The following is a 57,532-nucleotide window of genomic DNA, read 5'->3' on the forward strand; positions in this document are numbered from 1 at the left end:
TGAAAACATTTAGAATATTAAGTGAACGCTATCGAAATAGACGGAAAAGATTCGGTTTACGCATTAACTTAATCGCTGCACTGGTAAACCGGATAAATTTTCAATAATGACTTTCGCAAGAGATCTAATATTTGCCGTATCGAATGAGTAGCCTGTAATATCATCTTTTATTATTACGACAGGTTTATTAAAAGCTAAACGCATTCCGAGTTCAAACATGACATTTGCATTTTTACCACTTACATCACAAACAATTATTGGATCATTATAAATATTTTGAATAATTGATTTATGAATAATGGTCGCATCATCTGATTCACTTACCATTCGTGGGGTGAAACCAGCTTTTTCTATAGATCTATTAATTATTGAACGAATATCTATCCAATGCTGTTCTGGATATTCTGAACCTATTGCTGCTATAGGCATGATAATTCCACACGCTAAATCATTTTCTTTATCTACATTATTATTCATACTAATGAACTTGAAATTTATTGATTAATTATTGTCCTTAAAAATAGTTCAAATAACAAGCTTAATATAAATTTAAAATAAGTTAATGCTTTGAAAAAAATAGCCTTTATCTATATCAATAGCACCCAGTATGCTGTTGGTAACTTTGCACTAGTGACCTCATTATTTCCCCATAAAGCCTAAAAAACGTGCAGTACAATTAAATGAAACACTGCTAAAATATATTTGCTTATATCTGTACATGTACAGCTTAACAAATCATTAATTTGATCTGAAATTATATTGAACGCCTTGTTAATGCGGCGTGAAACTTAGCGGATACCTCGCGAGCTCTCATTTTTTTAATTATTTTTTACAGTACTTGCCATTGGGCTGATCTGTCTTTTTCAAAAATAGACTTTGCCCAGGCAAATAGCTCCCAAGATGTAGAAAAACAATGCAAAAAGTTAAAACTGCCACCTTAAGCCGTGCCACGCTGATGTTTCCATTGGCATTGGTGCTGTTTGAGTTTTCCGTCTATATCGGCAATGACCTGGTTCAGCCTGCCATGCTCGCCATTACCAAAGACTTTGGCGTCAGCAGTTCATGGGCACCATCTTCCATGTCGTTTTATCTGCTCGGTGGGGCATGTGTCGCATGGTTGCTCGGCCCATTGTCCGACCGACTGGGACGAAAAAAAATGCTGCTCGCAGGTGTACTGTTCTTTGCACTGTGCTGCTTATTAATTTTACTCACCCACACTATTGAAAGCTTTTTAGCACTGCGCTTTTTACAGGGGATTGGTCTCACGGTTATTTCCGCTGTTGGTTATGCCGCCATTCAGGAAACTTTTGCAGAACGCGATGCCATTAAGGTCATGGCACTAATGGCCAATATTTCCTTGCTAGCACCGTTATTAGGTCCTGTGATCGGCGCATTCCTGATTGATCATGTGTCTTGGCATTGGGGCTTTATCGGCATCGCATTTTTAGCCTTTTTAAGCTGGTTTGGGCTCAAAGCCAAGATGCCGGATACAAAGCTGAGCATTCCAAAACAACCATTCAGCTACATTCTGGATGACTTTAAACAGGTTTATAAAAATAAACGATTTTTAATTATGACCTTGGCCTTGCCAATGGTCAGTATGCCGTTGATGCTGTGGATTGCACTATCACCCGTCATGCTGGTGGAAGAACTGGGTTTTAGCAGCATGCAATACGGTTTGGCACAGTTCCCGGTTTTGGGTGGATTGATTGTCGGGAATATCGTGCTGATTAAAATTATCGACAAACTGGCTTTGGGGAAATCGGTACTGATGGGCTTGCCCATTATGCTGCTCGGAACCGTGGTTTTACTGGCTGGTGTGATCTGGCAGGATTATCTGGTCTGGTGCTTAATTGCAGGCATGACCTTGATCAGTTTTGGTGAAGGCATCAGCTTTTCGGTGCTGTACCGCTTTGCATTGATGTCATCGGAAGTGTCCAAAGGCACAGTCGCGGCAGCGGTATCGATGCTGCTGATGTTCAGCTTCTTTATCATTATTGAACTGGTTCGGATGATGTATGAACACTACCATTATTTGGCCTATAGCGTGGCCTGTTTTATTTTGATTGCGCTGTGGTTTAGTTTCCCTCGAGCGATGCTCAAAGACATTTTAAAAGAACGTGTGGAGCAGGGGGTATTTTGATATTCAGGCCTCTCCCTTGCGCAGCAGCGCTGCTCATCTCCTGAAAGGAGGGGAAAATACTGATTTCAAATCAGTATTTTCTTCCAGTAGGAAATGAGGGTGTATCCTTATTATTTCCTGAAAAAGAAAATAGCCTTTTAATCAGGAACTATAGCTTGGGTTCAGCAATCGGCTGCTCAACAGCCTTCAACTTACGATCGAAAACAAAAGTGCCAAACGGTAAAATGGATGCGATTAAACCCAGAATAAACATCTGAATCGACCATTTCTGTTTTTCGCACACGATAAACAAAACAATTAAAAACAGGATGAACAGTACGCCGTGCCCCATACCGACATATTTCACCAAGATTGGATTATCGAACATATATTTCATTGGCATGGCGATGAAAAGAAGTAACAGAAAGGAAATACCTTCTAAAAGACCGACAACACGTAAAGTTTGAATATTCATGGTCATGTTTAAATCTATGAGAATGAACCCTGAGTGTACCGAATATTGCCGTAAGGGTGAATAAAAGCTCGGTATATTTTAAAAAATTATCAAACACTTATAATCAGGTGTTGAAATCGGTCTTTCAGGCAATTCAGGGTTTTTCTAAAGTTGAATTGTTGTAGATATAGCCTACTTTTTCCGTACTGCTGTCAATTTATCAACCCCAATATGACTCAGTATGATTTCTGATTGTCAGGTCATCATAAAAAAGCAGACACTCTGCCTGCTTTTTTATTTTATGGTTTTATGGACAACTTATTGAATCACACCACAGGCAATCCGGTCTCCACCACCGCCCAAAGGTTTAGGCTCATCGGCATAGTTATCGCCACCGGCATGGACCATAATTGCTAGGCCTTGAACATCAGCCAGTTTTAAACGTGGGGCCACCAGTTTTTGCTGAGATTTTCCTGAAGCCTCCACTGTAATTAGGGGTAAATCGCCTAGATGGCCAGTGAGTGGCGTACCGTGATGTGGCGCCTGGTTTGGATTGAAATGACCGCCTGCTGCAAGGGCTGCGCCCATTTTGCCATCTTTTTCTGCCGGGCCACAGAAGCCTTTTTCATGAATATGGAACCCGTGAGGGCCGGGTGGCAGATCACTTAAATCGGTATTAATGACCAGACCTGCCGGGCTATCGCGTAATTCTACAGTCCCGATTTTATTACCTACACCTTGAGCAGTGACGGCATTGACCGTGACACGTTGCGCTTTATGTTCTTGTATGGGCATGGTACCGGCACAACCGGCTAAAAATATGGTACCCAATGTTGTTATTGCGCCTTGTTTAAATAGTGTTTTCATGACTTGAAGCATCCTGACTTTTTTATAATTGGCGTCATTGAAACAAAGTCGTGGATGCAAGACCAGGTGATTTAAGTAGTGCAATGTATAAGTTTCTTAACTTCTGCCTACCAGCTTAATCAGGGTGATGGGTTTCATCATCAATATCATGAGCGAGCGTGGCTTTAGGCATCATTAAACCTTCGGTTTCATTGGTTTCATGCAGCCATTCCCTCCAGATTGCCAGTAATACCGCCAGAATGACCGGGCCGACAAATAATCCCACCATACCAAAGCTGGCCAGACCACCCAGCACACCAAACATGATCAGCAGGAAGGGAATTTGAGTGGCACCGGAAATCACCAGAGGACGGATCACGTTATCTGCGGTACTGACAATACACACGCCCCATACCATAACCCCAATCGCCTCTATGGTATGTCCTTGAGAAAATAACCACAGTGAAACAGAGGTATAGGCAACTGGAGGTCCAAAAGGAATCAGTGCCAGCAGGAAGGTAATAATGGTCAGTACCATCGGGTTAGGTACATCGGCCACAAAATAGCTGATGCCAGCCAGTATAGACTGGGCAATGGCAGTCAATCCAACGCCATAGACCACGGCACGGGTAGTATCGGAAATGGTGGCAATATAATGATGGATACGCGGACCAATCACCATTTCCAGGGCTTTGCTCACCTGATGTAAAATGGTGTGACCATCACGGTAAAAGAAAAATAACGACATCACGGCAAAGCAGAGCTTGATCAGATTTTTGCTGACTTCGTTCAGTACCGCTTTCCCGTAATTTAAATGACCCTGAATCCAGATCGAGACGGACTGGATAATGCTGTTCGGGTCCTGATTAATCTCTCTTAATGTTCGAGAAATTTCTTTGCCAATAAAAGGTAACTGCCGGATAAAGTCAGGAACATTCAGGTGACCGGAAAATACCTGTTTCTGTAATTCGTAATACAGATTTCGCCCTTCATGCTGTAACATGAAAATGGCAAAAATAATCGGTAAACCCAGAACCAGAACCACAGAAAGAATCATCACTGTGGCACTTAGGGTAGGGCGCTGTCCACACATGCGTAATACCGACTGATACAGCGGCCAGGTGACATAGGCAATAATTGCCGCCCAAACCACAGGTACAATAAAATATTTGAGCACATGAAAACTCAAATACATCAGGACAAAAAATAGTCCAAATAATAAAACCTTTTGTAATGTGGGCGCGTAACGTTGCACTGAATTCACTGACTACTTCCTAAGTTCGGAGTTCATCTTAACCGAAAAAAAAGCTCCCGAGAACGAGAGCTGGGTAAGTTGTGATGAATATTTATTGCACATTTCTAGGCAAAAGTTTGCGCTGTGTCTATTTAATGCGATTAAAACCAGGCGCTGGGATCATCAACAATTGCATTTAACAGCGGTTGCCATTGATCTTGCATAGCCCGATAGTTTTTTTGTGTTTTATCAAAAATACTCAGTCCCTGCATGGCAAGCTGGGCATAGGCAGCACGCTCGGAAATCCAGGCTACCGGCTGTTGTTCAATTTTCTGGAAAAAATCCTGAATATCTTTGGAACTGGCAGTGTTTGCTTTCATCCGGTTAGCCAACAGTAAAATCTGTACCTTCCCTTTGCGGATGCGTTTAATATCCTGTAAATGTTTCAGAAAACGGCGCGTACTATCAATATCAAAGAAAGACGGTTGCAATGGGGTGATAATGGCGTGTGCTTCACTGATTAATTGTTCGGCATGCTCGCCAGATAAGGCCCCAGGTGCATCAATAATCAGATATTCGATATTTTTAGGTACATCGCCAATTGATTTTTCCTGACGCCAGTCCAGACTTTGAATAGGAGCCGCCTCTGGCGGTCGTTGTTTTAACCATTGCAAGGCTGATTTTTGATTATCGGCATCGGCAAGTGCGACTTTATACCCCTTTTGTGCCAAAGCGGCAGCCAGATTAATTGCAGTAACGGTTTTACCGCATCCACCTTTTTGATTGGCAATTAAGATAGTTTTCATAACCCTGATGATTTTATTCTGCTCAGTCCTAGCATATCATTGTTTGATGCAGTGAATATGACTCGGGACAAAAGTCTTAAGGTATAAGTAGCGGTAATTTTTGCAATTAAGGAATAATAATGTCCATTTGGATGGCAATGCTAATTGGGGCGTGTATAGGTGTGGTGCTCACCACCATGATTTTAAGCAATACCCGGAATGGACGCATTAAAGCAGAATATGAACAGTACATTGCGGAACTGGAGCTGGAGCATCAGCAGGCTTTGGCGCATGCGCAAAAACGCAGTGTCAATACCAGCCGTGCGGTGCTCAAAGGCAAGATGGCAGAGCAGCTGGCACCGATTATGCCCCAGTTTCAGTATTTACCCAGTGATGCCAAATTTCTGGGCGATCCCATCGATTATGTGGTTTTCGATGGTTATACCGACCTGCGTGATGGCGAAGGAAGTCCCGATGATATCGAGGTGGTGCTGATAGACATTAAAAGTGGCGGTGCGCGCCTGACCAAGGGGCAACAGGCGATTGCCCAGGCCATACGGGAAGGGCGGGTACGTTTTGAAACAGTCCGTATCGATTTTGATGATTAAAACGGCGATGCTTATAAAACGCCGTTAAATTCAGGACTTACTGTTTTTGCACACGGGCAAACAGCATGCGCTGTGCAAGGCTTGGAATACCGGCTGCATCCAGATAATATTTTTCTTTAAAGCTGAAATGTGCATCAAGCAAGGCCTGTTCAATATTGCGGTTGAGATGACAGCCATCGGCAAGGCGTTTTTGAACGGGTGTCAGCAGGTCTTGCAGATGTTGCAGTGTCGGGCGGTCAGATAGTACATGTTCGACCAGATGCAAGGTTCCGCCAGGCTTGAGCACGCGATGCAATTCAGCCAAAGCCTGATCCAGATGTTCAATACTGCACAGTGTCCAGGTACTGACAATATTATCGATACTATTGTCGGCAAAAGGCAGCTTTTCTGCACCGGCCTGAACATGCTGCACATGAATGGCACTTTCGTGCACACGTTTAATCGCCAGCTGATAAATATCGGCATTGGGTTCAAGGGCGTAGAGTGTATCGATATTTTGATAAAAAGGCAGATTAACCCCAGTCCCAAAGCCAATTTCTAGCACCTCGCCTGTAATGGGGAGTAGCAGTTCACGACGCTGATCCATCAGGCTGGCCGTTTGCATTACTTGATTGAGCAAATGCGGAAAAATGTGTTGCTGGTAAAATTTATAAATCATTGTCACTTAATTTTTCTTACTTTATATCATCTTAGTTTAACCAATCTTCAGCTCAGAAAATAAGACAAAAAAGTGACTGAATATATCTCTATTGTTACCAAGTCCATATATTTCTTTAAGTTTACTCATTTAAAATTAAGTTAGAAATCAAGAAATATGTTAGGGGCATAAAAATGGTCAGGCCAATATTATTCAGTACTTTACTTGCTGCCAGCATGTTGCAAATGAGTGCCAGTGCTTCTGTCGATTATAATATTGCGAAGGGCTTGGCTCCTCTGGCAAAAGACCAGTCAATCAAAAAACTACAATCGTTTAAAGGCGATTTTCGTATTCTAGGTTCGAAAATTTATACCAGTGATGAACAGGCCAAGTTTTCACCGATTGATTATGCCGTGAGCTGGGGGTTGTTTGCCGAGCCTGAAATTGCACGTCATATATCGGTCAATCAATATGACCGCTTTTTAAACTGGAAGATTGATCGCCTGCCGGTGCCTGCCGAACAAGCCATGCAAATGGTCTCGAATATGCACATCATTCCTGCCAACCCTCAAATTGCCAAACAGATTAAACATGTGAAACGCGGTGATTTGGTGCGGCTAAAAGGCGAGCTGGTGGAAATTAAAGACAGAAATTTGGTCTGGACGTCATCCTTGACCCCGACAGATACTGGAGATGGTGCCTGTGAGTTATTCCGTGTCAGTTCAATTGAATGGATTGAACGGGTGAAAGGCTAACCGTTTTTTTATAACAAGATGATGAAAAGACTAAATTTATGAAATCTTTAGCACTCAGTTTTGCTGCAATTCTAGGATTCGGCATGGTGGGGTGTAGCAGTATGAGTCCAACGGTAGATGGAAAAACCCATAGTTACTCATTAGACACTCAATGCCCGGCTTTGCTGGAAATGAACGTGGGACAGATCCTGAAACTTATCCTGCCCGAGAATCCGACTACAGGATATGTCTGGCAAGTGGCCGAGCCGCAGAGCATTTTAAAAGTGGAAGAAATTTATCGGCAAGATCAAGTGAAAAGCCAGCAACCGATGCTGGGTGTAGGTGGACAAAAACTGTTTATATTTACTGCACTGCAACCGGGTGAAGCATGGATTCACGTGAAACATAGCCGTGCGTGGGAACAAAATCCGGTAGATGAGTGGCGTTGCCGGGTTCGGGTTTCTTAATTTAATAATTTAGTATTTGTGTGAAGCTTACCGTTGGCACAGCCTTATTTTTCTTTAAAAGTCAAAAGTACTTTGTGCAGGCTTTAATCCTACTTTTGACAGGCCAAAAGTAGGCAAAAGCCTTTGTTACCCACACACAACATCCGTGTTGTGGTGGGCAACATGTGGCATCCCTGCCACATTCGCGTATCTGAAGCTTGTTGTAATAAAATTTCGGGTGATCAATAGAGTAAAAAAAAGCCCGCTTTAATAAAGCGGGCTTTTTTATATTCTAAGATGTATATAAGTAACTTATTTCGCTGTTAATGCCTGACCGTCAAACTGAATGCCATCCCAGCCATTTTGCATAAACTGGCGAATGTTCTGGTGGTCTGTGGCTTCAGGAGTCGCTAACACGGCAGCATAATGTTCAGCAAACAGGCTTAGGGTTTGTGCCTGATCTAAACCATTAAGTTGGGCAAAAGAAAATACTTTGGCACTGCCTTGGTTTTCCGTTGCAGCATTGGCCTGTTTGCCATTTTGAAAAGCTGTAGGGCTATGCTGATAACGTGCATCAATATATGCAATCACGTCTGCAAATTTGATTTCACCTGCCTGAAGCTGTGCCAATAAATCCTGAGCCATAATTTCCTCAATTCATAGAAAAAAGTTTAAAAACCGCGTGACTATAACAATTTTCACGGCATCATTTCATTACTATTTCAACGCATTTGTACGCTATAGTGAACAAAAGATTTATATCATCTTGATCTTTAACTCAATCACATTGGAACAGATATGAATTGGCTACTGGTAGCTTTAGGGGGAGCAGTCGGCGCAAGTTTGCGTTATGGTGCAGGGGTATTTTTATTTAAACCGAGCAGCGGATTTCCGTGGACGACATGGTGGATCAATATCTTTGGCTGTCTGCTTGCCGGTATTTTCTTTGCTTATAGCCAGAAATTTCCTGTTTTGCAAAATGAAGCACGTCTGTTTTTGATGGTTGGTATTTTAGGCGGCTTTACCACTTTTTCCAGTTTTGGTCTGGAAACCTTTCAACTGCTGAAGCATGGACAAATTGCACTGGCTTTAGGCTATGCCATTTCCAGTGTGATTACAGGAATTATTGTGTTGGCGCTCGGTTTTTACCTGTTTCAGGGTTTATTGCAGAGTCGATAACAGCTCAAAATTTTTGTCATATCAGAAAAAAAGAAGCCCAAGCTGGAGGATATGGCTTGGGCTTTTCAAGTCTTAAGATTAACCTTTAAATCTTAAAACAGTATGAATTTAATGTGAGCGTTTGAAACGTGCGAAACGTTTATTAAAGCTGGCTACACGGCCTTCATTGCTGGTTTGACGTTGTTCACCGGTATAAAACGGATGTGAGGCACTGGAAATATCCAGAGTCACATAAGGATAAGTCTGGCCTTCATATTCACGGGTCTGGGTCGGTTTTAAGGTGCTGCCAATAACAAAATAGACATCTGCATTGGTATCGTGGAACAGTACCTGTTGATAGTCGGGGTGGATATCTGGACGCATACATTTCTCCATCGTATATTTTAAATTTAAAGAAATGTTATAACATAACAAATATTGAGTCAAATAAAACCCGGTCACCATAGGTTAACCGGGTGGGTGCGGCTTGATCAGACTCGAGGTGGCACCAGCTCATCAAATAAATCATTCAGATTATCATTCACTTTTAAATGAATTAAATTCCAGTAATGTCCGGAAACCGTGCGGTTAACCATTAAGGTATCCGGTGAAGGCTTAAACACATCCCAATATTTTAATGACGGTTTCAGCAGTTCGACGCCATCATGATGGGCAGAGTTTTCGGCAAAATCGTAATGGGTGATCAGCGGACGCATCAACACTTCCAGCCACTGGCGATATAGATTTTCAGGAAACTTGCCTTGCGTGGTGATGGAATGCAGGTCATCCAGCTTCTGTTCCATTTCGGTAATATTGCCTTCACGGGCGGCATTAATCAGGGTCTTGAAATTCGAGACAATTTCAGTAGACAGGGTTTTGACACCGCCATAGTCGTAAATAATCACCGTCCCATCTTCACGAAAGGCAAAGTTGCCAGGATGCGGGTCACAGTGGAAACGTTTCAGATAGAAAATTTCCTGACCAATGGCACGGAGCAGGCGGCGACCCAGTTCATTACGGGTCTCTTGAGACCAGGTACTGGCCGTTCCGATGCTTTCGCCCTGTTCCAGGCTTAAAGTCAGAATATGACGCGAAGAATAGTCGCTATAGACTTGAGGAATAATAATTTTATTGTCTAATGTTTGATGAAATGTACGTGCGACTTCTAAGTTTTGCGCCTCAATCTCATAGTTCAGCTCATTATCCAGACTGTCCTGAATTTCCTTAAACAGCTGATCTTGCAACTTGCGGTCAATTTTCAGTACACCCATTAAGCGCAAGGCCAGACGCACCTGTTTCAGGTCACTTTCACAGGCTTCATCCACGCCCGGATATTGTACTTTGACCACCACCTGCTGACCGTTCGGCAAGATGGCTTTATGTACCTGCCCAATAGAGGCCGCAGCAAAAGGCTGTTCATCAAAACTTTTAAAGATTTTCAGGAGCGGTTTACCCAGTTCTTTTTCAACTTGTGCTTTAATTTCAGCAAAAGGCATGGCTGGAGCCTGACGCTGTAACTTGCTAATGGCACGGGCCACTTCTGGTGGGAAGATGTCTTTGTATTGTGAAGCAATTTGCCCCACTTTCATCACCGCACCTTTCATTTCGCCCAGCGTATCGGCAATCTGCAGTCCGATATCCTGAAAAAGTTTAGTGCGCGAAGCATTTTTTTGTTCTTCATCGGCATTAAAATTTTTAATCGAGTTTGATACGGTTTTAGTTGCAATACTCGCCGTCATACTGGCAAGTTTCATAAAGCGACGACCGGGGGTCCTAGCCGTTTTTGCCATGCGATATTCCTCAGCATCATCATAGATGGGTTTTAATGATCATAGGCGTTAAACAGGATATTGCCTACTTGAAATTGTTAAAAGCTGCATTTTCACAGTGAGATTATCAAAAAAAAGAACGTTTTTGAGTGGCTAAATAACTGAAATATTGTGGGTTATTTCCCTATCTATGCTGTATTGATCTCATCCCTTTTCCCATGAAAAGGGATGAGTCTATGTAATTTTTAAGGCATTTTCAGGCGATGGTTGATTTTGTATAAACGGGTTAATAAGAGTACACAGGCCACGGTTAAACCGACAATCAAACCGACCCAGACACCAGCGGCTTGCATTTCGGTAAAACGCGCTAGATAAACCCCGACCGGGAAGGCGATGACCCAATAGGCAATCATGGTAATCCACATTGGGCCTTTGGTGTCCTGCATGCCGCGCAGGCAACCTGCGGCACTGACTTGCCAGGCATCCATCAGCTGATAGGCCATGGCAAACAGCAGCAGATATAGCGCGACCTGAGTGACCTCGTAATCCGAGGTGTAAATTGACACAATTTCTGGCCGGAAAAACCAGATCAGTGCCATGGTAGCGAAAGCAAAAACAGTGCCGGTGGCTAGACCCAGATATTGTACCTTATGCATCGCCAGCCAGTTTTTTTCCCCATAATAAGTGCCCACACGAATGGTCAGCGCAATGGCCAGTGACATTGGAATCATAAATAATTGTGAGGTCACGGACATGGCAATCTGATGCGCGGCCACCAAGGTTTCGCCCAAGGGGCTGAGCACAATCGCAGCCGTGCTGAACAGGCTCACTTCAAAAAAGATGGCCAAGCCAATCGGGAAACCAAGTCTTAAAATACGCTTGATCCAGTCCGGATTGATTTTTTCAAATGCGGCAAAGGGCTGTGTTTTTTTGTAGGCCGAAGCTTTTAATACATAGGTTGCGAGTGCAATAAACATCAGCCATTGCAAAATCGCCGTGGCAAAACCACAACCGGCTGAACCTAATTCCGGAATTGGTCCCCAGCCATACATGAAAATAAAGTTAAGCGGAACCAGAACAATTAATGCAATCAGGCTAATCGCCGTCACGGGACGTGGATGACCCAGCGCTTCCGAATAGCCACGCAGCGCTGCATACATAGTCACAGCGGGCATACCTAGACCAATAGCATGCAGGAACAAACTGGCTTTGGGCAGCAAGACTTCTGGTACGCCTAAAACAGGCAATAAAAATGGCATGATCTGTAAAATCAGTGCAGCGATGATGCCCAGAATCAGCGCGATCCACAGCGACTGCCGTGCAATACTGGCAATTTTTTCCGGCGTACGTGCGCCGTTGGCTTCTGCGACCAAAGGCGTGGTGGCAATCATGATGCCGCTAAACAGTAGCATGACCGGAATCCACAAACCTACCCCGACAGCAATTGCGGCAAGGTCCACTGGAGATAGATGTCCGGCCATAATGGTATCAATCAGTCCCAAACCGGCCTGGGAAAATTGAGTGACCAGAATCGGAATCATCAAATGAAAGAGTTGTTTTAATTCATAACGGGTCGTTGTAACCGACGAGACATTCGACACAAAAATTACTCATCATGTGCTTAGAATAATGAGGTGTTAGCGTTGTAAAGTGAGAAGCACACCAATAAAAATCACCACGCCACCTAACAGGCGTTGCCAGTTAACCGGTGTTTTTTCTGTTCCAAGTAAACCAAAATGATCCAAAAACATCGAAGTGACGAGTTGACCAAAAATAATTAAACCGGACAGGGTCAGAAAACCGAGTTTGGGCGCGGCATAAATACTGAGGCTAATGGCATACACCCCCAGAAATCCGCCCAACCATAAATACCATGGCAGTTGCACAAACGTGGCAAAACCCGGTTTTTCTACCGACTGAAAAAACACCAATATGGCCAGCAGTATTGTACCAACCAGAAAAGATAAAAGGGCGGCTTGTAAGGGCGAATTTAAATATTCTCTCAACTGGCTGTTGATAGCCGTTTGAAAAGTAAGCGCGATACCAATCCCCAGTGTCAGCGGGATGAATAACAATAACTGAGCAGATATTTTCATCATTCTAACAATTTAATTCTTCAATAGTTTTTCCTAGTGTACTGATATTCCTTGTGAGATTTTATCAGTGTCCTGATGCAGTCATGTTAATATATTTATCTTCCTGTCCTACATATTTTGAGCTTGTTCCTTGGCCGAATTAAATCCTGCACTGGTTCCTTTATCTTTATACATTCATATGCCGTGGTGTGTGCGTAAGTGTCCATACTGTGACTTTAACTCGCATGCCGTACCGGATGGAAAACTGTCCTTAGATCTGGAACAGCAATATTTACAGGCTTTGGTCGAAGACTTTAAAACCCAGGTTGATTTTGTCCAAGGGCGTCAGATTCATAGCGTTTTTATTGGTGGAGGTACGCCGTCACTGATTTCTGCAAAGGGTTATCAATGGCTATTTGGCCAGTTAAAAAGCTTAATTCCTTTTGAAGATGGCTGTGAAATTACTCTGGAAGCCAATCCGGGAACGGTGGAGCATGACCCCTTTGCGGGATATTTAGAGGCTGGAATAAACCGTCTTTCTATTGGTGTGCAGAGTTTTAATAGCGATCAGCTGAAAAAAATAGGGCGTATTCACAGCAATGATGATGCGATCAATGCCATTCATTTGGCCCGTGAAGCAGGCTTTGAACGCGTTAATGTCGACTTGATGCATGGCTTGCCAGAACAAACGCTAGAACAGGCGTTGCTTGATTTAAAACTGGCGGTGGAAAATGGTGCTACGCATGTGTCGTGGTATCAACTGACCATTGAACCCAACACGGTATTTTTCCGTACCCAGCCGCTTTTACCCATTGAGGATGTACTGGATGATATTCAGGAACAGGGCGAAGCCTACCTAAAAGCCAATGGTTTTGTGAATTATGAAGTATCGGCCTGGCGTAAGGAAAAACCTTCTGCGCATAATTTAAATTACTGGCAGTTTGGCGATTATCTGGCGATTGGGGCAGGGGCACACGCTAAAGTGACGCGACCCGATGGCGTGTACCGTTTCCAGAAAACCCGTTTGCCCAAGGATTATCTGGCCAAAGTACCGGCAGAGCATTTGCAGTTTAAACGTATTGAAGATGAAGACATGCCGTTTGAATTTATGATGAATGCGCTACGGTTAAATCAGGGCGTGGCTGCCGAACTTTATGCCGAGCGTACAGGTTTAAATTTAGCAAGTTTGGATGAACTTTTAAATTTACTACGTGCTAGAAAATTGATGATTGAAGATCAAAACCGTTTGTCTTGTACAGAGCAGGGGCATGTGTTTTTAAATTCGGTGCTGGAAGAGTTTCTGTGACTTGCAATTAATCCCTCGATTGATGTCCTGATGCAATATAGAAGCCGTAGATATGGGCGATTGAATTTCCATTCAACTGCATAGGAGGCAGAGTGAAGTTTTCAGTTTTCTATGCAGCGTTGTCTGAACGCTAAAAACAAAAAAAGCACTATCAAAGTGCTTTTTTATCGATGTTACTTATTATAAAGCAACAATATTCACAGCATTCGGGCCTTTTTGACCTTGCGCAATACTGAATGATACATGCTGACCTTCAAACAATGTTTTAAAGCCAGAATTTGCAATTTCACTGAAATGAGCAAACACATCTGGACCAGATTCTTGTTGAATGAAACCGAAACCTTTAGTTTCGTTAAACCATTTTACTGTACCGTTAACTGTATTAGACATAATATAACCTATCGAATTTTAATAATTTTTAGCCATCTTAAATGACTGATAATAACTTTGAAAATAATAATGAATTGAGCTTAAGATCTGAAAAAAACGAAGGATTATGACTAAAACTGCGATACTTAAAGAAGATTTACTAAACAAGATTTTTTCTAGTTGAGTTAATCATACATGAAATAAATAAATATTCAAGTTTCTTATATGTATTATAATTTTTTTTTATAAAAATAAGCGTTAAATAAACCAGATATTAAATAAATTAAATTTATTCAATTACTTATTTTTAAAACCAAGATGCTTGTTTTTCTATTGATTGCTGGTTCTCGCTCAGCATTGTTTCCTGTTCTGCAGTAAGTTATGACAATAGGCAAGTGAAAAGAAACGTTTGCTACATATTGTGCAACCATATCCACATCTCAAAAGCGATTTAAACAGGGGCGATTTTCTGTAGGCGAAGGGTAATTAACTGAATGGGGGCAGAAAAGATATATTTACCTTCGTCGAACTGCGGGCATACGGCTACTTGCCCGCCGATTAAACAATATTTAAATCGAAGAGCCGAGGAGAATATTCAGGGAGGAAATAAACACCGGCATCAAGTTTACTCGATAGGGAAAACGCTTAGCTTTGTACGCTCTGACGTACATTGATTTAGGGATTTTGCGGATTGGAACCGCAGTTCTTTTTTCTTAAGATCAAGTCATACAGGAATAGGATATTCCGGAACAGAAAACAACAATAATACGTTCAAACACCAGGACTGTGAGGCAAGACAGGAGTCATGCTTAATCAACCCATACGAAAAACCCCGGCAGGATGCCGGGGTTTTTTCTTTGTCATTGCGTCATGCTCATCAGCTGTGCTGATGAGCACTATCTCATTTTTAGGGCTGGCTACCGCAACTTGCATACAATCAGTAATCCTCCGCAATGGCATTATTTGATATGAGTGCTTTTATGGAATATGGCTTGAAAAAAAAAGAGCACCGTAGTGCTCTTTGATTTGGACTTCAACTTTACCGCTTAGTAGTCAAAGCTAAAGTGTTCAGGTGCAAGTGACGTCATGGTCTTGGATGGGTTGACCATTGCTTCGGCATGACCTTGACTGCGTGGAAGCAGGCGTTCGAAGTAGAAATCAGCCGTTTTGATTTTCGCTTTGTAGAACTCAGGCACTTCCTGACCTTCACCGGAAGCCAGTTTTGCCGAAGCTACAGCGGCTTGCTGCGCCCAGAAGTAAGCCATCATGACATAACCCGAGAACATCAGGAAATCGACGGAAGCAGATGACACGATGTCACGGTCTTTACGTGCCGCAAGCATGATACGAACCGTGAGTGCATTCCATTGCGCACATAGCTTGGTCAGGTCCCAGGCAAAACGGCGCATGTATTTGTTGCGTGCATGCTGACCGCAGAACTTCAGGATTTCAGCCGTGTAGTCACGAATCACTTTACCTCTAGAGGTTAACAGGACTTTACGGCCAATCAGGTCAAGTGCCTGTACACCGGTGGTGCCTTCGTAAAGGGTAGAGATACGCGAGTCACGTACAATCTGTTCCATGCCCCATTCTTTGATATAACCATGACCGCCGTAGACTTGCATACCATGGTTGGCAGCTTCAAAACCCAATTCAGTCAGGAAACCTTTCAGGATAGGGGTGTAGAAACCCAGGTGGTCATCATGCGCTTCATAGGCTGCAGTATCGCCATGCATTAACGCATCTGCCATTTTGTCGGCAATTTGCGCGGCATAATAAATCATTGCACGACCGCCTTCAGCAATCGCTTTTTGAGTCAATAGCATACGGCGTACGTCAGCATGATGAATGATCGCATCCGCCACTTTTTCAGGGTCTTTTTTACCTGAAAGGGCACGCATGGACATACGTTCTTTGGCATAAGGAAGGGCGCCCTGGAATGACAGTTCAGCATGCGCAATACCTTGGATTGCAGTACCGATACGTGCCGTGTTCATGAAGGTGAACATGGCATGCAGGCCCTTGTGCGGCTCGCCAATCAGGTAACCCGTTGCATTGTCAAAGTTTAATACCGCAGTCGCTGAAGCGCGGATCCCCATTTTGTGTTCGATTGAACCACAAGTTACAGGGTTGCGCTCACCCACGCTACCGTCTGCATTGACCAAGAATTTTGGCACGATGAATAGCGAAATACCTTTGGTTCCTGCAGGCGCATCTGGAAGGCGTGCGAGAACGATGTGAATGATGTTTTCTGTTAAATCGTGTTCACCGGCAGAGATAAAGATTTTCGTACCCGAAATGGCATACGTGCCATCTGCATTTGGTTCCGCCTTGGTTTTCACCTGGCCCAAGTCTGTACCGCATTGTGGTTCGGTAAGACACATCGTGCCTGACCATTCACCGGTGACCAGGTTTGGCATATAGGTATTTTTCTGTTCTTCAGTACCAAACTGAAGAATCGTGTTCATACAGCCGATACTCAGACCTGGGTACATCTGGAATGACCAGTTCGCAGTACCCATCATTTCTGATTTGATCAGGTTTAAAGATTGCGGCAGGTTTTGACCGCCAAATTCTTCAGGGAAAGAAAGACCTTGCCAGCCGCCTTGCACAAATTGGTCATACGCTTCTTTAAAACCTTTTGGTGTTTTGACTTCACCATTTTCAAAGTGGCAGCCTTCTTCATCACCGGATTGGTTAAGTGGAGAAAGTACGTTTTCACAGAAATCTGCCGCACCTTCAAGAATCATGTCTACAGTGTCAGCATCTGCTGCTTCACCATTTGAGAGAGTTTTATAATGTGTTGGGTAATCAAGCACTTCGTTCATTAAGAAACGAATATCGTGCAAAGGGGCTTTATATGCTGGCATAGTCTTAATCCTAATTTAGAAATAGTTCTGGATTATCTGTATCGATACCTTGATTATTCACATTTATCATCAAAAAACATTGATAAGGATAGCGATTAAAAATGTCAGAAATGCGAATTATAAAATATGCTCGACCCAATAGTATCAACATCCTATTATGTTATATTGGGTTGTAATTCTGTAGCTTAGAACAGAATAAAGTATAATGAATATAAGGCGTTTACATGTGAAGGCACAACTAAAATATTTAACTTTTTGTCTTTGTAGTCTCAGTTTCGCAGGCTGTTCACAGCATGTCATAAAGACCAATCCGAATCAGGTGGCAACTGTAGAGCAAAGAGCGATTCATGGTCTAAATGCGATGTTTGAAACATCTAGTTATGATTTTCGGGGCAAGCTCAGTGTACAGTCTAGTCCGGACATAGGACGTCAAAAAGCACAGCAACAAGTCAATCCGGCGATAGCATTTGAACCGGCATTGAAAAAACGCTTAGATCAATATTTAAAAGCGCAAAATATCCGTTTAAACAGCACTGAAAAACAAAACCTGTATGCCGCTATGGCGAAACAGCAGCAAGCGCATGCGGACAGTTTTGCTTCAGAGGACAAGCTGAGTTCATTCAATATTTTTGCATTGAATTTACTCAATAATACGCAATTTGAATATGATGGTTCTGTGCATTATCGAGAAAAGACCGCTGCTTTAAACTTGGCAGCCCGTTATGAAAAGCCGACCTTGCTGGTGCAAATGAAAGTACCGATGGTGGTCGATTTTAAAGAATATAAATTTTATACCAATTATTTTTCTTTGATGCCGTATTTGGTGAATAAAGACAGTCAAAACAGCTTTGCCTATATTGATTTCTCGAAATATAAAGCTGATTTTGAACGGGTAAATGTAGCGAAGTTGGCTGATTATTTAAAAGCGGTAAATGCCTTGCCATATATTTTGGCTGATGCTAGACAAATCAAAAGCCTGCCACTGAGCGTTGCAGAGAAGAACGGTCAGTTGACTGAAAAAATACGTTTTAGCAGCACCTTGGAAGAACTGATGTTGCAAATGGCCCTGTTTGAACAGGTGAATGAGCCGTATTTAAAGCGCTCCGTGCTGGGCTATACCGCGGCTACTAAAGTGAGCGATGCCGGGAGTGAAAAGCAGGCGGGAGAGGCTGTAACCCAGGCTGTGGAAGATACTGCTTCACCTGTGCAAGCAGGTAAAGCTGATGCTGTGGCTCAAGATGGCACAGCCTATAGTGCAACACTTGCCTTGCGTGAACTGGTCAGCGACAAACTTTATGGTTCGGCCGATTCACTGGTAGACGAAGAGGATGTAGCGCTAGAAACAGAAACGGATGATGAAAGCCCGACAGAACAAGACACTGCTGATGAAACTATCACTCTTACAGTAGATGACTGCCAGCGTATAATTGCTACGCCAAAAACAGCCCAAGTCGGTGATTTAACATACTGCCTTTCTGCTTATGAATTAGATGCTTTTAAGCGTGTTGAACCAGTACAGATCACGGCTTCGGTTGAAGCGAAGGACCGTTCGGTACACGAAAAATTAGCCTTGGTCTTTGCACCGTATGTTTCTGAACAGTTTATAGATGCAGCGCATTTTGCTGAGCTGTGGGCAACGCACCAGCCTGAAATTCGTCAGGTTCTAGCGGCAAGTTCGCCAGCTAAAAAGACCCCGATACAAATAGATGTCGGTTTAGATGCTCAGGGACGTGCGGCACAGGTCGATTATGCTGTGCAATTCCTTACTGAAAAGTACGGTAAAATTGATGTACAGGCCGATATGCGTGTATTTAATTATGGGCAAGCCAGCAAAATTGACCGTGCTGCATTGCGCGATGCCAAGTCGATTCAAGAGGTGAGCAAAGGTTCAATTTTAGAAAAATGGGTGAAAGATGTAGGGCGAACTCTGGAGCAGCCAGCTGCTGTGATGGAAGGAACTAAAGCCGAAGCACCCGCCTTAAGCTATGAGGATGAGTTGAATCTGTTGGCCGATAAAACCTATCAGCAAGCCCAGTCGTTCAGTCAAACCTATCAAACCTTATTTTTGCTCGATATGGCTGCAGAGCAAAGTGAGTGGGTGAAAAACCTTAGTCCGCAAACCTTGCAAGAAATGGCAGAGGTGTATGCCTACTGGTTTAGCGATGAACAGTATTATGATCCTAAAGGCAAAGAACTTGAGCGCATTAAGGCCTTACAGAAAAAGCATCATCTTGAGGATGATAGCCAATTCAACCGGGCTATAGGCAGCCATGTTAATACCTTGACTGAGCGTGCTGTAGGCGAAGGTAAGGTCGCTGCAGCTTGGCACCAAGCCGCGAAGCAGTATAAGCAGCCACAGCATATTTTTGCCCAGCAATACCTGAAAGCATATCGGGAGGAATATCCGGACAATGCCGCCGACTCGCGTGTGCTCAAAGAAACTGCGCAGATTTTGGGGCAAAGCTATATCGACAGCAAGCATGGAAAATTAAGTCAGAAAACGATTCAAGACCTGACTCTTCAACATGCTGAAGTTATTAATTATGAAATATATATGGAAGTGTATGAAAATATGCAGAAATATGTAAAATAAACAGGAAGATGGTTCAAAAGAATCTCAGATCATCCTGAGGTTCTTTTGATGGATGTTAGTTAAAGAAAGTCTTTTAATTCAGGTTTAATGCCGTTCCAGATATAAAAAGCTTCAATCGCTTGTCCAACCAGCATGCCATAACCTTCTGAAGTCGGAACACTACGGGCTTTGGCTTGATCTAAAAAGCTGGATGGCTTGCCATAGGCCATTTCATAGGCATGCTTAAATTGTAAAGCTTCAGGTAAAACCAAGGCATCGCCGGTTAAACTTGCCGAAGTTGCATTAATGACAATATCAAAATGACCAGCCAGATCATTTAAAGAAGTGGCTTCAAGGGTGGCTTGCGGCACAGCAGGTTTTAAGTCGGCAACCAGTTGTTCTGCGCGGGCTAAAGTCCGGTTAGCGATGACAATTTTTTTCGCACCCGCCTGTACCAAAGGGTAGATGACACCACGGGTTGCACCCCCTGCACCAATAATTAACAGCTCGCTATTGTCGAGTTTCCAATCTAGGGCCTTGATGGCATCGACCAGACCTTGACCATCGGTATTGTCGCCATACAGCTTGCCATCCTGCATCCATAGAGTATTGACTGCCTTGGCAATTTTGGCACGTTCGGTTAATACCGCGCAGGCCGCAAAAGCTTGCTCTTTGAAGGGCACGGTCACATTCATGCCCATACCGCCCTGAGCAAAAAACTCCTGGATATTGGCTGCAAAGCCATCCAGTGGGGCAAGGCGTTTGCTATAGCTCAGGTCAATGCCAGTTTTTTTGGCAAAAGCATGATGCAGTTCTGGAGAACGTGATTGTTCGATTGGATTGCCAATCACGGCAAATTGTTTGCTCATTTCACAAGGTCCGTGTGCGGAAATGGCATTCAATATACGTGATTTTTCCCGCGGGCTAAAGCCACTACGGAAAGGAAAAATGACAAGGAAGAAAAAAGAGGGGAAATCGTTAAAGCGGTAAAGTTAAATCCTGTTAAGGATTACAAATTTCGCGAATGGTATCTTCCAGCCACATGGCTGCAGTAAAAAATAGGGCAAAACCTGCAAATACGGTAAAGCTAATCGACACGCTGTCTGCAAGGGTGTTATGTGAAAGCAAGGTAATGGTGATAGAACACACAATTAGGGTTAAAATACACCAAAATAAAATCACCTTATTATTTAACATTGTGTTGAGCATCGTTTCTCCTTCAAGCATACTTTTTTGTATTTATCCATGTTGATTAAATCAGTATAGGTCATGAATATCATGATCCAGTCTAAACGATTTTTGTGACACACTCGTGTCTAGTGCTGTAAGTAAATATGTCGGTTTTTCTTGCATTAATAGCCTGGTTGAGTATCTTAATTAAATTAAAATATTGATTTTAATTATTTAAATATTTTGATGTCGATTTTTTTAAAATTTATTTCAGTGAAAAATCCCTTTTTCTGTAGGGAAAAAGGGATAAAAATTTTTTTATTTTTTAAGTTCAGTCAACCAGTCATGCGGTTTTAAATAATAGTCGGTTAAGCGTTTTTCTGGCGAATTTTCTTCCCATTCGGGACGATACGACCAGGCTGCCAATGGGGGCATACTGACCAAAATAGATTCAATCCGGCCGCCGGTTTGCAGACCAAATAAAGTGCCACGGTCATAGACCAGGTTATATTCGACATAACGGCCACGACGGTAAAGCTGGAAATCGCGCTGTGCTTCGCTATACGGGTTATCCTGATTGCGTTGAAAGATGGGAACAATTGCTTCCAGGTAACCATTGCCGACAGCCTGCATATACTGAAAGCAGGTTTCAAAGTCCCACTGATTTAAATCATCAAAAAATAAGCCGCCAATACCACGCTGTTCGTCACGATGTTTTAAATAGAAATAATCATCACACCATTTTTTGTGTTCTGCATACACCGTATCACCAAAGGGTGCGCAAAGATCATGGGCCTTTTGATGCCAAGTCAAAACATCTTCATCATTCGGATAAAATGGTGTTAAGTCGAAACCGCCACCAAACCACCACACTGGATCCTGACCTTCTTTTTCGGCCACGAACAGGCGCACGTTGGCATGTGAAGTCGGCACATTGGGATTCTTCGGATGAATCACTAAAGACACACCCATAGCCTGGGCTTTAGCACCGGCAATTTGGGGATGGCGTTCTGTGGCAGAAGCGGGGAGTTTAGCAATGTTGATGTGAGAGAACATGACTCCGCCTTTTTCAATGACGCTGCCGTTTTGCAAGACCCGTGAACGGCCGCCACCGCCTTCAGGGCGCTGCCAGTCATCAATTTCGAATTGAGCTGTGCCGCCTCCTTGTTGTTCTTGTTGTTCAAGTGCCGAGCAAATACGACTTTGCAGATCAAGCAGGAATTCGCGAACGCGTTGAATATCGGCAGATGTAGGATGCTGCATCAAAGCCCTCATAGCGGAAAAGAAAACTGAGATACATCAAAGCATAAATTGTATAAAAGAGTAAGGATTTTTATGCAGCATGTTTTTTTATTGAAAAAGACACCATCCATTTTATGGAGACTTTGATTCAAAGTGATCGCTGAAAAATATCCCGACTAGATCACTAGGTTGAATTCTATAAGTAAGCCCAGCAAAATGAGTTGAATATATGATGCAAAATATGGGTTCGGTTATAAGTATAACCGGCTGTTGCAGTAGATAGTGGATAGCAACGATGACGCGTTCTTTAATTCAAAAATATAATGTACCCGGACCCCGTTATACCAGTTATCCAACGGTGCCGTATTGGGAAGCCGAGCCATTTTCGCTTGATCTGTGGAAACAGAGCTTAAAACGTTCCTTTGATGAATCCAACTCAAGTGAAGGCATCAGTTTGTATATCCATCTGCCTTTCTGTGAAAGCCTGTGTACTTTCTGCGGCTGCCATAAAAAAGTGACCAAAAAGCATGAGATGGAACAGCCTTATATTCAGGCCGTGCTGAAAGAATGGGATTTGTATTGCCAGTTGCTGGTAACAAAGCCGAAAATTAAAGAAATTCATTTGGGCGGCGGCACACCGACCTTCTTTTCGGTTGAGCATTTACAACAGTTAATTCAGGGCATATTGGCAAAGGCAGAGGTGGCTGCCGAGCATGAATTCAGTTTTGAAGGGCATCCTAACAATACCACCCGTGAACATCTGCAAGCCTTATATGATCTGGGTTTTCGTCGGGTCAGTTACGGGGTCCAGGACTACAATGAAACGGTGCAAAAAGCCATCCACCGGATGCAGCCTTTTGAACATGTACAGCGTGTAACGGAGTGGGCACGTGAAATTGGTTATACGTCCATTTCACATGATTTGGTTTTTGGTCTGCCTTTTCAGAGTTTGCAAGATGTGCTGAATACCATTGATCAAACCAATCGGTTAAGGCCGGACCGTTTGGCATTTTATAGCTATGCGCATGTGCCCTGGATTAAGGGCAATGGCCAGCGTGGTTTTAAAGATGCTGATGTACCGAAAGATGAAATAAAACGCCAGTGCTATGAAGAAGGAAAGAATAAGTTACTAGCGCAAGGTTATCATGAAATTGGTATGGATCATTTTGCTCTAGAAAAAGACAGTATGTGCCAGTCCTTTAAACAGGGGACTTTACATCGTAATTTTATGGGCTATACCGCATCCAAAACCCAAGTGATGATTGGCTTGGGGATTTCTTCGATTAGCGACAGCTGGTACAGCTTTGCGCAAAATGAAAAAAAACTGGAAGACTACTATGCACGTCTGGAGCAAAATGAAATTCCGGTGGTCAAAGGCCATGTGCTGAGTACAGAAGACCTGATGATCCGTAAACATATCTTGAACTTGATGTGTACTTTTACTACATCTTGGGCATCGAAAGAGATGCAATTTCCTGAATTGCCCGAGGTTTTGCGGCAACTTGCAGAAATGCAGCAGGATCAGTTGTTACAGATTGATGAGCAGGGCATTACTGTGACTGAGCAAGGCAAGCCTTTTGTGCGTAATATCTGTATGGCCTTTGATTTACGCCTAAAACGCCGCGTTCCGGAGAATCGGATTTTTTCGATGACGATTTAAATCCCTACAAACTTCCCTTTTAAAAAAGACAACTCCCTCCTTTAGCAAAGGAGGGTTGGGGTGGATTTGTATAAAGTCGGGGAGATTTATAAAATAAGTGGGATTTAAAAATCGCCTTTCTTATACATATGCGCCATGCGTTCATGTTTGGTTTTTAAATACTCGGCATTAAAAGGATTTAAACCGACAGTGAGCGGCACACGGTCAACCACATCAATGCCCAGTTCTTGTAGTGCCTGAATCTTTGAAGGGTTATTGGTAATCAGTTTAACCTGCTTGACCTGTAAATGGTCGAGCATGATGGTACACATGTCATAGTGTCGTGCATCCGCGGGCAAGTTCAGCATCAAGTTGGCATCAACCGTATCGTGTCCCTGATCTTGCAGGGCATAGGCACGAATCTTGTTGGTTAGTCCAATACCGCGACCTTCCTGACGTAAATACAGAATCACGCCTTGACCGACTTCATTAATCAGTTTCTGGGTGGCTTGCAGTTGCGGGCCGCAATCGCATTTCAGTGAAGCAAAGGCATCACCGGTTAAACACTCAGAATGTATTCTCACCAATACCGGTCCGACAGGCGGCATATCCAGACCTTTAGACAGTGCTACATGTTCTTCACCCGTTTTAGGATCTTGAAATACCGTGATTTTAAATTCACCAAAAGCGGTTGGTAATCTTGAAGTCGCGACAAATTCTATGGGCACTGCTTAACTCGTTAAATAGTTCATTAATTAGCTAAAGTATAGCTGAATGATTGGACATTAGTTGAATTGTAAAGATGAATTTATGCAGAAGATTTTCTTTTTTGTATAAAGAGAACGATAATGGTTGATAAATAGTAAGATTATTCAGGATAATCTCGCTCATGAACAAACACCCAGTGTAGAGATTTGCCTCTAAACTGCATCGCTAGAAATGTGGCTGATTTAAAGGTGATACAATTCGATCATTATGCTCGAATAAACCCATTGACCTAGCTTAGGATTTGCCAGGCTTTAGAAGGCTTCGCCATTTATGTTGTATACAGAAATACCGACTCACCGACCTGTAACTCCGTTGCTGAATGCGATTGATCATCCGCAACAATTACGATTGCTCGAGCGCAGCCAATTAGAACAAGTGGCAGATGAGTTACGTCAGTACATTTTGTATGCAGCAGGACAAAGCGGTGGACACTTTGGTGCTAACCTGGGGGTGATCGAACTCACTGTGGCTTTGCACTATTGTTTTAATACGCCGCATGACCGTCTGATCTGGGATGTGGGTCATCAGGCCTATCCGCATAAAGCTTTGACTGGTCGCCGTGAACAGTTGACCACCATTCGCGCCAAAGACGGTTTGGCTGCCTTCCCGGCGCGTGAAGAATCGATATTCGATACTTTTGGCGTGGGACATTCTTCAACAGCCATTTCTGCGGGATTGGGCATGGCACTGGCACGCCGTTATCAGAACGATCCGTGTGAAGTGGTGTCGATCATTGGCGATGGTGCCATGACGGCCGGTATGGCCTTCGAAGCCATGAATGATGCCGTTGCACATAATGCAGATTTAATCGTGGTACTGAATGACAATGACATGTCGATTTCATGCAGTACCGGTGGATTTGCTAAACATTTGGCTGCCATTTGGGAACGTGGTGAGTCGGTGAATGTTACTGATGAGGGTGATGCGTATATCCAGCCGCATCCGGAATGGACTTACAATTCACGTTTGCACTGTGCTGCCACTGAAGCTGCAGACAACCTGTTTAAGGCCATTGGTTTTGACTATTTTGGTCCATTTGACGGTCATGATGTCAATCAGCTGGTACAGGTATTTAATGCCCTAAAAAAACGTAAAGGTCCGCGTTTAATTCATGTCTATACCAAAAAGGGTAAAGGCTTTGCGCCTGCGGAAGCCGATCAGATTAAATACCATGCTATCAGTAAATTAAATACTGCATCTTCAAGCAATGCAGCACCGAAATATTCCGATGTGTTTGGACAATGGCTCTGTGATGAAGCTGCCCAAGATCAGCGTTTGCTGGCGATTACGCCGGCTATGTGTGAAGGTTCGGGCATGGTGCAGTTTGCCAAACAGTTCCCGGAACGCTTTTTTGATGTGGCGATTGCCGAACAGCATGCCGTGACCCTGGCAGCAGGGATGGCCTGTGAGGGCTTAAAACCGGTCGTCGCGATTTATTCGACTTTTCTGCAACGCGGTTATGATCAGCTGATTCATGATGTGGCCTTGCAAAATCTGGATGTCACTTTTGGCATCGACCGTGCCGGGCTGGTGGGTGAAGATGGCCCAACCCATGCCGGTGCCTATGATTATGCCTTTATGCGTACCGTACCCAATATGGTGATCATGGCGCCTAAAGATGAAAATGAATGTCGTCAAATGCTGCATACTGCTTATTTATACAATGGTCCAGCGGCGGTACGTTACCCGCGTGGCAATGGTGTAGGGGTTGAAATTCAGCAACAAATGACGGCTTTGGAGATTGGTAAAGCAGAAATTGTAGCCAGTTTTAATGAATCTCAAGAAGACCAGATTAGCATTCTGGCATTCGGTAGCCGTGTCAGTGTGGCGGTAGAAGCAGCACAAACACTCGCCGCTAGCCATGAGGTGGGGGTGCGTGTGGTGAATATGCGCTTCATTAAACCGCTGGATGAACAGATTATTGAACAGTTGGCTGCGACAACCAGTCTATTTGTCACTGTTGAAGAACATGCCGTGATGGCAGGCGCAGGCAGTGCGGTAAACGAGTATTTGGCGCAGGCACAAATTGTTAAACCAATCTTGAATTTGGGGCTGGCAGACGTCTTCATGCACCAAGCTTCACATGCACAGATGCTGCAACAAGCCGGGCTGGATGCCAAAGGAATTGAAAAATCAGTTGAATTGGCCTGGTCAAAGCTTGTGCAGTCGGTGTCCTGATCAATTTAAAAAATTTTAGAAACATTTTTTCCCTAAAAGCCCTCGTATTTGTTAAAATGTGAGGGCTTTTATGCATTATTCTTTATCAATATCTTCAAATTTGTAGTGGGTGTTCAATGGAACCTATGGTGGTGATGGCTGCGCGTGCGGCTCAATTAGTTGGTCAAGAGCTTTTAAAAGCGCATCAAAATCGTCATAAACTCGATCTACAAGTCGAAGAAAAAGGGATTGATGGTCCGGTAACGCGTGTAGACCGTTATTTGGAACAATTGACTATCGATACGCTACGTAAAAGCTATAAAAACCACAGCTTCCTTGGTGAAGAGTTTGGTCTGCAAGAAGGTAAAGGTCACGACGCCGAATGGTGCTGGGTGATCGATCCACTTGATGGAACTTTAAACTTCATTAACGGTTTCCCGCATTTCTGTATTTCTATTGCTGTTCAGCACAAAGGTGTGACTCAACACGGCGTGATTTATGACCCTGTAAAAGATGAGTTATTCTCTGCCAGTCGTGGTCGCGGTGCCATGTTGAATCAACGCCGTATTCGCGTAAATGTCAAAGACAGCCTGCAAAATACTTTCCTTGCCGTAGGTCATGCTTACCGTGCTAAACGTAACGGTGAAGTGATCTCTTATGCAAAAAACCATTTTGAGTCATTATTAAACGTCACTGAAGCGGGTGCACAATACCGTCGTGCTGGTTCTGCTGCATTAGATTTGGCTTATGTTGCTGCAGGCCGTTTGGATGGTTATTTTGAACTGGGTCTGAAACCTTGGGATATCGCTGCAGGCGAGTTAATCGTGAAAGAAGCGGGTGGTACTGTAGTGGATGCACGTGGTGGTGCCGATTCTATGGAAAATGGTCAAGTACTTGCTTGCTCTATGAAAATGCTTAAACCTTTAATGCAAGCTGTTGTTCCGGCTTGGGGTGACGCAGCCAAGTAAGATCGATTGAATCGAGTGACATGACAAAAAAGCTCTCCTGGTGAGGGCTTTTTTTATTTCTGGATTAAATTCCTGATTCAATGAAAATGCCGGATAGCGCCTATTTGCCCGCATTTTTATCCAGATAAAGCGTTACATTACTTGTTTAAAAATTAAACAAAATTGAGTTGTAAAATAGACTGTTACTGAAAAAAACAGTATGTATGCATCATTTAATCGAAAAAAATGATTACTTTTTTAAATGGTTCTGTTATTATGCCGCCACGCACTTAAATTTCCGTTCTTTACCTGAACATTATCTTCTAATCATTGTATGCGCGTGCTGTCCATAGAGAGGACATATCCTTCGCGCCCCAATCGCTTAAGCGATTCCTTCAGGTTTGCGGCCGTAATCATGCGTGCGTTATATCCACATCGTCGTTATTCGGATCGCTGCTGAATCCTTATTTTTTCAGCTCTAATTGCTGTGCCGCTTTTTGCCGATGTCCATATTGTAATTTATTAAATGGAGCACCCATTTCAGGGTGAATACTCTCTATGAGCAAAACTTTTGCTGATTTTTCCCTCGATGAGTCATTAACACAGGCTCTTGAAGGTTTAGGCTTTACTACGCCAACTCCTGTACAAGAACAAGCGATTCCTGCTGCACTTGAAGGTAAAGACCTTTTAGTATCAAGCCAAACCGGTTCTGGTAAAACAGCTGCATTCTTGCTTCCAACTTTGAATGCACTTGCAAATCAAGATACTTTTGTACCGTTTAAAGAACGTATGAAAGCAATTACTCAACCATCTATTTTGGTAATTTCTCCGACTCGTGAGCTTGCACAGCAGGTATGTCAGGATGCGATTGCCTTGGTTCGCCATATGAAAGGCGTACGTGTAGCTGCAATCATGGGTGGTATGCCTTTTGGTAAACAAATCCAGCAGTTAAAAGGTGCACAAGTGGTTGTAGCGACTCCAGGTCGTTTACTTGACTTGGTTAACCGTCGTCAAATTAAACTGGATAAAGTGGATTCATTAATTGTTGATGAAGCTGACCGTATGCTGGATCTTGGGTTCTCTGAAGATCTAGAAGCCATTGGTGATTTGGCTGCAAACCGTAAGCAAACACTTATGTTCTCTGCGACATTTGCACCACGTATCATTACACTTGCAGAACGCATGATGAATGATCCGATGCGTATTTCGATTGAAACTGGTCACTCTACAAATACTGATATTACTCAGACTTTGCATTGGACTGACGGTTTCGAACATAAGAAAAAACTGCTTACTCACTGGTTGAACGAAGAAGACGTTGATCAAGCAGTCGTATTTGCTTCTACTCAAGAAGACACAGATATGTTGGCTGAAGAACTTGCTGAAGCAGGTTTATCAGTTGTAGCACTTCATGGTGCTATGCCACAAACTGTTCGTAACCGTCGTTTACGCAGCATCCGTGAAGGCCGTGCTAAGATCCTTGTTGCAACTGACGTTGCTGCGCGTGGTCTTGATGTACCAACCATTTCTCACGTAATTAACTTCGGTCTTCCAATGAAGAACGAAGACTATGTACACCGTATTGGTCGTACTGGTCGTGCCGGTCGTACTGGTAAAGCAATTACACTTGCAACTTACCGTGAACGCGGCAAGATCCGTGCTTTAGAAGACTTCCTGGAAGCGCGTTTAAACGTTTCTGAAATTGAAGGTCTTGAGCCATCTCCACCTCCTGCACGCGGTAGTCGTGATGGCGGCGGTCGTGGTCGTAGCGGTCGTGATGGCGGTGGTCGTGGTCGTGGCGGTTTTGGCGGTCGTGATGGCGGTGGTCGTGCACGTTTTGAAGGCGAAAGTAACTTCAAACGTCGTGAAGGCGGTGATGATCGTCCACGTCGCAGCTACGATGACAAACCACGTGGCGAACGTCCAGCATTCGGTGGAGAAGATCGTCCACGTCGTGAATTCAATAGCGACCGTCCACGCCGTGAAGGTGGTTTTGGTGATCGTCCACAACGCAGCTTTGGCGGTGAAGATCGTCCACGTCGCGAATATAATGGCGACCGTCCACAACGTAGCTTTGGCGGTGAAGATCGTCCACGTCGTGAAGGTGGTTTTGGCGACCGTCCTCGTTCTAACGATGACAACCGTGGTAACCGCGTAGACTATAAACCAGCAGGTGATCGTCCACGTCGCGAATTCAATGGTGACCGTCCACAACGTAGCTTTGGTGATCGTCCACAACGTTCGTTTGCTGATGATCGTCCTAAGCGTTCTTTCAGTGAAGATCGTCCTAAACGCAGTTTTGGTGAAGATCGCCCACGTCGCAAATTTAACGACTAATAACGTTAAATTTGGGTAGTAAAAAACCGGTGGAAACACCGGTTTTTTTATGGGATTAATCTTTGATCTTATTGGATAGAAATGTATACTGGATCATAGTTTGTCTTGATTCTGTTAAATATGAATAATGAATCTAATTATTATGTTTGGAATTTTAATCAAGAGGTGATTATGCCTTATATTGGTTTAATTTTATTACTCATCAATATTGCATACTATATCTATAATAGCTTTCTGTAACACAGTATCCTGTTTGTTAAAATAATTGCACCACAATTAAATAATTAAAAAATTATGGTAAATCGGTTGCTTTTTACCTAAAGGTAACATTTTAAACCCGAATCCTTTATAGTATGCATGCTGAAAAAATGCAGGAAAACCCTCAGCTATGAATAATCAAATACCTCAGCAAGCTCAATCTTGGATTGAAGTCCATGATTTGAGTTTTAAACGAGGGAAACGTGTCATTTTCGATAATGTCAGTTTAAAAATTCGGCGTGGCCAGATTACCGCGATTATGGGGCCTTCAGGTACGGGAAAAACCACTTTGCTGCGTCTGATTGGTGGTCAGTTGACGCCTGAGCACGGTGAAATTCTCTTGGACGGCAAAAGTATTGCAGATATGTCACGTCAGGAATTATTTGCTGCACGTGCACGTATGGGTATGCTATTCCAAAGCGGTGCACTGTTTACCGATATGAGCGTCTATGAAAACGTGGCTTTTCCGTTACGTGCACATACGCAACTTTCGGAACATCTGATTGCCGAGCTGGTGGCACTCAAACTGGAAGCGGTAGGCTTGCGGGGTACTGAAAAGCTGATGCCTTCAGAGCTGTCAGGCGGGATGAACCGTCGTGTGGCCTTGGCTCGCGCCATTGCACTGGATCCGGAGCTGATCATGTACGATGAACCTTTTGCCGGCCAAGATCCGATTGTAAAAGGGGTCCTCGCCCGTTTAATTCGTACCTTGCGTGAAGCACTGGATTTAACCACGATTATTGTGTCGCACGATGTGGGAGAAACCCTATCTATTGCCGATTACATCTATATTATCGCGGAAGGGATTATTCAGGGTGAAGGCACGCCGGCTGAATTAATGCAGCATGAATCGGCATTTGTTCGTCAGTTCTTAACCGGTGCTGCTGAAGGTCCTGTCGATTATCAGTTTAGCCATACGGCTTATTTAAGTGATGAGGTGCGTTCATGAATGCTATTGCCTCATTAGGTAGACGCGTTATTGAACGCGTTCAGGGGATAGGGGTGGCAACCCAGATGTTGCTGCAAATCCTGTTTTCCATGCCGACCTGGCTCGGGGTTAAGCTGTTTATTTACCAAATGTACCGTATTGGTGTGATGTCTTTATTGATTATTGCCGTATCGGGTTTATTTATTGGTTTGGTACTGGGCTTACAAGGCTATTCCATTTTGGTCAATATCGGCTCAGAAGCCATGCTGGGCACCATGGTATCTTTAACCTTATTAAGAGAGCTGGCTCCTGTAGTGGCGGCATTGCTGTTTGCAGGGCGTGCCGGTTCAGCTTTAACGGCTGAAATTGGCCTGATGAAAGCTACAGAGCAGCTGGCCAGTATGGAAATGATTGGGGTCGATCCGCTAAAGCGTATTGTTTCCCCGCGTTTATGGGCCGGTATTGTCAGTCTGCCGATGTTATCGATTATTTTTGGTGCCATCGGCATCATGGGCGGTAAAATGGTCGGCGTCGATTTTTTAGGGGTAGATGAAGGTTCTTTCTGGAGTGGCATGCAAAATAGCGTGCAGTTCTATAAAGATATTTTCAATGGCACCATTATTAAAAGCCTGGTTTTTGCATTGCTTTGTACCTGGATTGCGGTCTATCAGGGTTACGCCTGTGTGCCAACTTCAGAAGGGATTGCAACATCGACTACGCGAACAGTAGTGTATTCCTCATTGTGTGTTTTGGGTTCTGATTTTGTGTTGACTGCGGTCATGTTTGGAGGTGTTTAATGAAATCACGTGCAAGTGAGCTGGCCGTAGGTATTTTTGTCATTCTTACCGGTATTGCGTTATTTTTCTTGGCCATGAAAGTCAGTGGCCTGATGGGAACCAACCTGCGTGACAGCTATAACATGACTGCGAGTTTTGACAATGTGAACGGTCTGAAACCGCGTGCCAAAGTGACCATGAGTGGTGTCACCATTGGTCGTGTTACCGATATTACTCTTGATCCAGTATCGCGTTTGGCAACGGTGTATTTCGAGCTGGATGGCAAGTTAACGTCTTTTAACAAAGAACAGCTGAAAAAGGTTCAAGCCAATGCTTTGGAAGAATTGCGCTATAGCACAGAATACAGCGAAGCGGATCCTGCGAAACAAAAAGAAATGGAAAAGCAACTTGTTGCTAACATGAACTCCATCACCAGTATTGATGAAGATGCTTATATTATGGTAGCCACCAATGGCTTATTGGGTGAAAAATATTTGAAAGTGGTACCAGGTGGCGGCCTAAACTATATCAAACGTGGTGAAAGCATTGCCAATACCCAAGGCACCATGGATCTTGAAGATCTGATCAGCAAGTTCATTACTGGCGGTGCGGGCAAGTCATCAGCGAAAGTGGCGGAAGAAAAAACATCAACTGAATCAACAGAAGATGCGCAAACTTCATTTGTTGAATAATTTGGAGAGGAGAATTTAGTGAATACCTTACTTAAACATACACTTGGCATAAGTGTTTTATCAACAATGATGGCGAGTACTGCTTTTGCACAACCAGCTGAAACTCCACCAGCTTTTGTAAAAAAAGTGGCGGATGGTCTGATTAGCCGTTTAAAAGCGGATCAGGCAAAATTGCAAAACAATCCTGCTGCAGTGAAAGCGATTGTGCGTCAAAACCTTGATCCTTATATTGATTCACAAGCCTTTACCCGTCTGGTGATGGGAACTTATGCGACCAATCAGTATAGTACGGCTGCTCAGCGTGCCAAGTTTGAACACAATTTTCGTGAAACTTTAATCGAAAATTACGGTACAGCGTTTGCTAAATATACCAACCAGACTTATAGCCTGCGTCCATATAAAGAAACCAATAGCAAAAATCCTGTGGTCACGATTGATTTTAACAACAAAGGTGAAAAAACTCCGGTATCTTTCCAGTTGGTGGATAAAGGCAATCAATGGAAAGTGCGTAATATCAATGTGGCTGGTATTGATTTAGGTTTACAGTTCCGTAATCAGTTTGCTGCAACGGTAAAACGTAATGGTGGCAATATCGATAAAGCGATTGCGAACTTCCAACCAGATGCATCTGTAAATAAAAAATAACCGGGAAGGGTGTTCAGTGATTCAATTCATTCATCAGGAATTGCAGGTTTCCGGCAAAATAGATTATGCCAATGCAGAGGACTATTACCAGCAAGGTTTGAAACTGATTCAATCGCAGAATCAGTTTCCTATGGTGGTCAATCTGGCACAGCTGGAACAGGGCGGTACGCTGGCTTTGGCCGTATTGGTGCGCTGGTTGCGTCAGACCCCGAAAGCCCAAGGCTTACAGTTTAAAGCAGTCCCTGAGAAGATGCTGAAAATCATTCAGGCCTGTCATTTGCACGATGATCTGCAGCTGATTACCTAATCCAATAAAAAAGCACCGCCAGGTGCTTTTTTATTGAGCTGAGCTTGTAAGAGATGAATATTGAGCAGTCCTCTCTCCCTCAGGGAGAGATTTAGAAAGAGGGGATAAAATTAGAATTCTAGATTTCTTCCTGTAGCTAGATTGGCGAGTAAAGCAGCTTAGATAAGTAATGAAATTGATGGGATTTAAAATACCTCCCTCTAACTCCCTCCTGGAAGGAGGGAGGATAAATGATGCCTCAAATCCATTTCTTCCAGCGGAAATAGGCCAGCGGTCCAATAAAGAAAGCCGCTAAAATAATGCTGACCATAATGAAGCTGGTGGTTCCTCGTGCAAAGGGCAGTACATCGGTATTCATGCCATAAACACTGGCAACCAGCATGGGTGGTGCGAGCATGCTTGGCAAGATCGAGAAGCGACGGATGGTATCGTTCTGTTCGGTATTAATGAATCCGGAGGTGGTGTCCAGCAAGAATCGAACCTTCTGGAACAGGAAGGCATCATGTTCGACCAGAGATCGAACGTCTTCACTCAGTTCCCGAATATCGGCATCATAAATATGACTGCCCAACGCACGTGGACGGGACAGGAAAGTCAGGACACGGCGCAAATCGATTAAACACAATTGTGCTTTTCCAAGTATGTCTTCCAATTGTGCCAGACGGGTAATCATGTCATCCAGATCGAGAATCTGTTCACGATGGCGGTTGTTGAGCACTTCGGTAGAGTACTTTTCTAGATCCTTGTGGATATCTTCCAAGATATCCGCAAGTTCATCCAGTTTGGCTTCCAGCAAGCCAAGCAAGACCCAGGTCGGGTCTTTATAGTCAATCTCATAGTCATTGCGGCGGGCACGGGCACGGAAAGCACGAAAGGCCACCAGTTTTTCACCACGCAGGGTAAACAGGTGTTGTTTATGCAAAATAAAGGCTACCGTTTGCACGGTTGCCAAAATGCTCGAGTTGTCATCGGTTTCGCCATCGACCTGAAAATTTTTATTTTTCGTCAAAAAGTAGGTGCTGATATGTAAAATACCATCATCATCACGGTAAAATCGTGCCGATGAAGAAATATCCTCCAAGGATTTTAGCGTCGGTAAATTTTGCTCATAAGCATCTAAGACCCATTGTTGTTCTTCTTGTGATGGGGCAATGAGATCGATCCACACTAAATCCGGGTGGAGATCAAAACCACCATTGATGGTGGCATCTTCCAAACTACCGCGCTCTGTGGCGTAAAAGGCTTCAAGCATGCTGTCTTTTCCCTGCGCAGTATAGGTGAATTGATGGGTGTATTTTAGACAAGGAATTGAATAAAAACACTGATTCAATCGCTTTTTTATTAAAAAATCTCCTGAAAATTTACTTTATTAATATGACATCTGCAAAACAGGCTGAAACAATGACGAAATCGATCGCAATTTTTTGTGGCTCAGCTTTAGGTACCGATTCGATTTTTTTAGATACTGCACAAAAAGTGGGACAAACCCTTGCCCGGCAAGGTAAAACGCTGGTCTATGGCGGTGGCCGTTCTGGCTTGATGGGTATGGTGGCCGATAGTGCTTTACAGGCAGGCGGCAAAGTCATTGGGGTAATTCCAAGGGTGTTGGTGGATCATGAGCTGGCTCATCCGCATTTAACCGAATTGTATGTGGTGGCCAATATGCATGAACGTAAAACCAGGATGTCGGAACTTTCTGATGCCTTTATTGCCTTGCCGGGTGGTGCAGGTACGCTGGAAGAGATTTTTGAGCAATGGACCTGGTCACAGCTCGGTATTCATTTAAAGCCCTGTGCATTTTTAAATGTGGCCGGATTTTACGATGATTTGCTGAAATTTATTCAGTTGACCACAGTAAAAGGTTTTACCCAGCCACGTTTTTCAGACAGTATGATTGCTTCGGATTCCATTGAAGAGATTTTGCAACAATTTGATGCTTTTCGAGCGCCACAACCGAAATGGGGTATGGCTGATCAAGAAATTTTGGTGAAACATGCATGAATATCATTACTGTAGCGGCGGCCATTATTTTAAATGATCAACAGCAACTGTTAGTGGTGCGTAAACGTAACACGTCCTGCTTTATGCAGGTGGGTGGCAAGCTTGAACCCCATGAGCCACCCGAAATCACAATGCTGCGTGAAATTCAGGAAGAAATAGGCTGTCGGGCCTCGATTGAGCAATTCATCGGTCGTTTTGAAACTGCCACTGCCAACGAGCCGGATCATCAGCTGGTGAGTTATTTGTATTATGTGACTTTAGATCATGCCCCGAAAATTGCCGCAGAAATTGCCGAAATGAAGTGGGTCGATCTGGAGGATCAAACTACCCCATTAGCACCTTTAACCCGTGAAATTGTCATGCCGTGGGTGAGGCGGTTTTTAACACAAAGCACGATGTCCTGATTGGCAAAAGGATTCTTCCCTCAAGGGTGAGCCGACACCTCCCTGGGAGATAAGGGGAAAATCCGTATGTCCTTTCCAAAGATTAAATCTCTGCACTGGCAATACAGGCTGCATAAACTTTTTGACAGCCTAATGCTTCAAGTTTCTGTTTTAAAGCATGTAGCGAACTGCCAGTCGTGACTACATCATCCAGCATCAGCACTTTGCGGTAACGCACACGGGTCTTTGTGGTAATCACAAATTGCTGGTCAATTTGATCCAGCCGTTCGATCCGGCTCAAGCCTTTTTGCGAATGTTGGGCCAGTCGTGCAACCGGTTGCCAGACTGGAATATTCAGCTGTTTTGCCAGGAGTTTCGCAAGCAGCAAAGACTGGTTATACCCCCGTTCTGCCAAACGCTGATGGGAAATGGGCATCGGGACAATGGCTTGGATTTTGGGAAGTTTGAGACCGATAAGTGAGCCCACAAGCAGATTTTGAAAGTGCAGCTGTTGTTCATATTTGAATTTTTGAATGATGCGATCCATCGGATAGGCATAATGACAGGCCACCTGAATCTCCATTTCCTGTCGTCGGATGGTCTGTTTCAACCAGGGCAATTGTTGCCAGCAATCTGTACAGACTGAATGATGACGTTGCTGGTCTATGCCACAAAGTACACAGGGGAAAAGGCTCTGCATGGCTTTGTGCAGTAAGGGGTGAATCAATTGCAGCATGTTTTCTTCTTCTTTTTATTTAACTTTATTTTGCACAGTTTGTTGATGGTTTCAAGATTGGCAGCATCCATGCCACTTATACGATAATAAATAACCGACTCAGCCTGTTATTTTATAGGTGTCTTACATTATTTTATACATAGGCATAGCGAGGGGCTTCAGGTAACCAGCGTTTTAACAGGGCTTCGGCATTGTCTGGATAGTCTTTTAAGATTTGCTGCGCGACATAATGTGCCTGATTCAGCAAATGATCATCACGTTCTAACTTGGCGACCCGAAAGCCCATGTCCCCGGTTTGCTTGGTGCCAAGTAACTCGCCCGGCCCACGAATTTCCAGATCTTTTTCGGCAATGATAAAACCGTCATTGGTTTCACGCATAATGCGCAGCCGTTCCTGTCCATTTTGCGAAAGCGGATTTTTATATAGCAAGGCACAGAAACTGGCAGTCGCACCACGACCGACACGACCGCGTAGCTGATGCAGCTGTGAAAGTCCCAGACGCTCGGCATTTTCAATCACCATGATGGAGGCGTTTGGTACATCCACGCCAACCTCAATTACCGTAGTGGCAATCAAGAGTTGCAACTGATTGTCTTTAAACTGCTGCATTACGGACTGTTTTTCATCGGCTTTCATTTTGCCATGCACCAGACCAATGTTGAGCTGAGGAAAACGTTCCTTAATTTCCTGATAAGTCGCTTCAGCAGCCTGTGCATCCAGCGTTTCCGACTGTTCAACCAGTGTGCAGACCCAATATGCCTGTTTGCCTTCAGCACAGTTTGTAGCAATACGCTGTAGCACTTCTTCACGGCGGTCCAAAGGAATGGTGACGGTCTGAATTGGGGTGCGGCCCGGTGGCAGTTCGTCAATCACCGAAGTATCCAGATCACCATAAGCAGACATGGCGAGCGTGCGTGGAATAGGGGTAGCAGTCATGACCAGTTGATGTGGGGTCATGTTATTGGCACCTTTATTGCGTAGTGCCAGTCGCTGATCGACCCCAAAGCGATGCTGCTCATCAATAATCACCAGACCGAGTTTGGCAAATTGGACATTTTCCTGAAACAGGGCATGAGTACCTACCACCAGATTGGCCATGCCTTGTTTAATGGTTTGCTCAGCTGCTGCACGAGCTTTGCCTTTCTGTTTGCCTGAAAGCCAGGATACATTCAGACCTAAAGGCTCAAACCATTTTTTAAAGTTCAGATAATGCTGTTCGGCCAAAATTTCTGTTGGAGCCATCAGTGCCACTTGCCAGCCTTCTTCCAAGGCATGGCAGGCAGCCACCCCAGCCACCAGTGTTTTACCAGCACCCACATCACCCTGAACCAGACGCAGCATCGGCTTGTTCTGTTTTAAGTCCTGCATAATTTCTTTGGAGACCCGTTTTTGTGCACCGGTCATTTCAAAAGGCAAGCCAGCCAATAACTGCTTGGCAAATTTTTTACTTGGGCTAAAAGAGGGGGCGGCAATCTGCTGGATATAGGCACGCCGTGAGAGCAGACTGATCTGATGCGCCACCAGCTCTTCAAAAATCAGCCGCTGCTGGGCCGGATGGGAACCTTGTGCCAGCTGTAGCATATTGGCATTCAGTGGCGGTTCATGAATATATTGCAGTGCCTGTTTTAGTGCATAACCATTGGTAAATTTTTCCGGTAATAATTCAGGCAGCTCATCACTATGCTGTTTCAGTGCCTGTTTAACATATTCACGCAGCTTGGGCTGAGTTAAACCTTCTGTTGCTGGATAAATGGCCGTGAGCTGGGTTTTTGGTAACGGAGTATGTTCAGTAATCAGCTGGATTTCCGGATGATACAGTTCCAAACCACGTGCACCGACGCGAACTTCGCCAAAAATCCGTAAGCGGTTGCCCACTTTGGCTCGATCGGTCAGGGTTTTATAGATATGGTAAAAACGTAAGGTGACTTTGCCGAAATCATCCTGGAGCTGGATGGCCATGGATTTGCGTTTGCCGGGTGGAAAATCGACCCCTTTCACAATACCTTCCAGCAAATAACTGCGCCCCACGACCAATTGGTTCATGGGGATGATCGTGCTACGATCTTCATAATCACGCGGTAGATGAAACAGCAAATCATCTGTCGTAAAAATATTCAGTTTTTCCAGTAGTGCAGCAGAGGCAGTTCCTACCCCTTGCAATTGATGGACTGCAGCCATTCGCCCTCAACTTGAGTTAAATCATCAGGTGCTTAATGCATATATTATTTATAGGTTATGGTAAAACATCTACCCGGGTTGCTAAACAATTATTTCAGCAAGGGCACCAAATTACCACAATCAGCCAAAGTCCGAAAACTGATCACTATGCGACTCATCTAATTCAAGATGTGCATCAGCTTGATTTGACTCATCTTGAACCTGTGGATTGGGTCTATGTTTTATTGTCGCCGTCACAAAGTTCTGTGGAAGGCTATCAGCAGACTTATGTCGATTCAGTGGCTCCGATTGTTCAAGCCTTAAAGTCCCATCCAGTGCAAAAAATTGTGGTGGTGTCGTCAACTCGGGTTTATGGTGAAAATGCGGGCGAGCGGATTGATGATGAATCTGTTATTCAACCTGTAGATGAGCAGGGGCGATTACTCTGGAAAATGGAGCAACTCTATCAACAGGCATTCGCTGGACGCTGTGTGGTGATCCGTCCTACAGGAATTTATGGCACGTCCGTGGCGAGGATGATCAAGCTGGCTGCAACGACCCAAAGCTATCCTCAAATTCACTGGTCTAACCGGATTCATATTGATGATCTGGCGAGATTCCTGGCGCAACTGATTCACGTGGAACATCCCGAACCGTCCTATATTGTCACCAATAATCAGCCTGTACCTTTACATGAAGTGATTCAGTGGTTTCAGCGGCAACTCAATTTGCCTGAACTGGTTGTGGAAAGTCAGAAGGAAACAGGGAAACGGATTTATGCTACACGGATGAGGAAAAGTGGATTTCAGCTAGAGCATGAGGATTGTTTTGGGGATTATGCAGAATTATTAAAGACGGAGTGAATGTCACCTTGATATTTGAAATTCCTCCTCCCTATGGGAGGAGTTTAGGAGGAGTGTTCTTTAATTAACCTCTCCCTAGCCCTCACTTACGCTTTATAATAGCTTAGAAGTGTATTAATAGACCTCTCCCTAACCCTCTCCTTTCAGGAGAGGGAATACTTAAGACTCTTATTTCTTCTTCCGTTTCAAACGGCGTTTCGCTTGCTGCGCCGCAACGGCATCCAAAGCTTCTTTTAACTCTTCATCGCTGAAGGCAGTAATGTGCTGAAGCATCTGCAAGGTCACATCATCCAGTACCAGATTGGCGTACTGAGCCACGTTTTGGAAGTTCTCGTCAAACACAATGGCGTTATCTTCATTGTTACGGATATAGCCCTGCTGAGTCAGCACTTTAATGAAACTCTGGAACAGCGATTTATCAAAGAACTCCGGTGAGTTGAATTCATACAATACCGACAGACGTTGACCAACCAGATGACTGAGCTCTTCCACCTGACGGGTAGAGATGTTGCCTGAACCACGCTGGGTGATTAAAGTCAGGGTCATATAGTAACGCTCCAGACTTTGCATCACAGGTGCAGCAAGCACTACCAGCTGATTGTGATCTTCTGAATTTGGTGCAGGGGAAAGCAGGTTGCCCTCGCTATCTTCAGCAATCAGTTTCGCCTGAATCAGCGCTTCTGCATAAGCACAGATCTGATCTTTCAGCTCTTCATCTTGCCATTTCAGGAACAGTTCCGCTTTTAGGAATGGATAAAGGGTGCGGATGACATTGATCAAATCGCCACGGCGAATCGAACCATTATGTTCAACCAGCGCAGCAATCAGTGACGGCAACACGAAGGCATGCAGAATGTTGTTACGGAAATAAGTCAGCAATACTGCCTGATTGTCTTCAATGGCAATGATATCACCTAGGACATGCTTCACACGTTTAATCAGTTTCAATTTTAAACCGTATGCAATAATTTCCTTGCCTGAAAGCGGTGTTACCTGAGTACGTGCATCATAAGGCAATGCAGTCAATAGCTTACGGTAGGCATCCAGTTGCTTGATGCAGATTTCTTCATCCAGCGTATGTTTAGGCGTAGCCAATAGAATTAGCGAAAGCAGCGATACCGGATTGATCACCACAGCACGGTTAATATTTTCCAGAATGGCATGCGCAGCACTGTTCACTGTATCCGAAACTTCTTGTGGAATCGGATCATCATTCTTGGCAATTTTAATATTTTCCGCACCATGCTGTTTCAGCATGTCATCAAGGAAAACCGGCTCACCAAAGTTCACATGCACCTGGCCGAAAATGCGTTCAATTTTGCGCAGGGTTTTTAAAATACCCATGATCGATTCGGATTCTTTGTCTTTACCGTTCATTTCACCGACATAGGTGGCACCTTCCATCAGGCGTTCATAGCCAATATAGGTTGGTACAAACACGATCGGTTTGGAACGGCCACGCAAATGCCCGTGAACCGTCATGGCCAGCATGCCGGTTTTGGCTGGCAGCAAGCGTCCTGTGCGCGAACGGCCGCCTTCAATAAAGTATTCCAGGGGCGTGTTACGGGACAGAATATTGAAAAGATATTCTTTAAAGACAGTAGTGTACAGACCATTACCGCGGAAAGTACGGCGAATAAAGAAGGCACCGCCACCACGCAATAATTGTCCGACAAAAGGCATGTTCAAGTTATCGCCCGCGGCAATGTACGGCACCATCATGCCGCGTTTATAAATCACATAAGACAGCAATAAATAGTCAATATGACTGCGGTGACAAGGGGTATAAATAATCTCGTAATCTTTGGCCAGTTCCCGCACGGTACTGAAATTATGCACTTCAACGCCATCATAGAGCTGGGTCCATAAACGGGTCAGCGCCATATCGGCAAAACGCACGGCCGAATGCGAATAGTCCGATACAATCTCGTTTAAATAGCCAATGGCACGACGTTCAGCTTCAATCATACTGATTTTGCCACGGATGCTTTCACGGCGGATGGCATCTTGAACATCTGTGGATTTGATCAGTGAATGCATCACGTTGCGACGGTCTGAAAGATCCGGTCCAAGTACGACTTCACGCTGACCATCTAAATAGTTGTTTAGTTTGTTAAGAATATACGTCGCAGGTGACAGGTTCGGATGGGTTTGTTTGGCAAATTCGATCAGCTGGCGTAAAGACTGCCCTTGATGGAATTCCAGATAGGATTGGCGACCATGCAGGCCAATATTCACCAGCTGTTTAACGGTACCTGGTGTTGCCCAGGTGTCGGTAAATAGCAGTTTCAGCCAGGAATCTTCTTTGTCTGGTGAACGTCCCCATAATACGGTAACCGGAATCAGTTCAATATCAACCTGAGGATGATGTTCCAGAATGTCGATCAGGCGCAATAAGCGTGGCGGAAAGGCATGCAGTGGCGGATTGAGTAAATTGTTTTCATCATGATGCTGCAAGAACAGTACTGATGCTTTTTCTTTATGATCACCCACCACCAGCGGATCTAATGCCGGTGACAGTTTCAGACGGCGAGTTTCGCCATCGACAATCAGTGCATTACTACGTGAATAATTTTGTAATACATAGCACACCACTTTTTGCTGAACGGGTTGCTCTGTCCGGGAATTTACTTCTGTAGTTGTCGGTTCAGTAGGAACCTCACCAAGAACATGTGGGGTTACCACCAGGTCAAGCAGCTTACTGGAAAGCTGACGATAGATTTGACCAAAGCCACTCTTGGACATACATACTCCTACTTAAATGACCGAAACCACAGATTTCTGAGGGGAAATAGTTTTGTAGTATTGTAATTGAAAACAATATGTCATTTTCTGACAAAATGCATATTGAGTGTTAAATTTTATCGTTAAAAATCGTATTTTTAGCGAATATTCAGCACAAATCGCGTGACAGACCAGTCAGTTGAACTGTAGGGCTTTAGTCGGGATTTGTGGCAGAATAGCAATTATAGCTTAGCTGATTGATTGAAATTTTTCGCCTAGATTTTAGGTATCCCACATTAAAACAGGTTGCTTATGAATGCCTTAACCCAAGAGCTGGTTGAATTACTAAGTCTTGAAAAAATTGAAGAAAATATTTACCGGGGGCAAAGCCGTAATCTGGTCGGTAAGCGGGTCTTTGGTGGGCAGGTGTTGGGGCAGGCCTTACGCGCGGCATCCTATACCGCAGATCGTCCGGCACATTCATTACATGCCTACTTTTTATATGGCGGAGATGTTAACGCACCGATTATTTATGAAGTGGACCGATTACGTGATGGCAAGAGTTTTGTCAGTCGTCAGGTACGTGCCATTCAGCATGGGCGGACGATTTTTACCGCCATGATTTCATTTGCTAATCCGGAAGAAGGCCTGAATTATCAAATCTCCGAGCCGGAATATCCTACGGTTGAAGACCTGAAAAGTGAAGCAGAACTCAAAGCACAGCTGGTCGAATTTGTGCCGGAAAATGTGCGTGCCAGTTTTATGCGTGACCGTCATGTGGACATTCGTCCAGTCAATCCACAAAATCCGTTCCAGCCACAGCCTGAAGCCCCATCATACGCTCACTATATCCGCACTCATGGTCAGATTGCCCAGAAGGTTGATGAAATTTCATTGCATCAGGCTATTGCGGCCTTTTACTCGGACTTTACCTTAATGACTACGGCTTTACGTCCACATGGTTTAAGTTATATTTCTCCGAGTCTGCAATGTGCCAGCATTGACCATGCCATGTATTTCCATAAGCCATTCCGTGTTGATGAATGGATGCTCTATGATATGGAGGCCACCATTAGTGCCAGTTCGCGCGGACTGAATTTTGGCCGTATGTGGCAAAATGGTGAGCTGGTGTGTAGCACAACCCAGGAAGGTTTGATTCGCTTGCGTGAAATTGAAACCCAATAAGGGCTGAACTGTCATAAAAAAACCGGACCTGCTGTCCGGTTTTTTTATGGTCATTTAATGGCAGCGAGGGATGTCCTCGGAAACATCTTTGTGGCAGCCATGGCCTGAATGGGCAACTGCTACGCTTATATTGAGAATGAGTGCGGTCATGAGCATGATTCTTTTCATATGGCTTCTCTTTTAATTATTGGCTGAATGAGTATCTATGCATAAGCAGATTCTATGCCATCAGTTTATTAAAGTATTGTTGATTCAGATAAAGTGAGTTACTGGCTTTGATCTATTTCTGCTGAGCTTGTGACAAAAAAATCCTCGATTCTAAAAATAGGGCATGGCATAGTGCCTGACAGGACTTAATGATAAAAAGCATGTGGTAATGAGCTTAAATACACAAATATTGATTGCTGCGATTTTAGGGGTGGCATTCGGGTTTCTGTTAAACCTGTTTCCAAATACCCAGTTTTTCGATATCAGTCTCTATGGTTTGGGGCTGGCCAGCAGCATTTTTATTGGTTTATTAAAAATGCTGCTGATTCCCCTGATTTTCAGTTCGATTGTGGTCGGCGTTTCGAACTTGCAGGCCGGTGGACAGTTGGGGCGAGTCTGGAAAATCACTCTACTGTGCTGTGTGACCACCACCACCTTGGCGCTCATTTTAGGCTTAAGCTGTGCCCATTTGTTTAATGTGGGCAAGGGTGTGGATATCGTGATGTTTCAGGATGCCATGAACAGTCATCAAACGCCCGATACCTTAACGCCATCGTCCTTCTTCACCAATTTTATTCAAAATACCCTGATTAATCCCTTTAAAGCCTTTGCCGAAGGCAATGTGCTGGCGGTAGTAGTATTTGCGCTGTTTATTGGGGTGGCGCTGGTTAAAGGCGGAGAGAATTTCCGCAGTGTACGCAAGTTAAGCCTGCAATTTTTTGACATCATGATGTTGATGATTAGCTGGATGATGAAGCTGGCACCGCTGGGTATTTTTGCCTTACTGGCAAAACTGATTTCAACCGAAGATGTTTCTGTATTAAGCCGTCTGGCCGAGTTCGCTGCCGTGGTGACAGGAACCACCATTTTCCATGGTGCAGTAGTATTGCCTTTGTTGCTCTGGATTTTTGGCAAGATGAGTCCGATCACTTTCTTTAAAGGGACACGGGCTGCGCTGATTACCGCATTTGCCACCAGTTCCAGTTCGGCTACCATGCCACTGTCGATGAAATGCGCGCAGGAAAATTTAAAGGTACGTCCACAAACCGCAGGCTTTGTCATTCCTTTGGGCACTCAGCTGAACATGGATGGCACGGCGCTGTATGAAGCTGCAGCAGCACTTTTTATTGCCAACCTGATGGGGCTGGACTTAAGTTTGGGTCAGCAACTGGTGGTCTGTGCAACCGCTATGATTGCCTCGCTGGGGGCGCCGGGTATTCCAAGTGCCGGTATGGTGACCATGATTATGGTGCTGCAATCAGTCGGTTTACCGGCAGAAGCCATTGCCATCTTACTGCCGATCGACCGTTTGCTCGATACCGTGCGTACCGTGGTCAATGTTCAGGGCGACATGATGATCAGTGTAGTGGTCGATCGTTATAGCCGTGAAGCGCAAGTTGATTAGTCTAGTTCCAAGCTAGGATTAAATACAATTTCCCAGACATGATCATCGGGATCTTGGAAATAACCTGCATAGCCGCCGTAAAAGGTGGCTTGTGCGGGTTTAATAATTCTGGCACCAGCATGTGCTGCCTGAGCCATGACCTGATCGACTTCCAGTGGACTATAGACATTTTGTCCCAAGGTCATTTGAGTGGCACACATTGGCGTCAGTTCCAGTCCGGTATCCTGTTGAATGCTGCTTTGCGGCCATAAAGCGAGTTTCAGGCCTGACTGTAGTTCAATAAAGGCCACAGCGCCATGTTCAAATTCCTGCCCCGTGATTCCTTCACAGTGTAGGCCCAAACCTTCACGATAAAACTGTAATGATTTTTCCAGATCGCGTACCCCAAGAGTAATGACTGAAATCCGTGCTTGCATAGGGTTGTCCTTATTGTTGTTTTCCTAGACTTTTATCTTAGAACAAATCAAAAGCAGGACATAAAGCCCGACTGTGTGGAAATTGTATACAGAAATTTTAGTGTTATATGGATGATAAAAAGGACTAGGTCACTTTGGGCAGATAAATAGGATTGCTCATGAATCAGCTGAGTTTGATGTTCCTTAAACGGGAGAGAAGTTTCATCATACTGTCTTTATTATTTTTCTGTGCAGTACTGTACTTGAGCTTAAGGTCAGTATGAAAAAAATGTCCCGCATTGTGATGAGCAATACAGGACACTGCAATATCAATGGATGAGGATTTTTGTCAGACAGACCCGATCAATCCGCTTGTCGGCTCTGATCGGTGGCATCTTCGGCAATTTCAGTCTCGCATTCTTCCTCTGCCAGTTCTAAAGATTCGAGAGGTTCATCCAGATCATCAAGACTGGCTGCAGGAATGCTGTCCAGATCAAATTGTGTTGATTGCTCAAGGGTAAAGTTCAAACGGCCACCCATCACACTGGCCAGCTCTTCGAGGCCCTGCTTGTTGAGGGATGAAAACAATTGAATGGAGAAATCCAGCTTCATTTTTTTCAATGCCGCTTTCACTTCCTGCAAGGCTTTGGATGCCGGTCCACGATTCAGTTTATCTGATTTGGTCAGCAAGACATGCACGAACAATTTACGTGAGTAGGCCCATTCCAGCATCATCACGTCAAAATGTTGCAGCGGATGACGGATATCCATCAGCAGTACCAGACCTTGCAAACTCTGACGATGAATCAGGTAGTTTTCCAGTTCTTTTTGCCAGACAATTTTCATTGCTTCAGGTACAGCTGCATAGCCATAACCCGGTAAATCGACCAGACGCTGTTCTGGATTGCCGAGGCTGAAGAAGTTAATCATTTGGGTACGGCCCGGCTTTTTAGAGGCACGTGCCAGCTGTTTCTGGTTGGTTAAGGCATTAATTGCACTGGATTTTCCAGCATTAGAACGTCCGGCAAAAGCGACTTCATAACCAGTATCTTCAACGCAAAGGCTCAGCTTTGGCGCACTCATCAAAAATTCAGCTTTACGCAACCAGTTCAATGCGCGAACAGAGTACTCAGTAATGGCAGGATCAACTTTTTTCTCATAGCTGATCTTTTGCTTGGGCGCATGGGCTGTCTTACTGTTTTTCGATTTTCCTCTGCTGTGATGCATAACTCAACTTCAATAAATGATCTACAAGCGAACATTATAAAGGAAGTCGTTCGGGCAAGCGAACTTTGCAAGCGCAGGAATTAGAGATTGATCATCTGGATTGGAGATTGAGTGGTGTATTTGGCTGCCGGAGAGTTATTTAAAACCTGAGCCAAGGTGTATTGATCTAGGCTTAGATAAAACTGTTCTACTGCCTGATCGAGAAAGCCTTTTAGTCCGCACTGAGAACGCAGTACGCAGGGTGGGGTATTGCATTCGACAATCTGGTTTTCACCTTGCAGGATGCGTACGACTTGACCCAGGTTCAATTCAAGAGCCTCAGGGTTGAGTCCAATCCCGCCGCCTTTGCCTCGCGTGGTAATCAGCCAGTTCTGTTTGCCCATAAAATGCACAATTTTCACTAAATGGTTTTTAGACACATGCAAGTCTTGGGCAATTTCTGCAATGGTATAAGGCATATCCCGTGGCTGGGCAATATACATTAAGATACGCAAAGCATAGTCGGTGAATTTATTTAATTGCATGATCGTGCTGATATTTTTCAAAAAATGAATAGATAAGGGCTAGTCTAGCATAACTAGACCAGCCCCCTCTTTATTTTATGCTGACCCAGCAGGCTAGTGTTTTACGCCACCTGTACCAAACGCTTCACTATGAATATTTTCAGCAGGGATGCCGCGAGCAACCAGCGCCTTTTGCTGTTCAGCCATAAATGGCATTGGACCACACAGATAGTAGTCAGCATTGACAGGTAACAATGCGCTATCAACGGTGCTTAAGTCCAGGCGACCGGCAACATCATAATCTTCACCTAATTTATCGCCTGGATGTGGGAATTCATAAGCGGTAAATGTGCTAAGACGAGGATATTTTGCTTTCAACTCCTGAATATGTTGATGCATTGCATGCACTTGTTTGCTACGGCAGGCATGGATAAAGGTCACAGGCTGTGGCATATCCAGAGTCACCAGCTGATTCAGCATGGCAATCATTGGCGTTAAACCTACACCACCACTAATGAACACATTACGTTTATTTGGATCGATCAGGTAAAAGTTACCTGTTGGTGCAGAAACTTCAATTTCTGAACCTTCTGGCAAGCTATGTAGGGTGTTCGACACCCAACCTGGAACCATGTCGCCTTTTTGGTCTTCACGTTTTACCGAGATACGTAAATAATCCGCTTGTGGGCAAGTGGAAAGCGTATATTGACGAGGCTGTTTCAAGCCCAGTTCTTCAACGAAAACACGCACTGAAATATATTGGCCGGCTTCGTATTTCGGCAATGCGCCGCCATCGACAGGTTGAAGATAGAAAGAGGTGATTTCATCGCTTTCAACGACTTTCTTGGCAATCTTGAAGTTACGCCAGCCTAACCAGCTACCTTTGGTTTGTTGATGCTGATCGTAAATGGCTTTTTCAGTGCTGATGAACAGGTCTGCCAGTTGACCATAAGCTGCTGCCCAAGCGCCAATGAGTGGATCGTCCATTGAAATGCTTAGAACTTCACTGATGGAATGAAGCAGGTTTTCACCAACAATATTATAGTCAGGGGCTTGAATGTTCAGGCTAACGTGTTTGTGTGCGATTAACTCAACTACAGGCAAAAGCACAGAAGGATCTTCAATGTTTTCAGCATAAGCCAACACGGCGCCTGCAAGAGCTTGTGCCTGTGCACCACTGCGCTGGTGCCCCATATTAAATGTTTCTTTTAGATCTGGATTATTGCCCAACATACGGTTATAAAAATAACCAGTTAATGCTACGCCATTTTCACGGAGTACAGGAACAGTGGCTTTTACTAGGTCAATTTGCTGCGGAGTCATGTTTGATCTCTCATGGCTGTTATTTATAAGATGTATTAAAAATACATGTTATAAAATCTTTTTACAACACCTATTTTTGGTTAAACCATAAAAAAATTATGGAATATAAGAATATCCGATGGTTTGATTGCTTTTGATTTGTAAACCAGATTATTTTCTGCCATTAGTAAATCTTCTAAATAGCGGACTATTTTGCCCGGTCGAGTCTCCTAAGTTGCTTGTAGCACGGGTGGCAAAAGTATAGGCAGTATCTTGAATCAGCTTTTTATACTGTTGGGCGGTACGTTCAGCATGTTTTTTCAGCTCTAGTGTTAGGTGCTGTTGGCGTAGCTGTTGTGTGGACAGAACTTCTGCTTCGCTGGGTTACTGTTTTCTAAAGCGGTTTTTCTTTTTTGTTTGATGCACTTGCTGCTACTTGGTTTTGTAACTTTTCAATAGACATTTAAAATCCAGACTTTAGTTTATCCATGCTGGTAATTACGCTATGGCTGATCAGTAGGTTAGGTTTTTCCGGCTGCATTGAATTAATTGGATTAAAGGAAGAGTAGGCGGGTATTCGGCCGCAGCCAAAAAATACCAGCCTACCCATAGGTGAATTGTTCTGTCAAAACATGAGGATCATCTTTTTACCAGTTCCGACTACCCCGGCAATCAAACCGTGGTGCCGGGAAAAATTGTGAATGTAAAACAATTTTTGGGTGTGTACTGGTAGCATTTTCCTGACACTGATAATAGATAGGTCCTTTTTTATTCTTTAATTTTTTGCTGGTTTAACTGCTGCAATGCCTGTTTGATATCCTGGATTAAATCTTGAGGATGTTCGAGTCCGATACAAAAACGGACTAAAAGTCCTTCTTTTAAGTGGGAATGTTCCAGTACACGCATATCTTTCAGGTTGTACAGCATGACCAGACTGATCGGTCCGCCCCAGCTAAAGCCCAGTTTAAACAGTTCCAGTGCATCGCAGAAGCGACGAATATCTTCCAGGGTATATTCGGGCTTAAAAATCACACTGACCAGACCGGCACTGTGTTCTTCCCTGCAAATTTCTTTCCAATGTTGATGTCCTGCTGATTCAGCATCGGCAGGATGTAACACCTGTACAAACTCAGGTTGCTGTTTTAACCAATTCAGCAATGTTAAACAGCTTTGAGATTGATGCTGATAACGCACTTGCATCGATGCCAGACTGCGCTGTACCTGTGCCACATCGTCACCTGACACACTAATCCCCTGAATGGCATGCATCCGGAATAATTGATGATGCAGTTTCTGGTCACCGGTCACTACTGAACCCATCAAGATGTCACCGCCACCACTTGGATATTTGGTCAATGCATGTACAGTCACATCTACACTTAAATGCTCATCGCCAAAATTGAAGGCATTAAAAGCCAGCCCTGCACCCCAGGTATTGTCAAGTGCTGTCAGTATGTTATGCGCTTTGGCTTTTTTCACCAGATTGATCAGGTCGGGAAATTCCAGGGTCACGGAACCTGCTGCTTCTAACCAGATGAGTTTGGCTTTATTGGTAGGCTGGAAAGTCTCTGCATCAATCGGGTTATACACTTTAATGCTAATACCATAACGCGTTTGCAGGTTATGCAGGTGTTCCATATTTGGACCATAAATGTTGTCTGCCACCCAGACTTCATCCCCCTGGGCAAGAAAACATGAATTCACTAAATTAATAGCCGACAAGCCACTTGGTGCCAGCAGACAATATTTTCCGCCTTCGATCTGGGCAATGTTGTCGCCTAAAGTAAAGGTTGTAGGCGTGCCGTGGGTGCCATAACTATAATCATAATCATCGCTCCAGTGGCGATTAAACAGTGCATCGGTGTTGTCAAAAATAATCGTCGATGCACGAAACACGGGAGGTTGAACGGTAGAAATATATTGTGGGGCTTTTCGTGGTGCGTGAATGAGTGCTGTTTGTGAGTTTTTTTTCAAGGTGATGCTCTAAGTCGTACCAAAATTAGTCTTAGCTTAAGAGAAACACGCGGATTAGGCTATATAAATGCCGAAATGTATAGAAACCTTAATTTACGCCTAAAGTTGGCTTCATTCTTGCTAAAACTATGGCAGAGCTAAAACAATAGGCGGAGGCGCATGAAGTCGCATTTAAGAGTACATTATTTTCAGCATATTGCTGGTGAAGGGTTCGGCAGTTGTTATCAATTCTTAAAACAGCATCACGCTAAAATTACCGCAACGGAATTTTTTGCCTTACCTGTAGATCGACCACTTGATATCGAGGCTTTGCCGCAAGTGGAAGATGTAGATTTGCTCATTATTATGGGAGGGGCAATGAGTGTTAATGATGAAGCAAATTATCCCTGGTTAAAAGTAGAAAAGCGCTGGATCAGGCGTTATTTATCTATGGGTAAGCCGGCCATTGGTTTGTGTCTGGGCGGGCAATTGATTGCCAATGCTTTGGGGGCGGCAGTCAGGCGCAATGAACAGCAGGAGTTAGGTTTGACAGAGGTACGTAGGGTGAAGCATGTGTCTGAAGAGTGTTTTGAGTTGCCAGAACAGTTTAAGGTCATGCAATGGCACAGTGAAACCTTTGAAATCCCGAAAGGCGCTATTCATCTGGCGGAAAATGATGCCTGCCGCAATCAAATGTATCAAATTGGAAAAAATGTCTTGGGATTTCAATTTCATCCTGAAATAACCCCAGAGGTACTGCAACTGTTTTTAGAAAATGATGAAGAGTTAGAGAGCTTTTCCGGTCAATATGTGCAAACGGAACGTCAATTAAAAAGTATGTCTAAAAGTGACTTTATTAAAGGAAATCAAATACTAAACCAAGCGATAGAGTACGTTTTACAAAAAACTGCATGCTGAGTTATTTTTAAACAAAACACTAAAAGGATAAACAGAAAAAAAGAGGAAAAAGTTAAAAATGGATTTGCTTAAGCGTTAAACAATCGCTATAATGGGCGACCCTTTGATGAAAGGGGGTTGGCTACGAATAAAGTAGTTAACATCGTGACAGTCGTGGCATCGATCATGACCTTAGTGATAATTCACTGCTCTTGACACTTGCCCACATAAAGTGGGGTGAGATGCGTCAAGAGTGATTCTTTATATATATTTGGCTTGGAGTTAACTGGTATGTCTAACCAGAGAATTCGTATCCGTCTTAAGTCTTTTGATCACCGTTTAATTGATCAATCAGCTCAAGAGATCGTAGAAACAGCAAAACGTACTGGCGCACAAGTGTGTGGTCCAATCCCGATGCCTACTCGCATCGAACGTTTCAACGTTTTAACATCACCACACGTTAACAAAGATGCGCGTGACCAATACGAGATCCGCACTTACAAACGTTTGATCGACATCGTTCAACCTACAGATAAAACTGTTGATGCATTGATGAAGTTGGATCTTGCAGCTGGTGTTGATGTTCAGATCGCTTTGGGTTAAGGCTTTCGGTTAATTAACGCTCTAAGTTAATTAGGCCGCTTTTTTAGAGGTTTATGCACATGGCTATTGGTTTAGTCGGTCGCAAGTGCGGTATGACTCGTATCTTTACAGATGCTGGTGTTTCTGTACCTGTAACAGTGATTGAGGTTGATCCTAACCGCATCACTCAAATCAAAACGCTTGAAACTGATGGTTATCAAGCGATTCAAATCACTACTGGTGAACGTCGCGAATCTCGCGTAACTAACGCTCAGAAAGGTCACTTCGCTAAAGCGGGTGTTGCTGCTGGTCGTCTGGTTCAAGAATTCCGCGTATCAGAAGCTGAGCTTGAAGGTCGTGAAGTTGGCGCTACTATCGGTGTAGATCTGTTTACAGTAGGTCAAATTGTTGACGTAACTGGTCAGTCTAAAGGTAAAGGCTTCCAAGGTGGTGTTAAGCGTTGGAACTTCCGTACTCAAGACGCTACTCACGGTAACTCTGTTTCTCACCGTGTTCTAGGTTCTACAGGTCAAAACCAGACTCCTGGTCGCGTGTTCAAAGGCAAAAAAATGGCTGGCCATTTAGGTGCTGAACGCGTAACTACACAGGGTCTTGAAATCGTTGCTATCGACGCTGAACGTTCAGTTCTGGTTGTTAAAGGCGCGGTTCCTGGTGCTACTGGTGGCGACGTAACTGTTCGTCCTACGATCAAGGCCTGAGGGGAAATAACGTGAATTTAAATACTGTTTCCGGCTCTGCTGTTGAATTATCTGAAGTTGCTTTCGGTCGTGAATTTAACGAAGCTCTTGTACACCAAGTTGTTACAGCTTATTTGGCTGGTGGTCGTCAAGGTTCGAAAGCTCAGAAATCACGTGCTGACGTATCTGGCGGTGGTAAAAAGCCATTCCGTCAAAAAGGTACTGGCCGTGCGCGTGCTGGTTCTATTCGTAGCCCGATCTGGGTAGGTGGTGGTAAAACTTTTGCCGCTCGTCCACAAGATTGGTCTCAAAAAGTTAACCGTAAAATGTACCGCGGTGCTATGCAATGCATCCTGGCTGAACTTGTTCGTCAAGATCGCTTGGTTTTAGTTGAAGAGTTTGCTGTTGCTGCTCCAAAAACTAAAGAGTTGCTTGCAAAACTTAACGACTTGAATGCTACTCGTGCATTAATCGTTACTGATGCTGTTGATGAGAACTTGTATCTTGCTGCACGCAACATTCCACACGTTGATGTGGTTGATGCTGCTGCAATTGATCCTGTTAGCTTGATCGCGTTCGACAAAGTTGTTATGTCTGTAGCTGCTGCTAAGAAAATTGAGGTAGAACTCGGATGAACAACGAACGTATCTATCAAGTCCTGCAAGGACCTGTATTCTCAGAAAAAGCACAAGTTTTAGGTGAAACTGCTGGTGTTCAAGTTTTTAAAGTTGCATTAAATGCAAACAAACTTGAAATCAAAAAAGCAGTGGAACAACTCTTTGGTGTTCAAGTTGTTAAAGTTAACACAACGATCACTAAAGGTAAGACTAAACGCTTTGGTAAAACATTAGGACGTCGTTCTGATGTTAAAAAAGCATACGTCACCCTGAAAGCTGGCCAAGATGTTGAAATGGCTGACTTGGGCGATACCGCTGAAAGCGCAGCGGAATAAGGACGAGAATTATGCCTATTCAAAAATGTAAGCCAACGTCACCAGGACGTCGCTTTGTAGAGAAAGTCGTTCACGACCATCTTCACAAAGGCGCGCCTTATGCTCCGTTGGTTGAAGCTAAAAAACGTACTGGTGGTCGTAATAACAACGGTCACATTACAACTCGTCACGTTGGTGGTGGTCATAAACAACACTACCGTATCGTTGACTTCAAACGTAACAAAGACGGCATTCCAGCTGTAGTTGAACGTATTGAATACGATCCTAACCGTACAGCTCATATTGCTTTATTGAAATATGCTGACGGTGAACGTCGTTACATCATTGCGCCTAAAGGTTTGCGTGCTGGTGATAAAGTACAATCTGGTAACGATGCTCCAATTCGTCCAGGTAACTGCTTGCCACTTCGCAACATGCCTATCGGTTCTACTCTTCACAACATCGAGCTTAAAATCGGTAAAGGCGCGCAATTAGCTCGTTCAGCTGGTACTTCTGTTCAGTTGTTGGGTCGTGACGGTTCTTACGCTATCGTTCGTTTACGTTCTGGTGAAATGCGTAAAATTCACGTTGAATGCCGTGCTGTTTTGGGTGAAGTTTCTAACTCAGAAAGCAACCTTCGTTCACTAGGTAAAGCTGGTGCATCACGCTGGCGTGGTGTTCGTCCTACCGTTCGTGGTATGGCGATGAACCCAGTTGACCATCCACACGGTGGTGGTGAAGGGCGTAACAAAGGTATTCAACCTGTAAGCCCATGGGGTCAAAAAGCTAAAGGGTACAAGACACGTACCAACAAGCGTACGACTAAGATGATTATTCGCGACCGTCGCGTTAAGTAACAAGTAAAGGAATCTGACAATGCCTCGTTCTCTGAAAAAAGGCCCATTCGTCGATGCGCACTTGTTCGCTAAGGTTGAAGCGGCTGTAGCGAGTAACTCTCGCAAGCCGATCAAAACTTGGTCGCGTCGTTCGATGATTCTCCCAGATTTTGTTGGTCTAACAATTTCTGTTCATAATGGTCGTAACCATGTTCCAGTGATTGTATCTGAACACATGGTTGGTCATAAACTCGGTGAATTCGCGCCAACTCGTACCTATCGTGGTCACGGTGTTGACAAGAAATCTAAACGTTAAGGTGCGATGATGGAAGTTACTGCTAAATTACGCGGTGCCGCTATCTCGGCACAAAAAGCACGTTTGGTTGCAGATCTGATCCGTGGCAAATCTGTTGCTCACGCTTTAAATATCTTGAACTTCAGCAACAAAAAAGCTGCAGTTTTAGTTAAAAAAGCGTTGGAATCTGCGATTGCAAACGCTGAACATAATAACAGTTTAGATGTAGACGACCTTACAGTATCTACGATTTACGTTGACGAAGGCATCAGCCTTAAACGTATTATGCCACGTGCTAAAGGCCGTGCAGATCGTATTACTAAGCGTACTTGTCACATCACCGTTAAGGTAGGGGTTTGATATGGGTCAGAAGGTTCATCCAATCGGTATCCGCCTAGGTGTTGTGAAACGTCATAACGCTAACTGGTATGCGAATCCGAAACAATACGCTGAATACTTGCTTAAAGATTTGCAAGTTCGTGAGTTTTTAATTAAAAAACTTAAGAATGCAATGATCAGCAATATTCTTATCGAACGTCCTACAGGCGCTGCTAAAATTACTATTAGCACTGCTCGTCCTGGTATCGTTATCGGTAAAAAAGGCGAAGACATTGAAAAATTACAACGCGAATTAACATCTATTATGGGTGTTCCTGCGCAAGTAAGCATCAACGAAATCGATCGCCCAGACTTAGACGCTCGTTTAGTTGCTGAAGCGATCGCTTCTCAATTAGAGAAACGTGTAATGTTCCGTCGTGCTATGAAGCGTGCGGTTCAGAACACGATGCGTGCTGGTGCTAAAGGTATCAAAGTTGAAGTTTCTGGTCGTTTAGGTGGTGCTGAGATTGCTCGTACTGAGTGGTATCGTGAAGGTCGTGTACCTTTGCATACGCTTCGTGCAGACATCGACTACGCTACTATGCGTGCTGAAACGACTTACGGTACGATTGGTGTTAAAGTTTGGATTTTCCGTGGTGAGATTTTAGGTGGCATGAAACAAGTCATGAACCCTGCTCCTGCTGAAGAACGTCCAGCTAAACGCGGTCGCGGTCGTGGTGAAGGTCAAGAGCGTCGTGGTCGTCGCAATGATCGTTCTGCTGAAAAAGGAGAATAATCCATGTTGCAACCTAAACGTACTAAATTCCGCAAAGTGCAAAAAGGCCGTAACACTGGTCTAGCACACCGTGGTAGCACAGTATCTTTCGGTACTATCGCACTTAAATCTATTGAACGTGGTCAAATGACTGCGCGTCAAATTGAAGCTGCGCGTCGTACAATTAGCCGTCGTATTAAACGTGGTGGTAAGATCTTTATCCGTGTTTTCCCGGACAAGCCAATTACTGAAAAACCATTAGAAGTTCGTATGGGTAAAGGTAAAGGTTCTGTGGAATACTGGGTTTGCCAAATCAAACCAGGTAAAGTCTTGTACGAAATTGATGGTGTGAACGAAGAATTAGCACGTGAAGCATTTACGCTTGCAGCTGCTAAACTTCCGTTTAAAACCACTATCGTGACTCGGACGGTAATGTAATGAAAACTAAAGATCTACGTGAAAAATCGGTAGAAGAGTTGACAGCTTTGCTTGATGAGCAACAGCTTAACCAATTCCGTCTTCGTATGGCTAAGGCAACTGGTCAATTGGGTAAATCGCATGAAGTTGCGCTTACTCGTAAGACTATTGCTCGTATCAAGACACTCCTTACCGAAAAACAGGGGAACGGACAATGAGTGAACAAACAGTTCGCACGTTAACCGGTAAAGTTGTAAGCGACAAAATGGACAAGTCTATTGTTGTGCTTATTGAACGCCGCGTTCAACACCCGTTGTATGGCAAATCAATCCGCCGTTCAACTAAATTACACGCTCATGATGAGAACAATGTTGCTAAAACTGGCGACGTAGTGACCATTAAAGAAAGCCGCCCAATTTCTAAAACTAAGTCTTGGACTTTAGTTGAAGTGATTGAAGCAGCTGCTGAGTAATTAGACGTTCTTGTTGCATCATCGGTTAATTTCGAGTACTCTTTGAGCCTTTCGAAATGTGACCGGTGATGCTCGGTTTTGGAGTAGGGCAATGATTCAAACCGAAAGTATGCTCGACGTAGCAGACAACAGTGGTGCTCGCCGCGTACAATGTATTAAAGTACTTGGTGGTTCACATCGTCGTTATGCTTCTGTTGGCGACATTATTAAAGTTACTGTAAAAGAAGCTATTCCACGCGCACGTGTTAAAAAAGGTGACGTGATGAATGCTGTAGTTGTACGTACAAAATTTGGTATCCGTCGTCCAGACGGTTCAGTGATTCGTTTCGACGATAACGCTGCTGTAATTTTGAACAACAACAAAGCGCCGATTGCAACTCGTATTTTCGGACCAGTGACTCGTGAACTTCGTACTGAA

At 44.0% G+C, this 57,532-nt stretch carries 60 protein-coding genes and 1 pseudogene (1 of these 61 cut by a window edge); 35 read left to right on the forward strand and 26 right to left on the reverse strand.

All coding sequences use genetic code 11. From position 1 onward, the window contains the following. A pseudogene (locus FTT83_RS07160) lies at positions 1-107 on the forward strand (IS5/IS1182 family transposase); the annotation flags it as partial. Here the strand turns inward: FTT83_RS07160 and FTT83_RS07165 are convergent. Further along, positions 64-477: a hypothetical protein gene (locus FTT83_RS07165; protein ID WP_180044654.1), complete on the reverse strand. Its 414-nt coding sequence runs from the start codon at positions 475-477 to the stop codon at positions 64-66. The pseudogene FTT83_RS07160 and the gene FTT83_RS07165 sit on opposite strands and share 44 nt — an antisense overlap. Before the next feature lie 436 nt (positions 478-913). On the opposite strand from FTT83_RS07165, the gene FTT83_RS07170 reads away from it, so the two are divergent. Further along, entirely contained in the window at positions 914-2,143 is a 1,230-nt protein-coding gene (locus tag FTT83_RS07170; RefSeq protein WP_180044653.1) for an MFS transporter, read from the forward strand. 148 nt (positions 2,144-2,291) lie between these two features. Here FTT83_RS07170 and FTT83_RS07175 read toward each other — a convergent pair whose 3' ends face one another. The 4 genes from FTT83_RS07175 to FTT83_RS07190 all read right to left on the reverse strand — a co-directional run bounded on the left by FTT83_RS07175 (position 2,292) and on the right by FTT83_RS07190 (position 5,462). Continuing rightward, entirely contained in the window at positions 2,292-2,597 is a 306-nt protein-coding gene (locus FTT83_RS07175; RefSeq protein ID WP_180044655.1) for a DUF3817 domain-containing protein, read from the reverse strand. A gap of 297 nt (positions 2,598-2,894) precedes the next feature. Further along, complete coding sequence (gene sodC / locus FTT83_RS07180) at positions 2,895-3,443, reverse strand: superoxide dismutase [Cu-Zn] SodC (protein ID WP_373456114.1); 549 nt, start codon at positions 3,441-3,443, stop codon at positions 2,895-2,897. Between the two features lie 115 nt (positions 3,444-3,558). Next, the gene (locus FTT83_RS07185; RefSeq protein ID WP_349928541.1) at positions 3,559-4,686 is read right to left on the reverse strand and encodes an AI-2E family transporter; all 1,128 of its coding nucleotides are present in this window, start codon (positions 4,684-4,686) and stop codon (positions 3,559-3,561) included. Between the two features lie 131 nt (positions 4,687-4,817). After that, complete coding sequence (locus tag FTT83_RS07190; RefSeq protein WP_086195815.1) at positions 4,818-5,462, reverse strand: ParA family protein; 645 nt, start codon at positions 5,460-5,462, stop codon at positions 4,818-4,820. 119 nt (positions 5,463-5,581) lie between these two features. On the opposite strand from FTT83_RS07190, the gene FTT83_RS07195 reads away from it, so the two are divergent. Beyond that, positions 5,582-6,049, forward strand: a complete 468-nt coding sequence (locus FTT83_RS07195) for a Holliday junction resolvase-like protein (RefSeq protein ID WP_180042154.1) — start codon at positions 5,582-5,584, stop codon at positions 6,047-6,049. Positions 6,050-6,086: 37 nt separating this feature from the next. Here the strand turns inward: FTT83_RS07195 and FTT83_RS07200 are convergent, their stop codons facing one another. Continuing rightward, complete coding sequence (locus tag FTT83_RS07200; protein WP_180042162.1) at positions 6,087-6,707, reverse strand: class I SAM-dependent methyltransferase; 621 nt, start codon at positions 6,705-6,707, stop codon at positions 6,087-6,089. Between the two features lie 173 nt (positions 6,708-6,880). Here FTT83_RS07200 and FTT83_RS07205 point away from each other — a divergent pair, with 173 nt between their 5' ends. Next, complete coding sequence (locus tag FTT83_RS07205) at positions 6,881-7,441, forward strand: hypothetical protein (protein WP_180042152.1); 561 nt, start codon at positions 6,881-6,883, stop codon at positions 7,439-7,441. 38 nt (positions 7,442-7,479) lie between these two features. Beyond that, entirely contained in the window at positions 7,480-7,887 is a 408-nt protein-coding gene (locus tag FTT83_RS07210; protein WP_180042150.1) for a protease inhibitor I42 family protein, read from the forward strand. A gap of 291 nt (positions 7,888-8,178) precedes the next feature. On the opposite strand, the gene FTT83_RS07215 is transcribed toward FTT83_RS07210, so the two are convergent. Beyond that, complete coding sequence (locus FTT83_RS07215; protein ID WP_086195810.1) at positions 8,179-8,511, reverse strand: HopJ type III effector protein; 333 nt, start codon at positions 8,509-8,511, stop codon at positions 8,179-8,181. A gap of 153 nt (positions 8,512-8,664) precedes the next feature. Here FTT83_RS07215 and crcB point away from each other — a divergent pair, with 153 nt between their 5' ends. Further along, positions 8,665-9,045 (forward strand): fluoride efflux transporter CrcB, encoded by a 381-nt coding sequence (gene crcB / locus FTT83_RS07220; protein WP_166168661.1) that lies wholly within the window; start codon positions 8,665-8,667, stop codon positions 9,043-9,045. A gap of 108 nt (positions 9,046-9,153) precedes the next feature. Here crcB and FTT83_RS07225 read toward each other — a convergent pair whose 3' ends face one another. From FTT83_RS07225 to FTT83_RS07240, 4 genes are all read right to left on the reverse strand, one after another. Next, on the reverse strand, positions 9,154-9,408 hold the full coding sequence (locus FTT83_RS07225) for a type B 50S ribosomal protein L31 (RefSeq protein WP_166168663.1): 255 nt from the start codon (positions 9,406-9,408) through the stop codon (positions 9,154-9,156). Positions 9,409-9,515: 107 nt separating this feature from the next. Continuing rightward, positions 9,516-10,814 carry an AarF/ABC1/UbiB kinase family protein gene (locus tag FTT83_RS07230; protein WP_180042148.1) on the reverse strand — a complete coding sequence of 433 codons (1,299 nt, stop codon included), beginning with the start codon at positions 10,812-10,814 and terminating at the stop codon, positions 9,516-9,518. Positions 10,815-11,038: 224 nt separating this feature from the next. Next, the gene (locus FTT83_RS07235) at positions 11,039-12,394 is read right to left on the reverse strand and encodes an MATE family efflux transporter (RefSeq protein WP_368737325.1); all 1,356 of its coding nucleotides are present in this window, start codon (positions 12,392-12,394) and stop codon (positions 11,039-11,041) included. Between the two features lie 36 nt (positions 12,395-12,430). Next, positions 12,431-12,892, reverse strand: coding sequence for a DMT family transporter (locus FTT83_RS07240; protein ID WP_180042146.1), 462 nt, complete (start codon positions 12,890-12,892; stop codon positions 12,431-12,433). A 127-nt stretch (positions 12,893-13,019) separates the two neighbouring features. Between FTT83_RS07240 and hemW the strand changes: the two genes are divergently transcribed. Then, positions 13,020-14,174, forward strand: coding sequence for a radical SAM family heme chaperone HemW (gene hemW / locus FTT83_RS07245; RefSeq protein ID WP_180042144.1), 1,155 nt, complete (start codon positions 13,020-13,022; stop codon positions 14,172-14,174). Between the two features lie 180 nt (positions 14,175-14,354). Here hemW and FTT83_RS07250 read toward each other — a convergent pair whose 3' ends face one another. Together FTT83_RS07250 and FTT83_RS07255 are read right to left on the reverse strand one after the other, a co-directional pair. Continuing rightward, positions 14,355-14,564, reverse strand: a complete 210-nt coding sequence (locus tag FTT83_RS07250; protein ID WP_086195804.1) for a cold-shock protein — start codon at positions 14,562-14,564, stop codon at positions 14,355-14,357. A 1,025-nt stretch (positions 14,565-15,589) separates the two neighbouring features. Further along, positions 15,590-17,413: an acyl-CoA dehydrogenase C-terminal domain-containing protein gene (locus tag FTT83_RS07255; RefSeq protein WP_131273058.1), complete on the reverse strand. Its 1,824-nt coding sequence runs from the start codon at positions 17,411-17,413 to the stop codon at positions 15,590-15,592. Positions 17,414-17,639: 226 nt separating this feature from the next. On the opposite strand from FTT83_RS07255, the gene FTT83_RS07260 reads away from it, so the two are divergent. Continuing rightward, a complete protein-coding gene (locus tag FTT83_RS07260; protein WP_180042142.1) occupies positions 17,640-20,006 on the forward strand; it encodes a hypothetical protein in 2,367 nt (788 codons plus the stop codon). 59 nt (positions 20,007-20,065) lie between these two features. Here the strand turns inward: FTT83_RS07260 and aroE are convergent, their stop codons facing one another. The 3 genes from aroE to hemF form a co-directional block, all read right to left on the reverse strand. Further along, a complete protein-coding gene (aroE, locus tag FTT83_RS07265) occupies positions 20,066-20,854 on the reverse strand; it encodes a shikimate dehydrogenase (protein ID WP_180042140.1) in 789 nt (262 codons plus the stop codon). Positions 20,855-20,987: 133 nt separating this feature from the next. Then, positions 20,988-21,194 carry a hypothetical protein gene (locus FTT83_RS07270; RefSeq protein WP_086195801.1) on the reverse strand — a complete coding sequence of 69 codons (207 nt, stop codon included), beginning with the start codon at positions 21,192-21,194 and terminating at the stop codon, positions 20,988-20,990. Positions 21,195-21,473: 279 nt separating this feature from the next. After that, positions 21,474-22,418 carry an oxygen-dependent coproporphyrinogen oxidase gene (hemF, locus tag FTT83_RS07275; protein WP_180042138.1) on the reverse strand — a complete coding sequence of 315 codons (945 nt, stop codon included), beginning with the start codon at positions 22,416-22,418 and terminating at the stop codon, positions 21,474-21,476. Positions 22,419-22,692: 274 nt separating this feature from the next. On the opposite strand from hemF, the gene hemN reads away from it, so the two are divergent. Then, on the forward strand, positions 22,693-24,057 hold the full coding sequence (gene hemN, locus FTT83_RS07280) for an oxygen-independent coproporphyrinogen III oxidase (protein WP_180042136.1): 1,365 nt from the start codon (positions 22,693-22,695) through the stop codon (positions 24,055-24,057). A 104-nt stretch (positions 24,058-24,161) separates the two neighbouring features. Here the strand turns inward: hemN and ribA are convergent, their stop codons facing one another. Then, on the reverse strand, positions 24,162-24,764 hold the full coding sequence (gene ribA, locus FTT83_RS07285; protein WP_166168681.1) for a GTP cyclohydrolase II: 603 nt from the start codon (positions 24,762-24,764) through the stop codon (positions 24,162-24,164). A gap of 310 nt (positions 24,765-25,074) precedes the next feature. Between ribA and dxs the strand changes: the two genes are divergently transcribed. The 8 genes from dxs to FTT83_RS07325 all read left to right on the forward strand — a co-directional run bounded on the left by dxs (position 25,075) and on the right by FTT83_RS07325 (position 33,851). After that, positions 25,075-26,982, forward strand: coding sequence for a 1-deoxy-D-xylulose-5-phosphate synthase (gene dxs, locus FTT83_RS07290; protein WP_180042134.1), 1,908 nt, complete (start codon positions 25,075-25,077; stop codon positions 26,980-26,982). 116 nt (positions 26,983-27,098) lie between these two features. Further along, positions 27,099-27,929, forward strand: a complete 831-nt coding sequence (locus FTT83_RS07295; RefSeq protein WP_166168685.1) for an inositol monophosphatase family protein — start codon at positions 27,099-27,101, stop codon at positions 27,927-27,929. Between the two features lie 537 nt (positions 27,930-28,466). Next, positions 28,467-30,245, forward strand: coding sequence for a DEAD/DEAH box helicase (locus tag FTT83_RS07300; RefSeq protein ID WP_180189939.1), 1,779 nt, complete (start codon positions 28,467-28,469; stop codon positions 30,243-30,245). A 388-nt stretch (positions 30,246-30,633) separates the two neighbouring features. Continuing rightward, complete coding sequence (locus FTT83_RS07305) at positions 30,634-31,452, forward strand: ABC transporter ATP-binding protein (RefSeq protein WP_086195794.1); 819 nt, start codon at positions 30,634-30,636, stop codon at positions 31,450-31,452. Then, positions 31,449-32,228: a lipid asymmetry maintenance ABC transporter permease subunit MlaE gene (gene mlaE, locus FTT83_RS07310; protein ID WP_166168689.1), complete on the forward strand. Its 780-nt coding sequence runs from the start codon at positions 31,449-31,451 to the stop codon at positions 32,226-32,228. The genes FTT83_RS07305 and mlaE overlap by 4 nt, the downstream gene beginning before the upstream one ends. After that, entirely contained in the window at positions 32,228-32,899 is a 672-nt protein-coding gene (locus tag FTT83_RS07315) for an outer membrane lipid asymmetry maintenance protein MlaD (RefSeq protein WP_180042130.1), read from the forward strand. Before mlaE ends, FTT83_RS07315 begins: the two co-directional genes overlap by 1 nt. Before the next feature lie 18 nt (positions 32,900-32,917). After that, complete coding sequence (locus tag FTT83_RS07320; protein WP_180042128.1) at positions 32,918-33,544, forward strand: ABC transporter substrate-binding protein; 627 nt, start codon at positions 32,918-32,920, stop codon at positions 33,542-33,544. Positions 33,545-33,560: 16 nt separating this feature from the next. Continuing rightward, positions 33,561-33,851 carry an STAS domain-containing protein gene (locus FTT83_RS07325; RefSeq protein WP_180042126.1) on the forward strand — a complete coding sequence of 97 codons (291 nt, stop codon included), beginning with the start codon at positions 33,561-33,563 and terminating at the stop codon, positions 33,849-33,851. A 238-nt stretch (positions 33,852-34,089) separates the two neighbouring features. Here the strand turns inward: FTT83_RS07325 and FTT83_RS07330 are convergent, their stop codons facing one another. Beyond that, on the reverse strand, positions 34,090-35,103 hold the full coding sequence (locus tag FTT83_RS07330; RefSeq protein WP_086195789.1) for a CorA family divalent cation transporter: 1,014 nt from the start codon (positions 35,101-35,103) through the stop codon (positions 34,090-34,092). A gap of 149 nt (positions 35,104-35,252) precedes the next feature. On the opposite strand from FTT83_RS07330, the gene FTT83_RS07335 reads away from it, so the two are divergent. Together FTT83_RS07335 and FTT83_RS07340 are read left to right on the forward strand one after the other, a co-directional pair. Next, the gene (locus tag FTT83_RS07335) at positions 35,253-35,852 is read left to right on the forward strand and encodes a TIGR00730 family Rossman fold protein (RefSeq protein WP_180042124.1); all 600 of its coding nucleotides are present in this window, start codon (positions 35,253-35,255) and stop codon (positions 35,850-35,852) included. Next, positions 35,849-36,256, forward strand: a complete 408-nt coding sequence (locus tag FTT83_RS07340; protein WP_086195788.1) for an NUDIX domain-containing protein — start codon at positions 35,849-35,851, stop codon at positions 36,254-36,256. Before FTT83_RS07335 ends, FTT83_RS07340 begins: the two co-directional genes overlap by 4 nt. Positions 36,257-36,338: 82 nt before the next feature. Here the strand turns inward: FTT83_RS07340 and FTT83_RS07345 are convergent, their stop codons facing one another. After that, a complete protein-coding gene (locus FTT83_RS07345; protein ID WP_180042122.1) occupies positions 36,339-36,971 on the reverse strand; it encodes a ComF family protein in 633 nt (210 codons plus the stop codon). 133 nt (positions 36,972-37,104) lie between these two features. After that, complete coding sequence (gene recG / locus FTT83_RS07350; protein WP_180042120.1) at positions 37,105-39,150, reverse strand: ATP-dependent DNA helicase RecG; 2,046 nt, start codon at positions 39,148-39,150, stop codon at positions 37,105-37,107. Between the two features lie 35 nt (positions 39,151-39,185). On the opposite strand from recG, the gene FTT83_RS07355 reads away from it, so the two are divergent. Continuing rightward, positions 39,186-39,992 carry an NAD-dependent epimerase/dehydratase family protein gene (locus FTT83_RS07355; RefSeq protein WP_180042118.1) on the forward strand — a complete coding sequence of 269 codons (807 nt, stop codon included), beginning with the start codon at positions 39,186-39,188 and terminating at the stop codon, positions 39,990-39,992. Between the two features lie 168 nt (positions 39,993-40,160). On the opposite strand, the gene plsB is transcribed toward FTT83_RS07355, so the two are convergent. Continuing rightward, positions 40,161-42,737, reverse strand: a complete 2,577-nt coding sequence (gene plsB / locus FTT83_RS07360) for a glycerol-3-phosphate 1-O-acyltransferase PlsB (RefSeq protein WP_180042116.1) — start codon at positions 42,735-42,737, stop codon at positions 40,161-40,163. 291 nt (positions 42,738-43,028) lie between these two features. Here plsB and FTT83_RS07365 point away from each other — a divergent pair, with 291 nt between their 5' ends. Both FTT83_RS07365 and FTT83_RS07370 read left to right on the forward strand, forming a co-directional pair. Then, positions 43,029-43,901 carry an acyl-CoA thioesterase II gene (locus tag FTT83_RS07365; protein WP_180042114.1) on the forward strand — a complete coding sequence of 291 codons (873 nt, stop codon included), beginning with the start codon at positions 43,029-43,031 and terminating at the stop codon, positions 43,899-43,901. Between the two features lie 376 nt (positions 43,902-44,277). Beyond that, a complete protein-coding gene (locus FTT83_RS07370; protein ID WP_180042112.1) occupies positions 44,278-45,513 on the forward strand; it encodes a dicarboxylate/amino acid:cation symporter in 1,236 nt (411 codons plus the stop codon). Here FTT83_RS07370 and FTT83_RS07375 read toward each other — a convergent pair. The 5 genes from FTT83_RS07375 to FTT83_RS07395 form a co-directional block, all read right to left on the reverse strand. Next, positions 45,510-45,929, reverse strand: coding sequence for a VOC family protein (locus FTT83_RS07375; RefSeq protein WP_166168709.1), 420 nt, complete (start codon positions 45,927-45,929; stop codon positions 45,510-45,512). The two genes, FTT83_RS07370 and FTT83_RS07375, sit on opposite strands and share 4 nt — an antisense overlap. Before the next feature lie 342 nt (positions 45,930-46,271). Beyond that, positions 46,272-47,135 (reverse strand): ribosome biogenesis GTP-binding protein YihA/YsxC, encoded by an 864-nt coding sequence (gene yihA / locus FTT83_RS07380; protein ID WP_166168711.1) that lies wholly within the window; start codon positions 47,133-47,135, stop codon positions 46,272-46,274. Between the two features lie 80 nt (positions 47,136-47,215). Then, complete coding sequence (locus FTT83_RS07385; RefSeq protein ID WP_166168713.1) at positions 47,216-47,659, reverse strand: Rrf2 family transcriptional regulator; 444 nt, start codon at positions 47,657-47,659, stop codon at positions 47,216-47,218. A 93-nt stretch (positions 47,660-47,752) separates the two neighbouring features. Further along, on the reverse strand, positions 47,753-48,961 hold the full coding sequence (gene hmpA / locus FTT83_RS07390; RefSeq protein WP_166168715.1) for an NO-inducible flavohemoprotein: 1,209 nt from the start codon (positions 48,959-48,961) through the stop codon (positions 47,753-47,755). 747 nt (positions 48,962-49,708) lie between these two features. Further along, complete coding sequence (locus FTT83_RS07395) at positions 49,709-50,914, reverse strand: PLP-dependent transferase (protein ID WP_180042110.1); 1,206 nt, start codon at positions 50,912-50,914, stop codon at positions 49,709-49,711. 159 nt (positions 50,915-51,073) lie between these two features. Between FTT83_RS07395 and FTT83_RS07400 the strand changes: the two genes are divergently transcribed. From FTT83_RS07400 to rplN, 13 genes are all read left to right on the forward strand, one after another. Continuing rightward, on the forward strand, positions 51,074-51,811 hold the full coding sequence (locus tag FTT83_RS07400) for a type 1 glutamine amidotransferase (protein ID WP_180042108.1): 738 nt from the start codon (positions 51,074-51,076) through the stop codon (positions 51,809-51,811). 270 nt (positions 51,812-52,081) lie between these two features. Further along, entirely contained in the window at positions 52,082-52,393 is a 312-nt protein-coding gene (rpsJ, locus tag FTT83_RS07405) for a 30S ribosomal protein S10 (RefSeq protein WP_000070912.1), read from the forward strand. Between the two features lie 59 nt (positions 52,394-52,452). Next, positions 52,453-53,091, forward strand: a complete 639-nt coding sequence (gene rplC, locus FTT83_RS07410) for a 50S ribosomal protein L3 (RefSeq protein ID WP_086195775.1) — start codon at positions 52,453-52,455, stop codon at positions 53,089-53,091. Positions 53,092-53,102: 11 nt separating this feature from the next. Further along, positions 53,103-53,705 carry a 50S ribosomal protein L4 gene (rplD, locus tag FTT83_RS07415; RefSeq protein ID WP_086195774.1) on the forward strand — a complete coding sequence of 201 codons (603 nt, stop codon included), beginning with the start codon at positions 53,103-53,105 and terminating at the stop codon, positions 53,703-53,705. Continuing rightward, positions 53,702-54,022 carry a 50S ribosomal protein L23 gene (gene rplW, locus FTT83_RS07420; RefSeq protein ID WP_086195773.1) on the forward strand — a complete coding sequence of 107 codons (321 nt, stop codon included), beginning with the start codon at positions 53,702-53,704 and terminating at the stop codon, positions 54,020-54,022. Before rplD ends, rplW begins: the two co-directional genes overlap by 4 nt. A gap of 11 nt (positions 54,023-54,033) precedes the next feature. Continuing rightward, positions 54,034-54,858 (forward strand): 50S ribosomal protein L2, encoded by an 825-nt coding sequence (gene rplB, locus FTT83_RS07425; RefSeq protein WP_086195772.1) that lies wholly within the window; start codon positions 54,034-54,036, stop codon positions 54,856-54,858. Positions 54,859-54,877: 19 nt separating this feature from the next. After that, positions 54,878-55,153: a 30S ribosomal protein S19 gene (rpsS, locus tag FTT83_RS07430; RefSeq protein ID WP_004869548.1), complete on the forward strand. Its 276-nt coding sequence runs from the start codon at positions 54,878-54,880 to the stop codon at positions 55,151-55,153. Positions 55,154-55,162: 9 nt separating this feature from the next. Next, the gene (rplV, locus tag FTT83_RS07435; protein ID WP_086195771.1) at positions 55,163-55,492 is read left to right on the forward strand and encodes a 50S ribosomal protein L22; all 330 of its coding nucleotides are present in this window, start codon (positions 55,163-55,165) and stop codon (positions 55,490-55,492) included. Position 55,493: 1 nt separating this feature from the next. Further along, on the forward strand, positions 55,494-56,246 hold the full coding sequence (gene rpsC, locus FTT83_RS07440; protein WP_086195770.1) for a 30S ribosomal protein S3: 753 nt from the start codon (positions 55,494-55,496) through the stop codon (positions 56,244-56,246). A 3-nt stretch (positions 56,247-56,249) separates the two neighbouring features. After that, entirely contained in the window at positions 56,250-56,663 is a 414-nt protein-coding gene (gene rplP, locus FTT83_RS07445) for a 50S ribosomal protein L16 (protein ID WP_067669331.1), read from the forward strand. Continuing rightward, positions 56,663-56,860 carry a 50S ribosomal protein L29 gene (rpmC, locus tag FTT83_RS07450; protein WP_004650482.1) on the forward strand — a complete coding sequence of 66 codons (198 nt, stop codon included), beginning with the start codon at positions 56,663-56,665 and terminating at the stop codon, positions 56,858-56,860. Before rplP ends, rpmC begins: the two co-directional genes overlap by 1 nt. Then, the gene (rpsQ, locus tag FTT83_RS07455; RefSeq protein ID WP_086195769.1) at positions 56,857-57,114 is read left to right on the forward strand and encodes a 30S ribosomal protein S17; all 258 of its coding nucleotides are present in this window, start codon (positions 56,857-56,859) and stop codon (positions 57,112-57,114) included. The genes rpmC and rpsQ overlap by 4 nt, the downstream gene beginning before the upstream one ends. A gap of 91 nt (positions 57,115-57,205) precedes the next feature. After that, positions 57,206-57,532, forward strand: the 5' portion of a protein-coding gene (rplN, locus tag FTT83_RS07460) for a 50S ribosomal protein L14 (protein WP_004657680.1). The gene runs 42 nt beyond the window's last position; only the first 327 of its 369 coding nucleotides appear in the window; it begins with the start codon at positions 57,206-57,208; the stop codon falls past the right edge of the window.

Source organism: Acinetobacter sp. YH01018 (assembly GCF_013420295.1).
Lineage (GTDB): Bacteria > Pseudomonadota > Gammaproteobacteria > Pseudomonadales > Moraxellaceae > Acinetobacter.

Bases quoted from the DNA above. Each gene is read 5' to 3' on its own strand.
- dxs (WP_180042134.1), top strand. From the start codon at position 25,075: ATGTTGTATACAGAAATACCGACTCACCGACCTGTAACTCCGTTGCTG.
- FTT83_RS07305 (WP_086195794.1), top strand. From the start codon at position 30,634: ATGAATAATCAAATACCTCAGCAAGCTCAATCTTGGATTGAAGTCCAT.
- FTT83_RS07230 (WP_180042148.1), bottom strand. From the start codon at position 10,814: ATGGCAAAAACGGCTAGGACCCCCGGTCGTCGCTTTATGAAACTTGCC.
- FTT83_RS07300 (WP_180189939.1), top strand. From the start codon at position 28,467: ATGAGCAAAACTTTTGCTGATTTTTCCCTCGATGAGTCATTAACACAG.
- rplB (WP_086195772.1), top strand. From the start codon at position 54,034: ATGCCTATTCAAAAATGTAAGCCAACGTCACCAGGACGTCGCTTTGTA.
- FTT83_RS07335 (WP_180042124.1), top strand. From the start codon at position 35,253: ATGACGAAATCGATCGCAATTTTTTGTGGCTCAGCTTTAGGTACCGAT.
- FTT83_RS07215 (WP_086195810.1), bottom strand. From the start codon at position 8,511: ATGGCTCAGGATTTATTGGCACAGCTTCAGGCAGGTGAAATCAAATTT.
- FTT83_RS07370 (WP_180042112.1), top strand. From the start codon at position 44,278: ATGAGCTTAAATACACAAATATTGATTGCTGCGATTTTAGGGGTGGCA.
- FTT83_RS07385 (WP_166168713.1), bottom strand. From the start codon at position 47,659: ATGCAATTAAATAAATTCACCGACTATGCTTTGCGTATCTTAATGTAT.
- FTT83_RS07170 (WP_180044653.1), top strand. From the start codon at position 914: ATGCAAAAAGTTAAAACTGCCACCTTAAGCCGTGCCACGCTGATGTTT.
- FTT83_RS07190 (WP_086195815.1), bottom strand. From the start codon at position 5,462: ATGAAAACTATCTTAATTGCCAATCAAAAAGGTGGATGCGGTAAAACC.
- hemN (WP_180042136.1), top strand. From the start codon at position 22,693: ATGACGCGTTCTTTAATTCAAAAATATAATGTACCCGGACCCCGTTAT.
- FTT83_RS07375 (WP_166168709.1), bottom strand. From the start codon at position 45,929: ATGCAAGCACGGATTTCAGTCATTACTCTTGGGGTACGCGATCTGGAA.
- FTT83_RS07345 (WP_180042122.1), bottom strand. From the start codon at position 36,971: ATGCTGCAATTGATTCACCCCTTACTGCACAAAGCCATGCAGAGCCTT.
- FTT83_RS07165 (WP_180044654.1), bottom strand. From the start codon at position 477: ATGAATAATAATGTAGATAAAGAAAATGATTTAGCGTGTGGAATTATC.
- plsB (WP_180042116.1), bottom strand. From the start codon at position 42,737: ATGTCCAAGAGTGGCTTTGGTCAAATCTATCGTCAGCTTTCCAGTAAG.
- FTT83_RS07355 (WP_180042118.1), top strand. From the start codon at position 39,186: ATGCATATATTATTTATAGGTTATGGTAAAACATCTACCCGGGTTGCT.
- FTT83_RS07225 (WP_166168663.1), bottom strand. From the start codon at position 9,408: ATGCGTCCAGATATCCACCCCGACTATCAACAGGTACTGTTCCACGAT.
- rpsC (WP_086195770.1), top strand. From the start codon at position 55,494: ATGGGTCAGAAGGTTCATCCAATCGGTATCCGCCTAGGTGTTGTGAAA.
- hemF (WP_180042138.1), bottom strand. From the start codon at position 22,418: ATGCAGCATCCTACATCTGCCGATATTCAACGCGTTCGCGAATTCCTG.
- rplV (WP_086195771.1), top strand. From the start codon at position 55,163: ATGGAAGTTACTGCTAAATTACGCGGTGCCGCTATCTCGGCACAAAAA.
- yihA (WP_166168711.1), bottom strand. From the start codon at position 47,135: ATGCATCACAGCAGAGGAAAATCGAAAAACAGTAAGACAGCCCATGCG.
- mlaE (WP_166168689.1), top strand. From the start codon at position 31,449: ATGAATGCTATTGCCTCATTAGGTAGACGCGTTATTGAACGCGTTCAG.
- FTT83_RS07400 (WP_180042108.1), top strand. From the start codon at position 51,074: ATGAAGTCGCATTTAAGAGTACATTATTTTCAGCATATTGCTGGTGAA.
- recG (WP_180042120.1), bottom strand. From the start codon at position 39,150: ATGGCTGCAGTCCATCAATTGCAAGGGGTAGGAACTGCCTCTGCTGCA.
- FTT83_RS07200 (WP_180042162.1), bottom strand. From the start codon at position 6,707: ATGATTTATAAATTTTACCAGCAACACATTTTTCCGCATTTGCTCAAT.
- FTT83_RS07315 (WP_180042130.1), top strand. From the start codon at position 32,228: ATGAAATCACGTGCAAGTGAGCTGGCCGTAGGTATTTTTGTCATTCTT.
- FTT83_RS07340 (WP_086195788.1), top strand. From the start codon at position 35,849: ATGAATATCATTACTGTAGCGGCGGCCATTATTTTAAATGATCAACAG.
- FTT83_RS07195 (WP_180042154.1), top strand. From the start codon at position 5,582: ATGTCCATTTGGATGGCAATGCTAATTGGGGCGTGTATAGGTGTGGTG.
- FTT83_RS07240 (WP_180042146.1), bottom strand. From the start codon at position 12,892: ATGATGAAAATATCTGCTCAGTTATTGTTATTCATCCCGCTGACACTG.
- FTT83_RS07270 (WP_086195801.1), bottom strand. From the start codon at position 21,194: ATGCTCAACACAATGTTAAATAATAAGGTGATTTTATTTTGGTGTATT.
- FTT83_RS07205 (WP_180042152.1), top strand. From the start codon at position 6,881: ATGGTCAGGCCAATATTATTCAGTACTTTACTTGCTGCCAGCATGTTG.
- FTT83_RS07365 (WP_180042114.1), top strand. From the start codon at position 43,029: ATGAATGCCTTAACCCAAGAGCTGGTTGAATTACTAAGTCTTGAAAAA.
- rpsQ (WP_086195769.1), top strand. From the start codon at position 56,857: ATGAGTGAACAAACAGTTCGCACGTTAACCGGTAAAGTTGTAAGCGAC.
- FTT83_RS07330 (WP_086195789.1), bottom strand. From the start codon at position 35,103: ATGCTTGAAGCCTTTTACGCCACAGAGCGCGGTAGTTTGGAAGATGCC.
- hmpA (WP_166168715.1), bottom strand. From the start codon at position 48,961: ATGACTCCGCAGCAAATTGACCTAGTAAAAGCCACTGTTCCTGTACTC.
- sodC (WP_373456114.1), bottom strand. From the start codon at position 3,443: ATGAAAACACTATTTAAACAAGGCGCAATAACAACATTGGGTACCATA.
- FTT83_RS07210 (WP_180042150.1), top strand. From the start codon at position 7,480: ATGAAATCTTTAGCACTCAGTTTTGCTGCAATTCTAGGATTCGGCATG.
- FTT83_RS07250 (WP_086195804.1), bottom strand. From the start codon at position 14,564: ATGTCTAATACAGTTAACGGTACAGTAAAATGGTTTAACGAAACTAAA.
- FTT83_RS07255 (WP_131273058.1), bottom strand. From the start codon at position 17,413: ATGCCAGCATATAAAGCCCCTTTGCACGATATTCGTTTCTTAATGAAC.
- crcB (WP_166168661.1), top strand. From the start codon at position 8,665: ATGAATTGGCTACTGGTAGCTTTAGGGGGAGCAGTCGGCGCAAGTTTG.
- FTT83_RS07295 (WP_166168685.1), top strand. From the start codon at position 27,099: ATGGAACCTATGGTGGTGATGGCTGCGCGTGCGGCTCAATTAGTTGGT.
- rpsJ (WP_000070912.1), top strand. From the start codon at position 52,082: ATGTCTAACCAGAGAATTCGTATCCGTCTTAAGTCTTTTGATCACCGT.
- aroE (WP_180042140.1), bottom strand. From the start codon at position 20,854: ATGAGCAAACAATTTGCCGTGATTGGCAATCCAATCGAACAATCACGT.
- rplP (WP_067669331.1), top strand. From the start codon at position 56,250: ATGTTGCAACCTAAACGTACTAAATTCCGCAAAGTGCAAAAAGGCCGT.
- rpsS (WP_004869548.1), top strand. From the start codon at position 54,878: ATGCCTCGTTCTCTGAAAAAAGGCCCATTCGTCGATGCGCACTTGTTC.
- rplW (WP_086195773.1), top strand. From the start codon at position 53,702: ATGAACAACGAACGTATCTATCAAGTCCTGCAAGGACCTGTATTCTCA.
- rplC (WP_086195775.1), top strand. From the start codon at position 52,453: ATGGCTATTGGTTTAGTCGGTCGCAAGTGCGGTATGACTCGTATCTTT.
- rpmC (WP_004650482.1), top strand. From the start codon at position 56,663: ATGAAAACTAAAGATCTACGTGAAAAATCGGTAGAAGAGTTGACAGCT.
- FTT83_RS07175 (WP_180044655.1), bottom strand. From the start codon at position 2,597: ATGAATATTCAAACTTTACGTGTTGTCGGTCTTTTAGAAGGTATTTCC.